Raw genomic sequence first — 56,856 nt, 5'->3', positions numbered from 1 at the left:
GCCGCCGAGGCCTCGGCCGAGGCGCAGACCCTGGCCGCCGTGGCGGGCGGCGTGCTGCGCGGTGAACGGCCGCTGATCGCCCTGCTCGACCGGCTCCGCGAGACGTTCGCGCTGGAGTCGGTGGCGCTGCTGGAGGAGGGCGAGACCGTCGCCGAGGTGGGCCGGCCCGGTCTGGCGCCGGACACCGCCGACGTCACCGTGCAGGCCGGCGACCGGCTGCGGATGCTCCTGCGCGGCCGCACCCTGGAGGCGTCCGGCCGGCGGGTGGTGGAGGCGTTCGCGGCGCAGGCGGCGGTCGCGCTGCGCCAGGAACGGCTCGCCGCCGAGGCCGCCACCGCCCGGCCGCTGGCCGAGGCGAACAGGCTGCGGACCGCGCTGCTGGCGGCGGTCAGCCACGACCTGCGTACGCCGCTCGCCTCCGCCAAGGCCGCGGTCGCCGGGCTGCGCAGCACCGAGGTGAGCTTCGACGACCAGGATCGTGAGGAGCTGCTCGCCACCGCGGACGAGTCGCTCGACCGGCTGGACCGGCTGGTGGCGAACCTGCTGGACATGAGCCGGCTGCAGTCCGGTGCGCTCGGCGTCACCTCGATCGACGTGGGCGCGGAGGACGTCGTACCGATGGCTCTGGAAGATCTCGGCCCGCCGGGCCGGCGGGTCGTGCTGCGCGTGCCGGACGACCTGCCGATGCTGCGTGCCGACCCGGGCCTGCTGGAACGGGTGCTGGTCAACCTGATCGCGAACGCGCTGCGCTACAGCCCGCCGGACCGGCCGCCGCTGGTCACCGGCAGCAGTCACGGCGACACCGTCGAGCTGCGGGTCATCGACCACGGTCCGGGCATCCCGGCCGAGAAGTGGGACGATGTGTTCCTGCCGTTCCAGCGGCTCGGGGACCGCGACAACCACACCGGGGTGGGGCTGGGCCTGGCGCTGTCGCGCGGCCTGACCGAGGCGATGGGTGGCACGCTCACCCCCGACGAGACCCCCGGAGGCGGCCTCACCATGATCCTCGCGCTGCCCACGGCGGGCCCGGCATGACCCGCGTCCTGGTCGTGGACGACGACTCGCAGATCGTCCGGGCGTTGCGGATCAACCTGAAGGCCCACGGGTACGAGGTGGACACCGCCCGCGACGGCGCCTCCGCGCTGCACCTCGCCGCCCACCACCACCCCGACCTGGTGGTGCTCGACCTCGGCCTGCCCGACATGGAGGGCGCCGAGGTGATCGGCGGGCTGCGCGGCTGGACCGACGTGCCGGTCATCGTGCTCTCCGGGCGGGCCGGCAGCGCCGACAAGGTGGCCGCCCTGGACGCCGGCGCGGACGACTACGTCACCAAGCCGTTCGGCGTCGACGAACTGCTCGCCCGGATCCGGGCGGTCACCCGCCGCGGCCGGCAGCCCGGCGACCCGATGCCGGTGGCCCGGATCGGCGCGCACACCGTCGACCTGGCGGAACGCTCGATCTCCGGCGACGTCCGCCTCACCCCGACCGAGTGGCAGCTGCTGGAGCATCTGCTGCGCCACCCCGGCAAGCTGATCACCCAGCGGGAGCTGCTGCACGACGTGTGGGGCCCGCAGTACCGGACCGAGACCAACTATCTGCGGCAGTACATGGCCCGGCTGCGGCGCAAGCTGGAGGACGACCCGGCCCGCCCGCGTCACCTGCTCACCGAACCGGGCATGGGGTACCGCTTCCGCCCTTAGTTCTCGCGCTCCCGGACCGATATGTCTGTTGTCCGGCGCTCGGCTGGCGTGGCGACAAGGAGATCAGCGTGCGGTTGTTCGGTTCCCGGCCGGCGAGCCCGGAGGTCACCCGCCCCACGCCCCGCGACGTGGAGGCGCTGGAACAGCTGGTGCTCGCCCTGGAATCGGCGATCGACGAGAGCACGGCATGGCGGATCACGGTCGCCAGCACGGTCGAGTCGTACGGCTTCGGCTACGGCGCGGTCTGGCTGCCGCAGCCGGACGGCAGGCTGCACCTGATGCACGAGACCGGCCGGATCACCGCACAGCTGAAGGCGGTGACACCCGGCGCCGGCCCGGTGGGCGACGGCGGGCTGGTCGGCAGGGCGTACCGCTCGCGCGCCGCGGTCTACGTCGAGTCGCCGGCCGAGTGCGGGGACTGCCGGCGCTGCCAGGCGGCGCAGCAGGCCGGCATGGTCAGCGCGGTGGTGCTGCCGGTGACCAAGGGCGCCGAGGTGCACGCCGTCCTGGAGTACTACTCGGCGCACCCGCTGCACCTGGACGCGGCGCGGCGGGAGAAGTTCGCCTCCATCGCCCGGATCGCCGAGCGGGCCCGCGCCAGCGCGGTCGCCGCGGCCGAGCTGCGGCAGGTGGCCGACGATCGTACGGCGGTGACCACGGTCGTCACCAGGCTGGGCAGCGCACCCGACAGTCAGGCCGCGATCCGCAGCGCCCTGGACAGTGTGCGGACCGCCTTCGGCTGGGCGTACGGCTCGTACTGGGAGGTCGACCCGGACGACAGCGTGCTGAAGTTCCAGCTGGAGTCCGGCTCGGCCGGCGACGAGTTCCGCCGGGTCACGCTCGCCGCGACCTTCGCCGAGGGCGTCGGCCTGTCCGGGCGGGCGTGGCGCGCCAAGGACCTGGTCTTCGTCCGCGACCTGGCCGAGCTGACCGACTGCGTCCGGGCGCCGGCGGCACAGCGGGCCGGTGTCCGCTCCGGTGTCTGCTTCCCGATCATGAGCGGCGACCGGATCGTCGGCACCATGGACTTCTTCACCACCGAGTACATCGACCTGTCCGAGTCCCGGGCCGCCGCCCTGCGCAACGTGCAGCAGCTGGTCTCCCAGCGGCTCGACGTGATGCGCGGCGCCGAGCGGGCCACCGCCAACGCCCGGGCGCTGCTGGACACCGTCGAACGGCTGCGCAGCGCCAGCGGCGACGCGACCTCGGTCGCCGAGCAGGCGGTGGACCGGGCGTCGGCGATGACCGCCGAGGTGGCCGCGCTGGGACAGGCGTCGGCCGCGATCGGGAACGTCATCAAGATCATCGAGTCGATCGCCGAGCAGACCAACCTGCTCGCGCTCAACGCCACCATCGAGGCCGCGCGGGCCGGGGAGAGCGGCAAGGGCTTCGCGGTGGTGGCCGGTGAGGTGAAGGAACTCGCCCGGGAGACCGCCGAGGCCACCCAGAAGGTCGCCGACCAGATCGCCGGCATTCAGGCCAGCGCCGAGACGGTCGCCGCCGGCATCCACACCACCAGCGAGACGATCGGCAAGATGGACAGCGTCCAGGCCCGGATGAACGACGTGCTCGCCGAGCAGGCGGAGATGGCCCGGGCGCTGCAGGGCTGACCCGTCCGGTCGAACATTCGTCCTAGCCCCCACCCGTACGCCGAAATGGACGATGATGCGTCCATACGGCAACGGAGGGAGTGGAGATGAGCGGAGTTCGGTTGCTGGTCGGCACCCGCAAGGGCGCATTCATCCTTACCTCGGACGAACGGCGCCAGGAGTGGAAGGTCGACGGCCCGCACTTCAGCGGCTGGGAGATCTACCACATGAACGGCTCGCCGGCCGACCCGAATCGGTTGTACGCGTCGCAGTCCGGCGGCTGGTTCGGCCAGCTGATCCAGCGGTCCGACGACGGCGGCAAGACGTGGAGCCAGGTGGACCACGACTTCGTCTACGCCGGCGAGGTCGGCGATCACCTTTGGTATGACGGGACCCCGCGTCCCTGGGAGTTCAAGCGGATCTGGCACCTGGAGCCGTCCCGGACCGATCCGGACACGGTCTACGCGGGCGCGGAGGACGCGGCGCTCTACAAGTCGACCGACGGCGGCCAGAAATGGGTCGAGCTGACCGGGCTGCGCACGCACCCGTCGGCGCCCAAATGGCAGCCCGGCGCGGGCGGCATGTGCCTGCACACGATCATCCTGGACCCGGTGAACCCGGACCGGATCTTCGTGGCGATCTCGGCGGCCGGCGCGTTCCGCAGCGACGACGGCGGCGTGAGCTGGCAGCCGATCAACCGGGGCCTGGTGTCCGAGGGGATCGCCGAGCAGGGCGCCGAGGTCGGCCACTGTGTGCACCGGATCGCCATGCACCCGTCCCGGCCGGAGACGCTGTTCATGCAGAAACACTGGGACGTCATGCGCACCGACGACGCCGGCGACAACTGGCGGGAGATCAGTGGGAACCTGCCGACCGACTTCGGGTTCCCGATCGCGGTGCACGCGCACGAGCCGGAGACGCTCTACGTCGTGCCGATCACGAGCGACTCGCTGCACTACGTGATGGACGGCAAGCTGCGTGTCTACCGCAGCCGGACCGGTGGCGAGGAGTGGGAGCCGCTGACCGTGGGGCTGCCGCAGGAGAACTGCTACGTCAACGTGCTGCGTGACGCGATGGCGGTGGACACCCTCGACTCGTGCGGCATCTACTTCGGCACCAGCGGCGGCCAGGTGTACGCGTCCGCGGACAGCGGCGACACCTGGCAGGCGATCGTCCGTGACCTGCCGCCGGTCTGCTCGGTGGAAGTCCAGGTGCTGCCGTGATCCGGGTGGTGCTGCCGCCCCATCTGCGCACCCTGGCCCAGGTGAGCGGGGAGGTGCAGGTCGAGGTGGACGGTGAGGTCACCCAGCGGCAGGTGCTCGACGCGGTGGAGGAGCGGTTCCCGATGCTGCGCGGCACGATGCGGGACCGGCGTACCGGTCAGCGGCGGCCGCTGGTGCGTTTCTTCGCCTGCGAGGAGGACCTGTCCAACGAGTCGCCGGACGCCGCGCTGCCCGACCGGGTGGCGAAGGGTGAGGAGCCGTTCCTGATCGTGGGGGCGATGGCCGGCGGCTGATCCGAGGGTCGGCGGCCGGGGATCATCCCGGCCGCCGCCCGGAACGCCGGATCAGGGCGTCGGAGTTGTCGCATCGGTCGCGGCGGCGCTGGTGGCGTCGCCCGCGGCGGTGTTGCCGGTGTCGGTCGTGGCGGTGGCGGCGTCGCCCGCACCCGCGTCGGTGGCAGCGGCGTCCGCAGTGTTGGCGGCGTCCGCAGTGTTGGCGGCGTCCGCAGTGTTGGCGGCGTCCGCGGTGTTCGCAGTGGCGTCCGCTGTGTTGGTGGCGTCCGCAGTGTTGGTGGCGTCCGCGGTGTTGGTGTTGGCGTCGGCGGTGTTTGTGGTGTCCGCGGTGGCGTCGGCAGCGGAAGCGGCGTCGGCGGTGTTAGCGGCGTCCACAGTGGCGTCGGCGTCAGCAGTGTTGGTGTCGGTCGTGTTGGTGGTGGCGTCGGTGTTGTTGGCGTCGGTCACGCCGTCGGTCGCGGCAGTCGCGGCGTCAGCCGCAGCGTCCGGACCTGCGGTGCCGGGCCCAGCAGCGCCCGGCGCGGTTGCATCCGGACCAGCAGTCCCCGGTCCAGCGGTGCCCGGTCCAGCGGTGCCCGGACCAGCGGCGCCCGGCGCGGTCCCCGGTCCAGCGGTGCCCGGCGCGGCAGTGCCGGCATCCGTGTCCGTGGGCGCGGGTGCGGCCGTGTCGTCCGTTCCGGGCGTGGCGGCCGGCGGAGTGCCAGGTCCGGTGACCGGCGTATCCGGCTGATCCGGCGCCGCGGGGCCACCGGGCGTAGCCGGACCACCGGGCGCGGCCGGGCCACCGGGCGTAGCCGGCTCACCCGGCATCGCGGGCTGCACCGGCGTCTGGCTGTCGAATTCGGCGTAGAGAACGAAGACCCGGCGCACGCCCTGGAAGGCGCTCGCGCAACCGTGCCGGTCCCAGAGCCCGAGGCTGGCGCCAAGGCTGCTGATCGTCTCGCATGCCGCCTGTGTGTCGTACTGACCGACGACGGTGTCGTTCTGGGTGACGGCGGTGCCGGCGCCGTCCGGAGGCGGATTGAGCGGTGCGGCCTGGGCGGAACCCGCCCCGAATGTCGCACCGGCCAGCAGCCCGAGCCCGGCGATGGTCAGGCCTCGTGTCGCCTTGCGCATGTCATACCTTTCTCGTGCGAATGCCATGACTCCGGCTAGCTGAGCACGAGACGGACGGGCGTCTTCCTCGTTCGAGGGAATCCGGCTTCTCCGGCCCCGGGATTGGCCCCCTGGGGCTAGGAGCCGCCCCGGACCGGCGGAAACGGGTGCGCCTACGATTTGGGCGTGACCAGGCGGACCGGGGAAGCGACGCGCGAGGAGATCCGCAGCGCGGCCACCCGGCTGTTCCGGGAGCGGGGCTTCGCGCGCACCTCGGTGCGGGACATCGCCGCGCTGGCCCGCAGCAATCCGGCCCTGGTGATCCGGCATTTCGGCACCAAGGAGCTGCTGTTCCTGGAGACGATGCACCTGAGCATCGACGACGAGCCGCTGCTGGACGTGCCGCTGGAGCGGTTCGGGGAGCGGTTCGTCGAGGTGCTGCTCGCCGACGACGACATCCGCGGGGTCTATCTGGCGCTGGTGCGCGGCAGCAACGAGGCGCAGATCAAGGCCCGGCTGGTGGAGATCCACGAGCGGACGTTCGTCGGGCCGGTGCGGGCGCGGCTGACCGGGCCGGACGCCGACCTGCGGGCCCGGCTGGCAGCGGCGGTGGTGGGCGGCCTGCTGTACGCGCTCTGGGTGGTCGGCGACGAGGCGCTGCTCGCCACCGACCCCCGTGAGCTGGTGACCCGCTACGGCGCGCTGCTGCAGCAGGTGCTGACACCCTGACCGCGGAGCCACCGTGGGGATCTCGGGCGCGCAGCGCACCCGAAATCCTTACGCCGGCGTGGGTTACTGGACGGACCAGCCGCCGTCCGACGGCAGGATCACGCCGTTGAGGTTCACGCCGTCGTCGCTGAGCAGGAAGGTGATCGACGCGGCCAGGTGCTCGGGCAGGGCGACCGGCGGGATCAGGCGCATGAACGGCCCGGTGCGACCCTGGCCGAACTCGGAGGAGTTCGGCGGCTGGGCCATGCCGGTGGCCACCCCGCCGGGCGCGACGGCGTTGGTGCGGATGCCGTGCGGGCCGTACATGAATGCCGTGTTCTTGGTGATGCCGAGCACCGCGTGCTTGGACGCGGTGTAGGCGACGCCGGCGGCGTTGCCGCGCAGCGCGGCCTCGGAGGCGACGTTGACGATGGCGCCGCGGCCGACCGCGAGCATGGCCGGGACGACCGCGCGGGTGAGCCGGAAGACGCCGTCGACGTTGACCGCGAAGACCTTCTCCCAGATCGCGTCGCTGGTCTCGTGGACCGGGCTGAAGTCGTCGACGACCCCGGCGATGTTCGCCAGGCCGTCGATGCGGTCACCGGCCGCGGCGACGATCCGAGCCACGTCCTCGGGATCGGTGATGTCCGCGGCGACGGCGACCAGGTTGTCGGCGTCGAGCTCCTTGAGCCTGTCGCCGCTGATGTCGACGGCGATCACCCGGCCGCCCTCGCGCAGGATGCGCGACGCGGTGGCCCGGCCGATGCCGGAGGCGGCGCCGGTCACGATCACGGTCTGCCCGTCGAAGCGGCCCGCGACGATCCGCTCCGTCGGGTTCTCCGCCTCGGCGGCGGGCATGACGCCGCCGTTCACCCGGAGCACCAGGCCGTCGACCACGCTCTGCGGGATCCGGCCCTGGCTGAGGGCGACCATCTGCTGCAGCGGGAGCTGGCGTACCGGGGCGAGGACCGACTCGTCGAAACCGCCCTGGGCGAGCAGTTCGCGCAGGGCCGGTCCGCCCTCGGGGTGGTCCAGCCAGTCGCCGACCGTGCTGGCGGCGGTGAGCGGGTTCGCCATTTCGTGCACCTTCCATGAGCTGCGAGGACGTCGAAGTCAACTTAGTTTACTTCGGCGATTTCGGATAGCCGCCACATCCCGGCGCAGCGGCCGGGAGACTCGGATCATGGCGACCGCCACCGCACCGGCCGTGCTCGGCAAGCGTCAGACGAACGTCGTGTTCGTGGCGATCCTGCTCGGGATGCTCCTCGCCGCGCTCGACCAGACGATCGTGTCGACCGCGCTGCCGACGATCGTCGCGGACCTGGGCGGCGCCGGGCATATGTCGTGGGTGGTCACCGCCTATCTGCTGGCCGAGACGGTGGCCACGGTGCTGGCCGGCAAGTTCGGCGACCTGTTCGGCCGCAAGCTGGTCTTCCAGGTCAGCGCGGTGGTCTTCGTGGCCGGCTCGGCGCTCTGCGGTGTCGCCCAGGACATGCTGATGCTGGTCGCGGCCCGGGCGGTGCAGGGTATCGGCGGCGGCGGGCTGATGGTCACCGCGATGGCCCTGATCGCCGACGTCATCCCGCTGCGCGACCGGGGCCGCTACCAGGGGGCGCTCGGTGCGGTCTTCGGCATCACCACCGTGGTCGGCCCCACCATCGGCGGCCTGTTCACCGACCACCTGAGCTGGCGCTGGGCGTTCTACGTGAACCTGCCGGTGGCCGCCGTGGTGATCGTGATGGCGGCCCGCGCCCTGCCGTCGATCCGCTCCACCGCCCGCCCGATCATCGACTACGCCGGCATCGGACTGGTCGCCGCCGGCGCGACCAGCATGATCCTGGCCCTGGAGTGGGGCGGCAAGGAGTACGCCTGGACCTCGCCGATCATCATCGGCATGTTCGCCGCCGCGATCGCGCTCTTCACCGGCTTCGTCCTGGTCGAGGTGCGGGCCCGGGAGCCGATGCTGCCGATGCGGCTGTTCCGCAACTCGGTCTTCACGGTCTGCTCGACGCTCAGCTTCATCGTCGGGTTCGCGATGCTCGGCGCGATGACGTTCCTGCCCACCTACCTGCAGTACGTCGACGGCGTCTCGGCCACCGCCTCCGGCGTGCGCACCCTGCCCATGGTCGCCGGCCTGTTCCTCACCTCGATCCTCTCCGGCAACTTGGTCAGCCGCACCGGGCGCTACCGGATGTTCCCGATCGCCGGCGGCGCGGTGATGACCGTCGGGCTCTACCTCATGTCGACCATGGATGCCGGCACCAGCACCTGGCTGGAGTCGCTCTACATGTTCGTGCTGGGCGCCGGGATCGGCCTGTCCATGCAGGTGCTCACGATCGTCGTGCAGAACACCGTGCCCTACGCGGATCTGGGCACGGCCACGTCGGGCGTGACGTTCTTCCGTACCCTCGGCAGTTCTTTCGGCACCGCGGTCTTCGGCAGCCTGTACAGCAGCCGCCTGGAGTCGGAGATGGGCGGCGCGCTCGCCGCCACCGGCGTGCCGCCGCCGACCGCCCAGGAGCCGGCCGCGCTGAACGCGCTCGACCCGGCCCTGGCCGCGCCGATCATCGCGGCCTACGCGGACGCCATCAATCACGTCTTCCGCTGGGTGGTCCCGGTCGCCCTGCTCGGTTTCCTGGTCGCCTGGTTCCTCAAGGAGCTGCCGCTGCGCGACAGCGCCCGGGCGCACGCCGCCGACGTCGGCGAGGGCTTCTCGCCGCCCGCCTCGGACGACCGGGTGAGCCAGCTGGAGAGACAGATCAGCGACACGATCCGCCGCGGTGGGGTGGGCCTGGAGAACGTTCTGGCCGAGTCCGGCGCGACGCTGAGCCCGTCGCAGGCCTGGGCGATGGGGCAGACGCACCTGCACACCACGGCCCGGGGGCGGGCCGAGCTGCCCGAGATCGCCGGCCGGTACCGGATGCCGGCCGACGTGCTGCGCCCCGCGTTCGCCGACCTCTGCCAGGCCGGATACGCCCGCCTGGACGGCGACACGGTGCAGTTGACCGAGGCCGGCGAGGCGCAGTTCGAGCGGGTCTGGGACGCCTGGCGCGGGTGGCTCGACGCGCATCTCGACGACATCACGATGGCTGATCCGCAGGACCGGGCGCTGCTCGACGAGGCGCTCGGCAAGGTCGCCACCCGGCTGGTCGACGAGCAACGACTGCACTGAGCGTCGGCTACTGTCCACGAATGGGATTGCTGGACAAATTCCTCGGCTCACCGCAGCGCCGGTTCGCCCAGCTCGCCCTCCGGGTCGCCCGTAACACCCCGGGGGTGGAACGCGCCGTCTACCAGCCGGACGAGTTCGCGATCGCGATCCATCGGGCCGGCGGCGCCGGCCCGGCACGCCTCTACCTCTCCAACGTCTACCGCGAGACCATGGACGCCACCCCGGCGGAACGCCGGGAACGGCTGGTCAAGCTGGTCCGGCTGATGGCGGCTCCGCCGCCCGAGGACACCTGGGAGACGGTACGTCCCAAGCTGCGCCCCGTGGTCCGCCCGGTGACCTTCGGTGTCGCCGGCCCGGTGGGGTTGCGCCCGCCGCTGTCCCGTCCCGCCATGCCGTTCCTGCGGGAACTCGTGGTGATCGACACTCCGGAGGCGATGGCCTACGTCATCCCGGACCGCCTCGACGAGTGGGGCGTCACCGCCGACGAGGTCTTCGCCGCGGCCCGGGAGAACCTCGCCGAGATCGCCCGCCGCTCCCTGGAGCAGCCGTGGCCCGGCGGCCCGAGCGTGATCCGCATGATCGACGACGGCGACGGCTACTTCACCTCGCTGCTGCTCACCCCCGGCTGGCTCGCCGAGGTGGGGGATCGGATGGGCGCCCCGGTGCTGGCCTTCGCGCCGGACAACAACACGCTGCTGCTCGCCCCGCTGCCCGACGAGGCGGCCGACGAGCTGTACGCGCTGGTCGAGAAGAACTTCCAGGAGGCGGTGCGGTACCTGTCGCCGGTCGGTTACGTCGCCGGTCCCGGTGGGCCGGTGATGCCGTACGCGCCGCCGCCCGGCCACCCGCACCACACCGCCGCCCGCCGGGCCGACGCCGTGCTGGCCCTCACCGAGTACTCGAACCAGACCGACTGGCTGGCCGAGCAGTACGCGAAGGCCGGCGTCGACGTGCACGTCGGCCGGCTGATCGCGGTCGAGCCGTCCGACGGCGGCCCGGCCGAGACCATCGCGACGTGGGTGGAGGGTGCCAGCACGCTGCTGCCCCGGGCCGACTCGGTCGCCTTCGCCCGGGCCGGCACCGGCGTCGAGTTCCGGGTGCCGTGGCACGTGGTCGAGGAGCAGGCCGGCCTGCGGCCCGAGCCGATCCTGGCGCCGTCGCGCTATCGGGTGGACAACTGGCCGCCGCCCACCGTCATGGTCGAGTTGCGCAGCCACGAGATCGGCTGATCGGCAGGGTCGCGCGACGGGCTCAGCCACCTTTATGATCTTCGAACTTTTCAAGATCATGAGGTGCGCATGCGTGAGTTCTCCGTGCCCGAGCGGCTCGGCGGCTTCGGAGCGCTCGTTGCTGTCGCGGCGGTGGCCTGGCCCGCCGTCAGTGCCCGCACCGGGGCGGCTCTGCCGTGCCCGCTGCGCACGCTGACCGGTGTGCCGTGCCCCGCCTGCGGCCTGACGACCGCTGCCGTCGCGTTCGTGCGCGGCGAGTTCGGCGCGGCGTTCCACGCCAATCCTCTGATCTTCGGGCTGGCGGGTCTCACCGTCGCGTCGGGTGTGCTTGTCGCCCTGCGTGCCGGGGGAGTGCTCGGCGGCCCGCGCCCGTGGTCGCCCGAGCGGCGGCGACGGGTGGGATGGCTTGCCGCCGTGCTCGCCACCGCGAGCTGGCTCTTTCAGTTGCACCGGCTCACCGTTTAAGGAACAACGTGACATATCCCCCGAACAACCCGTACGCCCAGGTTCCCCCGCAGGCGTACCCCACCCCGCAGGGCTACGGCGCCCCCGCGGTCGCCCCCTCCTACGCCGGCTGGTGGCAGCGCGTCGGCGCCTACCTGATCGACGGGCTCTGCGTCCTGCCGTTCAGCCTCCTGGGCATCTTCCTCGGCCAGGGAACCGACGAGGTGACCGGTGCGACCACGATGAACGCGCTGTACCCGATCTTCACCCTGATCGGGGTGGCGGTCTTCGCCTACAACCGCTGGTTCGTGGCCGGCAAGACCGGTCAGAGCTGGGGCCGCAAGGCCATCGGCATCAAGCTGGTCGCCGTCAGCACCGGGATGCCGATCGGCGCCGGCAAGGCGTTCGTCCGCGACCTCGCCCACTTCTTCGACGGGATCAGCTGCTACATCGGCTACCTGTTCCCGATCTGGGACGCCAAGAAGCAGACCTTCGCCGACAAGATGCTCAGCACCGTCGTCGTCCGCTGAGGTCCCACCCGCTGACGGCGGGGTTGCGGCGTTGCCGCTGGCTGTAATAGAAATTGTTACGATGGCTTCGAACAGCAGAGTGACGATCGCGGCGCACGCGCTGGCGTGGCTGGAGCTGGCCCGCCGGCGCGGGCGTCCGTGGCTCACCTCCGACGAGGTGGCGGCCAGCGTCAACACCAACCCGGTGATCCTGCGCCGCAGCCTGGGCGACTTGCGCCGGGCCGGCCTGGTCACGGCCCGGCGTGGCACCGGCGCGGGCTTCGCCCTGGCCCGCCCGGCCGAGGAGATCTCGCTGTTCGACGTGTGGACGGCCGTCGAGGCCGAGCCGCTGCTCGCGCTGCACCACTCGGAGCCCAACCTGGAGTGCCCGGTGGGCCGCGGCATCCGCCCGGTCCTGGCCGATGTCTACGACGAGGCGACCACCGCGTTCGGGGCGGCGCTCGCCCGGCGCACGATCGCCGACATCCTGGAGAGGATCCTGACGTGATCGTGGAGCTCCGGCAGTACACGTTGCGCCCCGGCCGCCGCGACGAGCTGATCGAGTTGTTCGACCGCGAGTTCGTCGAGTCGCAGGAGGAGCTCGGCATGGCCGTGCTCGGCCAGTTCCGCGATCTCGACCGGCCGGACATGTTCGTCTGGCTGCGCGGCTTCCCCGACATGGCGGTGCGCGGCCGCGCGCTGCGCGAGTTCTACAGCGGTCCGGTGTGGAAGGAGCACGGCCCCGCGGCGAACGCGACCATGCTCGACTCCGACGACGTGCTGCTGCTGCGCGCGATCGTCGCGCCCCCGGCCTCGGCCCGCGACACCCGCCGCCCGCCGGCGGCGCTGCGGGCGACGATCTGGTACCGCGAGCGCCCGTTTGACGACGAGTTCACCCGCTGGTTCACCGGCCAGGGCACGGGGGCCGTGGCCGTCGCCGCGACGGAGTACGCGGAGAACAACTTCCCGGCCCTGCCGGTGCGCGAGGGCGAGCACGCCTTCGTCTGGCTCGGCCCGCCGGCCGGTGGCGAGGTCGACGTTCCCGAGCGGTTCGGCGTGACGCGGACCGAGCGGCTGCGCCTGGAGCCGACCACCCGCTCCGCGCTTGGCTGACCGGCCGTCAGTGCCGGAACTGCTCCGACACCAGGCGCAGCTGGTGCGAGAGCTGTGACAGCTCCGACGCCGCCGCCTCGGTCTGCGTGGCCGCCTCGTGGGTCAGCGTGGTGGTGTCCGCGACCCGCCGGATCGAGTCGGAGACGCCGGCCGCCGAGCGCACGGCGGTGGTGACGCTGGCGACGATCTGGTCGGTCGCGTTCTTCTGGTTCTCCAGGGCCGTGGAGATGGTGCGCTGCAGTTGATCGATGCGGGCGATGACCTCGCTGATGCGGGTGATCGCGTCGAACGCGCCCGCGGTGTCGCGCTGCATGGCCGTGACCTTGGCGGAGATGTCGCCGGTGGCGGAGGCGGTCTCCTGGGAGAGGTCCTTCACCTCGCCGGCGACCACCGCGAACCCCTTTCCCTGCTCACCGGCCCGCGCTGCCTCGATGGTCGCGTTCAGGGCCAGCAGGTTCGTCTGCTCGGCGATGCCGGTGATGATGCTGACCACCGCGGACACCTCCTCGCTGGAGGCGCGCAGCCGCTCGATGGTCCGGTTGGTGTTCGCGGCCAGATCGACGGCCTCCTTGGCGACCAGGTCGGCCTCGGCCACGGCCGTGGTGATGTCGCTGATCGAGGTCTCCAGCCCACGTGCCGCGGCGGTGGTCTCGTCGACGCTGCTGGTGACCTGGATGATCTCCTGGCTGGCCTGCCCGGCCTCGCTCGACGCGGTTCCCGCGCCCTCGGAGAGCTGCTTGCTGGTCGCGGTCAGCTCCTCCGAGGCGGCGGCGACCGAGTTCGCGTTGCCACCGATCTCGATCATCGCGGTGCGCAGCGACCCGACGATCGCGTTGAGGCTGGTGCCGAGTTGGGCCAGCTCGTCACCGCCGGGCAGCGAGGCGTCCACGGTCAGGTCGTAGGCGGCGATGGAGCGCGCGGCGGCGAGGCTGTGGTCCATCCGCTGGGCGATGCGGCGGGCGAGCAGCAGGGCCGCCCCACCGAGGACCAGCGCGGCGAGGATGCCGATGATCAGGGTCTGCAGTTTCGCGCGGGAGGCGGCGGAGGTGGCCTCGGCGTACGACTGCTGCACCTGCTCCGCGATGGCGGTGTCGAGCCGGGCCAGCGCCTCGCCGGCTTTCGCGTCGACCGCGTCGTAGGCGGGCCGGGCGGCGAGGGCGGCCGTGCGGTTCGGATCGGAGGCGACCCGGCTGGCGAGGGTCACCATCCGCTGGCCGGAGGCGATCAGCTCGTCGAGCACCGGCAGCACCGCGTCGGCCTGCGGGCGCAACTCGGGAACGTGGCGGATCACGTCGTCGATGCCGGCCCGGGCCTGGGCGACGTTCTCGCCGAGGCGGTCGAGGGCCTCCTGGCGCTCGGTGGCGTTGTTCGACACCAGCGTGGCCAGGACGTTGCCGCGGAACAGTGCCCGGGCGGTGTCGGCGGACTGGACGGCCTGCTGCGCCGAGGCCGCGGCACGTGCGGTGGTCTGCTGGCCGGCGATGGCCGAGATGCCCTGGTAGCCGATCGCTCCAGCCACGATGACCAGCAGAAATCCGGCAACTGCCAGGCCGGCGATCTGACGCCGGATGGTGAACGTCACGGTGACCCCCTCTCTCGCACGGTAACCGGCCCAAGGTGCACAAGTAGGGCGTCTGCCCTAAGGCGGCACCGAAACCGGCCGAAGGGAAGCCGGAGGTCGACATGCGAATCCTGGCGCTCCTGCTCGCTGCCACCGTCACCACGGCGGCGCTGAACGGCTGCACGGACACGGAGGAGACGGCCGGCACGCCCGTCGACCGTCTCGCCGAGGCCGTGGCGGCGCTGCCGGAGTCGATCAAGCAGTCCGGAACCCTGGTCGTCGGGACGGATCCGACGTTCGAACCGATGACCTTCAAGAAGGGCACGGCCTACGCCGGGCTCGACGTGGATCTGGCCGAGGCGATCGCCGGCAAGCTCGGCCTGACGACGACGTGGCGGACGGTCAGCTTCGGCGATCTTCTCGACCAGGTCGCCGGCCACGAGATCGACATGTCCATCTCGTCGATGTTCGACCGGGCCGAACGGCAGAAGAAGGCCGACTTCGTCAACTACCTCAACGCGGGGACGTCCATCGTCGTACCGAAGGGGGTCGGCGACATCGGCGGCATGCCCGGACTGTGCGGCCGCCGGGTCGCGGCGCAGCCCGACACGGTGTTTGTCGAGATGGCCACGGCGCAGAAGCGGGACTGCGGCCGCAAGAAGCTGACCGTGCTCGAGTCGGGGAGCCCGTCGGCGGACGTGCGGGACGGGAAGGCGGACGCCGCCCTCAACGACTTCCCGATCGCCGCCCTGGAGGTCGAGAAGATGAGGACCATCGAACTGTCCGGCCCGCAGATCGAGGCCATCCCGTACGGCATGGGGATCGCCAAGGACCGCCGGGAACTCACGACCGCGGTCCAGGCCGCGCTGTACGCGCTGATCAAGGACGGCACCTACGACGCCCTGCTGGCCAAGTGGAAGGTCAAGGAGGGCGCCCTGCGCACCGGAGCCATCAACGGAGGCGCCTGACGGGCAAGCATTGTTTGCGGAGGAGAGTTGCCCGGGCGGGGCGTGGTCACGAAGACTCGGGATGATCCACTCGCGCCGCCTGGAGGTCTGATGTCCGCACCCCTGCCCGACGACGATGCCGAACTGCGGGTCGGGCCGCCCGCCGACCACGCGGCGGGGCTGCAGGCGGTGCGGCTCAGCCTGACCAACGCCGTCCAGAAGATGGGTGTGCGCAAGGCCGTGCGCAACCTGCGCGACCTCAACCAGCACGACGGTCTCGACTGCATGAGCTGCGCCTGGCCGGACCCGCAGGGGCGCCGGCACGCGGCCGAGTTCTGCGAGAACGGGGCGAAGGCGGTCTCCTGGGAGGGACAGCGCGACACCGTCGGACCGGAGTTCTTCGCCCGGCACTCGATCGCCGAGCTGGCCGGGCAGAGCGACCACTGGCTGGAGAAACAGGGCCGGCTGACCCATCCGATGGTGCGCCGCGACGGCGCCGCGCACTACGAGCCGATCTCCTGGGACGACGCGTTCGCCCTGATCGGGCAGCACCTGAACGCCCTGGACAGCCCGGACCAGGCGGCCTTCTACACGTCCGGCCGGGCCAGCAACGAGGCCGCGTTCGTCTATCAGCTGTTCGCCCGCGCCTTCGGCACCAACAACCTGCCGGACTGCTCGAACATGTGCCACGAGTCGACCGGCACCGCCTTGATGCGCACCATCGGCGTGGGCAAGGGCTCGGTCACCCTGGAGGACCTGCACCGGGCCGACCTGATCGTGGTCTCCGGGCAGAACCCCGGCACCAACCACCCGCGCATGCTGACCGCGCTGGAGATCGCCAAGCGGGACGGCGCGAAGATCCTGGCGATCAACCCGCTGCCGGAGGCCGGGTTGCTGCGCTTCGACAACCCCCAGAAGGTACGCGGGATGGCCGGGCGTGGCACGGCACTGGCCGACCGGCTGCTGCGGATCCGCTCGAACGGCGACCTCGCCCTGTGGCAGGCGATCGGGCACCTGCTGCTGCGCCGGAACGTGGCCGACCGGGAGTTCATCGAGTCGTCCACGGTCGGCTTCGAGGCCTGGGCCAAGCACCTCGCCGAGGTCGACCGGCCGACGATCGAGAAGGCCACCGGGCTGACCTGGGCCGAGATCGAGGAGGCCGCGGACATGCTGGCCTCGGCGAAACGCATCGTGCACTGCTGGGCGATGGGCATCACCCAGCACCGCAACGCGGTCGCCACGATCAAGGAATTCGTCAACGTCGCCCTGCTGCAGGGCATGATCGGCAAGCCGGGTGCGGGACTCTGCCCGGTACGCGGCCACTCCAACGTGCAGGGCGACCGGAGCATGGGCATCTGGGAGAAGCCCCCGGCGATCTTCCTGGACCGGCTGCGCGACGAGTTCGGCTTCGAACCGCCCCGCGAGCACGGGTTCGACGCGGTCGACACGGTGAAGGCGTTCCGGGACGGGCGCGCCACGGTGTTCCTGGCCCTGGGCGGCAACTTCGTGGCGGCCATGTCGGACACGGCCGTCACCGCCGCCGCGATGCGGGGCGCCGCGCTGACCGTACAGATCTCGACCAAGCTCAACCGCAGCCATGTCGACGCCGGCCGCACCGCTCTGATCCTGCCCACCCTGGGACGCACCGAGCAGGACCGGACCGGCGGCCGCGACCAGCGGATCACCGTCGAGGACTCGATGTCGGCGGTGCACGCCTCCCGGGGCCGCTCGGCCCCGGCCGGGCCGCTGCTGCGCTCCGAGGTCGACATCCTTTGCGGCATCGCCCGGGCCACACTCGGTGACCGGCACGGGATCCCGTGGGCCGGGTTCGCCGAGGACTACGAGCGGATCCGGGAGCGGATCGGGCGGGTGGTGCCCGGCTGCGACGGGTACGCCGAGAAGATCAACAACGGTGGGTTCACCATGCCGCACCCGCCGCGGGACTCCCGCACCTTCCCGACGCCGGAGGGCAAGGGCGTCTTCACGGTCAGCCCGCTGCAGGTGCTGACCGTGCCGCCGGGCCGGCTCGTCCTGCAGACCCTGCGCAGCCACGACCAGTTCAACACCACCGTCTACGGGCTCGACGACCGCTACCGGGGCATCCGGTCCGGGCGCCGGGTGGTCTTCATCAGCGCGGCCGACCTGGCCGAACTGGGCTTCGCCGACGGCGACACGGTCGACCTGATCTCCGAGTGGGAGGACGGGATCAGCCGCCGCGCCGACCGGTTCCGCCTGGTCGAGTACGACACCCCGAAGGGCTGCGTCGCCGCCTACTACCCGGAGACCAACCCGCTCGTGCCGCTGGACTCGCAGGCCGAGGAGAGCGGCACCCCGACGTCGAAGTGGGTGGTGGTCCGCCTGGAACGGCGCTAGCTGTTGTCGCTCTCGAAGAGCCCGGCGAGGGTCTCCACGCCGCCGCCCCAGGCGGCGGCGAACACGGCCGCGACCACGGTCGCGGCCCGCAGCGCGTGGAACATGCCCCGGCCGCTGCCGGCCTGCACCAGGTTGCGGCCGACGGCCCGGGGCAGGGTACGGCGCAGGTAGTCCTTCTCCGCGCCGAGCTCCTGGTCCTTCGGCATGAGGCCGGCCATCTGCACCTTGCCCCGGCCCTCGGCGTAGCAGCGGCGCATCAGGAAACCGAACGTGGAACGGTCGGCGGGCACCTCGTGGTCGATCACGGCGTGCGGGACGTACATCCAGTAGCCGCCGTTGACCGAGCTCATCCGCAGGCACAACTCGGTGTCCTCGGGCCGGTTCTGGTCGCCGAGCTTGCCGAAGCCGGTGCGGAAACCACCGACGGCGAGGAACGCGTCGCGCCGCACGATCATGTTCGCCGACCAGACGTTGCGGATCGGCGAGGTGGTGGTGGGCATCCCGGTGTAGGAGACGCCGACCGCCCAGAGCAGCTCGTCCGGCAGCCACGCCGGGCGCGGCCCCGCCCAGGCCGGGACGATGCCGCCGCCGGTGCCGACCACCCGCGGATCCACGAACGGCGCCAGCTGGCCGGCGAGCCAGGTGGGGCTCGCGACGGTGTCGTCGTCGAGGAAGGCGATGAACGGGGTACGCGTGTGGAACGCCCCGGTGTTGCGGTTGCCCGAGGCGCCCCGCGCGTAGACGTTCTCCAGCACGGTGACGTCGCCGAACTCCTGCTTGACCCGCGCCGCCATCGCCGGGTTGTGGTCGACGGCCACCACGATCTCGGCGGCCGGGTGGGTCTGCGTGCGGGCGGACGCGACCGTGCGGGCGAGCGAGTCCCACCGCCGCTCGCTGTGGGTGGGGATGACGATGCTGACGGCGGTGCTGCCTGTGTGTTCCATGACCGGTGCTCCTGGCGGTTCGCGATGAGGATCAGCAGCCTCGCCGAGCTTCCTGTGCCTGAGCTGTGGTTTCCGTTACGGCAGGTGACGATGCTGATGACTGTGACGGGGATCCCTTGCGTAACCTTCCGGGCATGGGAGCGGGGGAGAGCTGGCCGTCGGCGGCGGCGCAGCCGGTGGTCGCCTGGGCACGGACCCGACCGCCCGGCACGGCCCGGCGGCGGGTGCTCGCCGTCGAGGGCCACTCCGGCTCGGGCAAGACCACCCTCGCCGCGGCCGTCGCCGGCCGGCTCGGCGCCCCACTGATCCACATGGACGACCTGTACGCGGGATGGGACGGCCTCACCGCCGGCGTGACCGCCCTGCACGACTGGATCCTGGCGCCGCTCGCCGAGGGCCGCCCGGCGTCCTGGCGACGGTGGGACTGGGACGCGGGGGAGTACGCGGAGTCGCACCAGGTCCCGGAGGCCGGCTGGCTGGTGGTGGAGGGCGTGGGCTCGGGTGGGCGGGTGCTCCGGCCGTACCTGTGCGGGTTGATCTGGCTGGAGAGCCCCACCGCGGCGCGCAAGCGGCGCGCCCTGGCCCGCGACGGCGACATGTTCGCGCCCCACTGGGACCGGTGGGCGCGGCAGGAGGCCGCCTTCTACGCGGCCGAGCGCGTCCGTGAGACCGCCGACCTGATCATCGAGAACGCCTGAACGGGCGGGCGCACAGCGCCCGCCCGTTCGGGGTGCGGATCAGCGAGCGGCGCGGCGGATCAGGTCGGCCGTGGCGCGGGCCTGGGAGATCAGGGCGACGTGCGAGGCGTTGACCTCGACGGTGCGCGAACCCGCACGCCGGGCCATGAAGCGCTGCGCGGCCGCCGGGATCAGGTTGTCGTTGCGGGCCACCAGGTAGTAGGACGGGATCGTCTTCCAGGCCGGCTCGCCGGACGCCGTCTGCAGGGTGCCGCCGTCGCCGGGGCGCTGGGTGGCCCACAGGATGTCGGCGGCCGACTGCGACAGATCACCGGCGAAGACCTCGCGGAAGACGGCCTTCTTGACGTAACCGTCGATGCTGTGGCCGCCGGGAACCGGGTAGGGGCGGAAGTCGAGCGCGTCCAGGGTCAGCTTCGTGCCGGGGAACATGTTCTGCAGGTGCTCCACCGTGTCACCGGCGGCCGGCGCGAACGCGGCCACGTAGACCAGCGCCTTGACGTTCGGGTTGCCGGTCGCGGCGTTCGTGATCACCACGCCGCCGTAGGAGTGGCCGGCCAACACGATCGGGCCGGGAATCGTGGCCAGGAAGCTCGCCAGGTAGGCGGAGTCCGAGGCGACACCGCGCAGCGGGTTCGCCGGCGCGATCACCGGGTAGCCCTCGCGGGTCAGCCGGCTGATCACCTCGGACCAGCCGGTGGCGTCGGCGAAGGCGCCGTGCACCAGCACGATGGTCGGTTTCGGGCCCTTGCCACCGGCGGCGGCGGGGCTGCCGGCCGCGGCGAGCGTGGCGCCTGCGGCGGCCACGGCCGCGGTGCCGGCCAGGACGGTCCGTCGGGATACGGGTGCAGTCATGGTTGAGGTCAGAACCTTTCATCCGTACGACGGCGCGTGGCGTCACGCCCGGCGTACGGTGAGCCAATCAGCGCGGCGCGTGCCGGACCATGCAGGACGACCGGCAGAAGTGGCGGCTCAGGCGCGCAGCGTGGCCAGCCGTGCCGTCGCCAGCCCGGCCAGGTCGGGCGCCGCGTCCTCCAGCAGCTCCACGGCGCGGGTCAGGTCGTCGCGGGCCGCGCCGGCGGCGCCCAGCCCGGCCCGGGCCAGCCCCAGAACCAGGTGCACGTGCCCGATGTTGTTGGCCTCCCCGTGTTCCAGGGCGAGCGGCAGCGCCAGTTCCGCCTCGTGCAGCGCCTCCGCCCAGCGGCCGAGGTCGGCCAGCGTGTGCGCCGCCGAGGTGCGGCTGACCGCGGTCGCGGCCAGCGCCGGGCGGGGCGCGACCGGGCGGGCCCGCACCTCATCGAGGGTCGCCCGGAACTGGGCCAGGGCCTCCTCGTGCCGCCCGAGCCGCCGCAGCACCGTGCCGATGCCGGGAAACAGCTGCAGGTAGCCGTCGTGGTCGCCGGCCGCGTCGGCCAGCCGCTGCGCCTGCTGGTACGCGTGCAGCGCCTTGGTCAGCTGCCCGTCGGCGCGCCAGGCGTCGCCCGCGTACTGCAGGGCCCACGCCTGCTGCTTGACGTCGCCGACCTCGATCGCCAGCAGGTGCGCGGCGCTGGCGGCCATCGCGCCCTCGGCGAACCGGTGCACGCAGTGGGTGGCCGCCCAGGACAGGTAGTTGAGGTGGGTGACCTCCTGCCGCCGGTCGGGAAGCCGGGCGGCCGCCTCGCGGGACAGGCGGTAGACGTCGTACCAGCCGGGCCAGGTGAGCATGGTGTCGGAGAACCAGTGCAGCGCCTCGGCCACGTCGACGACCCGCTGGTCGTCGCCGGCCTCCGCGGCGTCGTGCAGGGCGCCGAGCCAGTTCGCCGCCTCGGCCTGCAGCCAGGCGCCGGCCTCCTCCAGGGTGGCCAGCGGCACCAGGCCCTGCCAGCCGGCGGGCAGCGCGCCGTATCCGGGTTCGAACCACCGGCCGGCCACGACGGTGGTCTCCAGCAGCCACGCGGTCATCCGCCGGCGGGTGGCGGCCCGGCCCTCCGGCGGTTCCTCCACCCGCAGCCGTTCGGCGGCGAACAGGCGGATCAGGTCGTGGAAGCGGTAGCGGTCGAGGCCTTCCGGTTCCAGCAGGCCGAGTTCGACGAGTTCGTCGAGGCGGTCGGCGGTGTCGTCCGGGTCGGCGCCGGTGAGCACGGCGACGAGCGGCGCGGCGAAGTCGGCGCCCGGCACGTGCGCGAGCCGGCGGAACAGCGCCCGGCCCTCGCCGGAGAGCTGTGCGTGCGACAGCGCGAACGCGGCCGCCACCCCGGTGTCGCCGGTGCTCAGCACGGCCAGCCGCCGGTCGGCGTCGGCGAGCCGGTCCACCAGGTGCGCGACCGTCCACGCCGAGCGGGTGGCCAGCCGGGTGCCGGCGATCCGCAACGCCAGCGGCAGGTGCCCGCAGAGCTGGGACACCTCGGCCACCGCGGTGGCCGCGGCCGGGTCGGCGGCCTGCCCGGCGATCGCGCCGAGCAGTGCCGCGGACTCGTCCGGCGTCAGCGGTGTCAGCCCGATGCGCAGCACCCCTTCCAGCCCGCCGAGCAGCCGCCGGCTGGTCACCAGGACCGGTCCGGCGCCGGCGCCGGGCAGCAGCGGCCGCAGCTGTGCCTCGTCGGCGGCGTTGTCCAGGACCAGCAGGCACTGCCGGTCGCGCAGCGCGGCGCGGACCTGGCTGCACCGCTGTTCGGCCGAGTCGGCGATGCGCCGGGGATTGACGTCGAGCGCCCGCAGCAGCTGCCGGGCGACCTCGCCGGCGCTCGGCGGCGCCGGGTCGACCCCGCGCAGGTTGAGATGCAGCACCCCGCCCGGGAACCGGTCGCCGAGCAGCTCGGCGGCGCGCACGGCGAACGCGGTCTTGCCGATCCCGGCCTGCCCGTGCACCACGATCACCGGCGCGGGTCCGCCGGGCACGCTGCCGGCGGCATGCCGCCGGACAAGATCAAGTTCTTCGGTACGGCCGACGAAGTCCGTCACGGCACGAGGCGGCTCGGTACGGTGCGGCCGCGCGTCCACTGTGCGCAGTCGCAGCTCCCGGGCCGCCGCGGCCAGCCGCTGGTGCTCGTCCTCGGCGAGGCCCAGCGCGGTGGCCAGGGCGGCCAGGGTTCGCGGCTGCGGCGCCCGGCTGCGCCCGCGTTCCATGTCGCTGATCGCGCGCACGCTGACGCCGGAGGCTTCGGCGAGCTGTTCCATGGTCAGCCCGGCGTCCCGGCGCAGCGCGCGCAACCGGACCCCGAACCCCGGCTCGCCCATGATCACCCGGCGATCGTATGCGCCACCTGCCAGCCCGTGTGACCCCGCGGCGCGCAGCGCACCGCAAGTTCACACGGTGCTCGGTGGTGTGTGAAGTCGCGGTGGGATGAGGTGCCGTGAGTTCACACGGTGGTCAGGCGGACTCGGCCGGTGAGTTCGACGATCGCCTCGCGGCGGCCGGTGCCGAGGCCGTGGCGGGTGACGTTGACCGCGCCGGCCGCCGCGCCGGTGCGGACCGCCTCCTCCAGGTCGCCGCCGCGGGCCAGGACGGCGGCCACACCGGCGGTCATCGAGTCGCCGGCGCCGCGGTGGTCGACCACCTCCAGGGAGGGGAGTTCGACCAGGAACGGCTCGCCGTCCAGGAGGGCGACGCCGGGCTGGTCGGCCCGGCTGATCAGCACCGACTCGGCGCCGTCCGCGCGCAGCTTGCGGGCGGCCTCGACCAGGGCCTCGACGCTGTCGTCACGGGCCCGGCCGGCGTCCAGCAGCTCCTCGTGGCTGACCTTGAGGAAGGCGACACCACCGGCGAGGACGGCGGTCAGGTCGTCGCCGGACAGGTCGGCGACCACCGCGCTGCCGTGCGTGCTCAGGTCGGTGGCGAGCCGCCGGTACACCTCGGGGTCGACGACACCGCGGGCCTCGACTCCACTGAGGACGCTGACCCTGGAGCGCAGGCCGGCGGCGAGGGCGTTGCTGTAGAGCTCGTCGAGGTCGTGCCGGCCGAGCGGGGCGCCACCGAACTCGGCGATCTCGGTGCGCGAGCCGTCCCGGCGATCGTGCACGTACCACCCGCTGCTGGTGGAGCGGCGTACCATCCGTACCTCGATGTCCTCGTCCTCCAGCAGGCGTGCGATGACGCCGCCGATCTCGCCGCCGGCGGCGGCGCAGAGGGTGACCGAGGCGCCCAGCCCGGCGCACATCCTCGCCTGCCAGATGCCCTGCCCGCCGGGATGGACGTGCAGTTCCGCTTCGTCGGCCTGTTGTTCGATGGTCACGGTCAGCTGGGGCACCGGTGCGAAGACCATGACGGTGCCGGGGTCGTCGGCGGGCATGAGAAGGACGCTACCCGGCCGGACCCTCGTCAACCTTGGATGGCGCGGGCTGTGACACCGCTCACGAATTCCTGCTGCTCAGACAATTCGGCCGGCAGTGTGAAGGTGAAGATCGTGCCGCCGCCCGGATTGGGAGCGGCTTCGATGTGCCCGCCGTGCCGTTCCACGATCCGGCGGCAGATCGCCAGGCCGAGCCCGGTGCCCGGATGGCCGGTCCCGTTGCTGGCCCGGTGGAAGCTGTCGAAGACCGCGGCGTGCTCGCCCTCCGGGATGCCGATGCCCCGGTCGGCGATCTGGACGCACACCGCGCCGTCGGCGCCGGTCCGCGCCGTGATGTCGATCCGCGGCGCCTGCCCCGGCGGGGTGTACTTGATCGCGTTGCCCACCAGGTTGTCGACGACCTGCCGCAGCAGCACCGGGTCGGCGCACACCGTCGGCAGGCTGCCGACGAAGACGTCCGGGCGGTCCGCGGCGGCGGCCGGGGCGTCGATGCGGGTGGTGACCACGTCGTCGACGACCGTACGCAGGTTCACCTCGGCGATCCGCAGGGTGGCGTCGCGGGCCGCGGTGTAGTCGAGCAGCTCCGTGATCAGCCGCTCCATCCGGCCCGCCCCGCTGATCACCTTGCCGGCGCCGCGGCGGGCGAACTCCAGGTCGGCCGGGTCCGCGTTCAGTGCCTCGACGATCAGCTCGGCGTACCCCCGTACCGTGGTCAGCGGGGATTTGAGGTCGTGGGCGACGACGCCGGCGAAGCCGCGGAGTTCGGTCTCGACCCGCTTGCGATCGGTGATGTCGTGGAAGACGGCGACCGCGCCGCGCTCGCCGGAGGCGGTCTCCATCGGCCGGGCCGACACACTGATCACCCGCCCGTCGGGGTGCACGTCGTTGCGGACCACCATCTCGACCTGGTCGGAGTCCGCCCCGGCGAGCGCGCGCACCAGCGGCAGCTCCTCGGCCGGGAACGGGGTGACCCCGTCCAGCCGGTACAGCCCGAACTGCTCGGGCCAGGTCCGGGCGTCCGGCTCCATCTCGGAACGGCCCAGGATCCGCTGGGCGGCCGGATTGTGCAGCAGGAAACCGCCGCCCGGGGCGACCACGCCGACACCGTCGCTGATCCCGTCGAGGACCGCCCGCAGCAGGGTGGCCTGCCGGCGCGTCTCGACCTGGCCGGCCCGCAGGTCGGCGGTGGCGGCCCGGACCTGGGCCTGGGCCCGTTCCCGGCCGGTGGCCAGCACCCAGACCAGCACGGTGAGCAGCAGGGCGAGGCTCAGCCCGCCGCCGGCCACCGCGAGCGGCAGCCCGGTCCGGGCGCCCGGCAGCCGGTCACCCACGGCGGCCAGGTGCAGCGTCCAGATGCCGTCGGCAACCGGCACCGAGACCGTACGTTCCAGGTCGCGCTCACCGGCGACGGCCGAGCGCAGCTCGGCGACCGCGACCGGCCGGCGCCCGGCGTCGTCGGCCCGCAGCGAGAGATCGAGGACCCCCTGGGCGGCGTGCGCGAACGTGGCGCCCATGAAAGCCTGGCCGCGCACCGCGAGCTGCACCCAGCCGAACAGCTCTCCCTGCCGGTGGATGGGCGCGGCCAGCACGAACGAGTTCTGCCGCTGCGCCTCGGGCAGACTGCGGTCGGCGATCAGGTGATAGGTGTCCGACACGCTCACGTCGCGCCGGCGGCGAGACTCGGCCAGGGCGGCCGCCGGGGCCGGGGCCTGCAGCATGTCGATGCCGATGGGCACCGCGACACCGTCGAGCGACGTCACGAGCACCGAGAAGGCGTGATCGCCGTCGCCCCGAGGTGCCAGGGTGAGATCGGTGGCGCCCCGGTTCCGCCAGGTCTGCTGCACCCGGGCCACGTCCCGGTCGGCGGCCGGCACGATGAGCGCGACCGACGAGGCGCCGGCCAGCCGCATGTCCCGCAACGGCTGGGTGATCCGGGCGTACTCGGCGGCGGTCAGCGTCTCCTGCGCGCCGGCGGCGGCCGCGGCCATCCGCATGGTGTCGATGTAGCGCTGGGTCTCGAACCGCACCGTCTCGGCGGCCGCCGAGGTGCGGCGGTCCATCTGCACCTCGGCCGCCGCGTCCTCCCGCTCGGCGAGCAGCGCGCCGACGCCCAGCGTCGTGCCGCAGCCGAGCAGGGCCACCAGCGCGCTGAGCGCCACGGCACGGCCCGGTCCGATACGGCTCACTCCAGCCCTATCGGACGCGGGCGGCCCCTGACTGAGCGCGTTCGCCGTTACGACCGGACGGGCGTCCGTTCCGGCTCCTCGGCGACTGCCGCGGCCCGCATCGCGGCCCGGGCCAGCACCTGCTGGCTGGTGACCGCCCGCTCCGCGCGGCCCCGGCCGCCGAAGGCGACCGCCCAGCGCACCAGCGAGCTCATCCGGTTGCGGCCCTTCGGCAGGTACGCCCAGTGCACGCCGAGCCAGAGCAGCCACCCGGCGAGCCCGGACAGCCGCAGCCCGGGCAGGTCGGCGACCGCCGAGAACCGCGACACCGTGGCGATGTTGCCCTTGTCGAGGTAGCGGAACGGCTTGCCGGCCGGTTTGCCGGCGAGCCGGCGCCGGATGGTGCGGCCCGCGTAGGCGCCACCCTGGATCGAGACCTGGGCGACGCCCGGCAGGTTGTCGAGGCTCATCAGGTCGCCGACCACGAAGATCTCCGGGTGGCCGGGCACCGTCAGGTCCGGCTCGACCCGGATCCGCCCGGCCCGGTCGGTCGGCGCGCCGGTGGCTTCGGCGATCCGGCGGGCCAGCGGCGCGGCCGTGACGCCGGCGCTCCACACCTTGGTCATGGCGGCCAGCCGCTCGGTGCCGTTCGCGGTCGCCAGCTCGACGCCGGCCTCGTCGACGTCGACGACCCGGGTGCCGACCCGCACCTCGACGCCGAGCTTGCGCAGCCGCTTCTCGGCCCGCGCGGACGACTTCGGGTGGAAGGTCGGCAGGATCCGGTCGACCGCGTCGACCAGCACGATCCGGGCCTGCGCCGGATCGATCCGGCGGTATTCGCCGGGCAGCGTGCGGTGGGCGATCTCGGCGATCTGACCGGCCAGCTCCACGCCGGTGGGGCCGGCGCCGACGACCACGAAGGTCAGCCACCGCTCGGCGGCGGCCGGGTCGGTCTCCAGCTCGGCCATCTCGAAGGCGCTCAGGATCCGGGCGCGCAGCTCGACGGCGTCGTCCAGGCTCTTCAGGCCGGGCGCATGCTCGGCGAAGCGGTCGTTGCCGAAGTACGACTGCGCGGTGCCGGCCGCCACGATCAGGGTGTCGTAGGGAACCTGGTACGGCACACCGCCCGGCGCCGCCGCGGTGACCGTGCGCGCCTCGACGTCCACATCGGTCACCCAGCCGAGGAGCACCTCGGCGTTGCGCTGACGACGGAACAGCTCGCGGACCGGCGTGGCGACCTCACCGGGGGAGAGGACACCGGTGGCGACCTGATAGATGAGCGGCTCGAACACGTGGTGGTTCGTTCCGTTGAGGACGGTCACGTGGGCCGGCGCGGTGCGGAGTGCCTTGGTGGCGTACCGCCCGCCGAAGCCGGCGCCGATCACGACGACGCGGTGTTGTGCCTGCTCAGTCATGGAAATCACGCTCCTTGCTCCGTCAAGTAAAACGGATGGAGCGGGTCCGGAAGTCCCTCCGGGGCAGCGACGATGATCACGGCGCCGGGCTGTCACAAAACGAGGGGGCCCGTCGTCGCGGGCCCCCTCGGTCGGTGTCCGGCTGCGGTTACTGCACCACGAACAGCAGGCGGTTCGGCGAGCCGCTGCCCGGGCTGGTGACCACGTTGGGGGTGGCGTTGCTGGTCAGCGCCGATCCCACCTGGGCCGGGGTGTAGGACGGGTTGCGGGACAGGACCAGGGCGGCCGCGCCGGCCACGTGCGGTGACGCCATCGAGGTGCCGCTGATCGTGTTGGTGGCGGTGTTGCTGTTGTACCAGGCCGAGGTGATCGACGAGCCCGGCGCGAAGATGTCCAGGCAGCTGCCGTAGTTGGAGAAGCTGGACCGGGCGTCGGTGCTGGTGGTGGAGCCGACGGTGATGGCGCTCGCGACCCGGGCCGGCGAGGAGCTGCAGGCGTTGGCGTTGGAGTTGCCGGCCGCCAGGGCGTAGGTCACGCCGGAGGCGATCGAGTTGGCGACCGCGTTGTCCAGCGCGGTGCTCGCGCCGCCGCCCAGGCTCATGTTGGCGACCGCGGGCTTGACCGCGTTCTGGGTGACCCAGTTGACGCCGGCGATGACCCCGGCCGTGGTGCCGCTGCCGGAGCAGTTCAGCACCCGGACGCCGACCAGTTTCACGGCCTTCGCCACACCGTGGGTGGAGCCGCCGACCGTACCGGCGACGTGCGTGCCGTGGCCGTTGCAGTCGACCCCGCCGGTGCCGACCGCGTCGTAGCCGGGTGTGGCGCGGCCGCCGAACTGGCTGTGCGTGTACCGGATGCCGGTGTCGATGATGTAGGCGGTGACGTTCGAGGCGGTGACCGGATAGGTGTAGGTGGTGCTCAACGGCCGGTTCCGCTGGTCGATGCGGTCCAGGCCCCAGGTGGCGTTGGTCTGGGTGGCGCTGAGCTGGATGGTCTGGTTCTGCTCGACGTAGGCCACGTCGGAGTGTGCCGCCAGCCGCTTCGCCTGGGTCTCGGTCATGCCGGCCTCGAAGCCGTTGATCACCCGGCCGAAGCTGCGCCTGACCGTCGCCCCGTACGCCTTGCTGAGTTTCGCCTGCTGTGCGCCGGACTTGAGAACCACGATGTAGCTGCCCGGGATCGCGTCGGCGGAGCCGGCGAGCCGGATCTCGCCGGTTGCCGGGGCTGCCGCGGCCGGGGTCCCCGTCGCGACCACCGCGGTGGCCAGTGCGAACAGGCCGGCGGCCAGGATGTGGCCGTGTCGTCGAGTCGCCATCTTCTTCCTCTCTCGTTGCCTGGAGAGAGCGTATGGGCGATCACGGCGTTCATCTATATATCGAAATAGCTATATCAATGTGAACGCACTCGGCGGAGCTGGACCACCCGGTCGACTGCGAGCACCGCCGGGGCCACCAGCGAGAGGCCGATCACGCCCAGCCACTGCCCGCCGGACAGCGACATGGTGTCGAGCAGCCGCTGCAGCATCCCGAGCTCCACGGCGGCCCAGGTCAGCACCCAGCCGAGGATGATCCAGCCGAGGTAGGGGAACAGCGGCGAGGACCACGGGGCCTCGCGCTCGCGGCGCATCAGCAGGCCGATGTTCAGGGCGCTGAGCGAGACCACGGCGAAGGCCATCGTCATGGACGCCGACGGCTCGGTGGTGCTCGGCTCGTCGGGGCCCCAGGCCAGCAGGGCCAGGGCCGTCGCGGCGACGATGAACCCGGTGATCACCCAGCGCACGATCTGCGGTGTGCTGACGATCCGGGTGCCGGGCCTGCGGGGCGGCCGCTGCATGACGCCGGGGTCGGGCACGTCGACGATGAAGCCGATCACGACGGTGATGACCACGAAGAACTTCGCGAACAGCAGCTGCAGCGGGAAGAGGGCGACGCCGCCGTTGATGTTCAGGACGGTGGCGAACACCATCAGCTGCAGCACCGAGGAGAGGATGGTCAGCTGCAGCCGGACGTACGAGCTGATCCGGCGGTAGATGTCGCGGCCCAGGTCGACGGCACGGACCAGGGTGGCGAAGTTGTCGTCGGTCAGCACGATCTTCGCGGCCTGTTTGGACACCTCCGACCCGCTGCCCATGGCGACGCCGACGTCGGCCTGCTTGAGCGCCGCCGCGTCGTTCACGGCGTCGCCGGTCATCGCGACCACGTCGCCGGACTCCTGCATGAGGCGGGCGAGCCGCAGCTTGTCCTCCGGCGCCACCCGCCCGAAGACGTGCAGTTCGGGCAGCCGGGCCACGACCTCCTGGTCGGACAGCCGGCCCAGTTCGGTGCCGGTGATCACGCCGGGGCCGAGACCCAGGTCGTCGGCGATGGCGCGCGCCGTGACGGTGTGGTCGCCGGTGATCATCCGGACGTCGATGCCGGCTCCCAGGGCGACGGCCACGGCGTCCTTGGCCTCGGCGCGCAGCGGGTCCATGATGCCGACGAGCGCGACCAGGACCAGGTCGGTGACCGCGGACATCGGGTCGTCGAGCGCGGCGGCCATGGCGGCGTCGTCCAGGTCGCGGGCGGCGAAGCCGAGCACCCGCAGGCCGCGTTCGGAGAGCTTGCCGACCGCCCGCAGGATCTCGTCGCGGACCGTGCCGATCGGCACCAGCTCGCCGTTCCACAGCGCCCGGCTGCATCGCTCGAGGACGACGTCGGGCGCGCCCTTGACGCTGGCGAAGTGCGGCCTGCGCAGGATCCCGCCGGTCATCGACGCGGGCCGGTCGTGGAACGTGGCCATGAACTTGTACTCGGAGTCGAACGGCACCTCGGCGCGGCGCGGCATCGCCTCCCGGGTCTGCTCGGCGTCCACGCCCATCTTCGCGGCGAGCACCACGAAGGCCGCCTCGGTGGGATCGCCGATGACCGTACCGTCGTCGCCGACCGTGGCGTCGGTGCACAGGGTCAGGCCCAGTGCGAGGCGGTGGAAGTCGGGCAGCTCGCTGCCGGCCGTACCGAGGATCTGCCCGGTCTTGCGATAGCCGGCGCCCTCGACGCGGAACCACTGGCCGCCGGCGAGCATCGTGGTGGCCGTCATCGCGTTCATCGTCAGCGTGCCGGTCTTGTCGCTGTTGATGACTGTGGTGCCGCCCAGGGTCTCGACGTCGGTCAGCGACTTCACCACGGCCTTCAGCGCGGCCAGCCGGCGTGCGCCCGAGGAGAGCATGGCCTGCACGAAGGTGGGCAGCCCGTCCGGGATCGCGGAGATCGCGGTGGAGACGCACAGCAGCACCAGCGTGCCGAGCTCCTCGCCGCGGACCAGGCCGAAGATCGCGATGACCGCGACGGCCAGCCAGGCGACCAGGCCGAAGATCTTGGTCAGACCGTCGAGCTCGCGCTGCAGCGGCGAGCGGGTTCGCTTGGTCGCGGTGACCATGTCGGCGATCCGGCCCATCTGCGTGGCCCGGCCGGTGTCGGTCACCACCAGCGTGGCCGTGCCCCGGGTGACCTGCGTGTTCTGGAAGAGCAGGTTCGTCCGGTCACCGAGCGCCAGCTCCGCGTCGGGCAGGGTGGTGCGGTCCTTGGCGACCGGCGCGCTCTCCCCGGTGAGCGCGGCCTCCTGCACCTCCAGCGAGGCGGAGACGAGGATCCGCCCGTCGGCCGGGACGATGTCGCCCGCCTCCAGCAGCACGATGTCGCCGGGCACCAGCGTCGTCGAGTCGACCTGCTCGGTCTGCCCGGCCCGGCGGACCCGGGCCCGCGGCACCTGCAGCTGGGCCAGGGCCTCCACGCTGGCCCGGGCCTTGAGCTCCTGGTTGGTGCCCATGACCACGTTGAACAGGACCAGCGCCAGCACCACGAGGGCGGTCGCCACCTCGGCGATGGCGAGGCTGGCGCCGCCGACGATCAGCAGCATGATGTTCATCGGGTTGGCGAGCTGGCCGCGTGCGATCGCCCACCGGCTCGGCGGCGGTTCGACGGGCAGCTCGTTGCGGCCGTAGCGGTCCAGGCGGCGGGCGGCCTCGTCGCCGGCCAGCCCGCGGTCCGGGTCGACGCCGAGCTGCTCCGCGGCTTCCGGCGCCGCCACGGCGTACCACGGGCGGTGCTCGGCGGCGGGTTTGACGGCGGTCATGACAGTTCCCCGTACGGCGTCGGGATGTGCCGCAGCGGCAGAGCCGGATCCCGGTATCCGCCGGCTTCCTGCCGGCGTGGCAGTTTCACGTCCCGGGGCTTGAGCGGCTCGTACGGCACCTGGCTCAGCAGGTGGCTGATGATGTTGAGGCGGGCCCGTTTCTTGTCGTCGGTGTTCGCGACGAACCACGGCGCCCAGGTGGTGTCGGTGCGGGCGAGCATCTCGTCGCGGGCCCGGGAGTAGTCGTACCAGTGGCGGTACGACTTGAGGTCCATGTCGGACAGCTTCCACACCTTGCGCGGATCGTGGATGCGGCTCTCCAGCCGGCGGGTCTGCTCGTCCGGGCTGACCTCCAGCCAGTACTTGAGCAGCAGGATCCCGGAATCGGTCATCGCCTTCTCCCAGACCGGGACGCTCTGCAGGAACCGCTCGGTCTCGTCCGGCGTGCAGAAACCCATCACCCGTTCGACGCCGGCCCGGTTGTACCAGGACCGGTCGAAGATCACGACTTCGCCGCCGGCCGGGAAATGCGCGACGTAGCGCTGCGCGTACATCTGGGTCCGCTCGCGCTCGGTGGGGGTGGGCAGCGCGACCACCCGGAACACCCGGGGGCTCACCCGTTCGGTGATCCGCTTGATGGTGCCGCCCTTGCCGGCCGTGTCGCGGCCCTCGAAGACCACACAGATCTTGGCGCCGGAAGCCTTCACCCACTCCTGCATCGCCACGAGCTCGCCGTGCAGGTGCCGCATCTCGGCCTCGTAGGCCCCGCGCTTCATCCGCGCGTGGTCCTTCTCCTTCTTCTTGGGCATGGCGATGCCTTTCGGATCCGGGGGCTCCACGGGCGGCGCGGAGCGGCAAGGGCAGTCTGCCGCCGGGAGTGGATCCGCTGCTTCATCCCTGCCGGATGAGGGTCAGGGCACCGCGCCGAGCATCGCCAGCACGCCGCCGAACAGGGCACTGGTTGCGGACTCGTCCAGGTGCTGGGCCTGCCAGCCGCGGTCCTGCAGGCCCTGCAGCACACCGATCATGGTGGTGCGCACGGTGCGCAGCGTGGCCGGGGAGAGCAGCACCGCCGAGGTGCCGTCGTCATGCGCGGCCCGGGCCGCGGAGCCGACCGCGACCAGCGCGGCCGCGGCGCCGTTCAGGATCTGGGCGACGTGCAGGCGGTCCCGGTCCAGGTTGAAGGCGGCCACGTGCACGGCCAGGCCGAGCGCCGTGATCAGCCGGCCGGTCTCGTCACCGCTGAGCACCGCGGGCATCGTCGCCGCATCGTCCTCGGACTGGCCCACCCCGGAGCAGAAGCCGGTGATCAGCTCCTCGGCGACGTCCGCCGGCACGATCAGCGTGGCGGGCGGCAGCTCCGGGAAGCGGCGCCGCAGCGCGGCCTCGACCGCGTCGCGCACGATGTATTCCGGCACCACCCGGTGCTGCTCGGTGAGCCGGCCCAGGATCACGGCGACGACGTCGTCGAGTCGCATCGCGCCGGGCCGCTCCATCCCCTCACCGTAACGGTGCACGACGGTCCTCAGGCGGTGCCGGGCAGGCTGATCCGGGCTGTTTTCCGCCGCCGGCACTCATCGAAGCGGAGCCGGGTCGGCCACCCGCTCCGGTTCACGGGCGGACACGACGGCCGGGACGGTGAAGGTGAAGCTGGAGCCGCCACCCGGGGCGTCCTCGGCCGTGATGGTGCCGCCGTGCCGTTCCACGATCCGCTTGCAGATGCCCAGCCCGAGCCCGGTCCCGGCGTACGGCCCGGTGCGGTGCGCCCGGTGGAAGTCGCCGAAGATGGCCTCGTGCTGCCCGGCCGGGATGCCGATCCCGTTGTCGGTGATCCGGACCCGGATCATGTCCTCGTCGCGTTCCGCGGTGATGGTCAGCGCCGGGGTGACCGCGGCGTCGGTGTACTTGATCGCGTTGCCGATCAGGTTGTCCAGCAGCTGCCGCAGCAGCACCGGATCGGCCAGCACCACCGGCAGGTCCCGGACGGCGAACCGGGGCCGTGGCCGGCCCGCCGCGATCGCGTTGTCCAGCCGGGCGATGGTCACCTCGGTGACCATCTCGGCCAGGTCGACCGGGACCATCTGCATCGCGGCGTCGCGCGCCGTGGTGTAGGCGAGCAGCCCGTCGATCAGCGCCCGCATCCGGACCGCCGCCCGGTACACCCGGGCCAGCTCGTCGCGGGCGTGCCGGACCGCCTCGTGGTCGGGCGCCTCGGCGAGCGACTCGCGGGCCGCGTCGCTCCACCCCTCGACCGTGGTCACCGGGTTGAGCAGGTCGTGCGCGACCACCCCGGCGAAGTTCGCCAGCTCGTCGCGGTGCCGGCGCTCGGCGGTCACATCGTGGAACAGCACCACCGCGCTGCGTGTGCCGTCCCCGTTGTCCAGGGTCGTGGCGCGGACGTTGAGGATCCGCCCGTCCGGCACCCGGGCGTTGCGGATCAGCAGGTCCACGTCGTCGAAGTCGTGGCCGGCCAGCGCCCGGTTGTGTGCCATCTCGTCGTCGCTCATCGGGGTGCCGTCGAGATGGCAGAGCCCGAAGTGCGCGGCGCCGACCACCCGCTCGCCCGGGCTGATCTGGTCGCCGAGCAGCCGCCGGGCCGCCGGGTTGCGCAGCACCACCCGGCCGGAGTCGTCGATCACGGCCAGGCCGTCGGCGGTCGAGTCGATGATCGCGCGCAACAGCTCGGCCCGCTGCGAGGCCCGTTCCCGCTGCACGGCCAGCTCCGCCCGGTCGGCAGCCAGCTCCGCCAACAGGACGTCCCGCTCCTCGCGGCCCAGCGCCAGCGAGAGGCCGATGACGACGACCATGGCGACGAAGAGCTGCGCCACCACCGCCCGGTCGGCGTGGCCGGGGATCTCGGCGAACGGCCCGGTGCCGTGCAGGGTGAACGCCATCACGACGGTCCCGGCGAGCAGGCTGTGCAGCACCACGAAGAGGGCGGTGAACCGGGCGCCCGCCCACACCGTCACCGCGATCATCAGGAACGCCAGCGGCAGGCCCCGGTTGTACGCGAACCCGGCCAGGTAGGCCAGCGCCGAGCAGAGGAGCAGCGCGGCGTACTCGGCGGCCCGCCGGCGTGGCAGTCTCGGCGGGCCGGTCGTTCCGGCACGCCACCGCTGGTACGCGTGCCCCAGGCAGATGCCGGCCGCTCCGAGGAGCAGCACCGCCACGGCGTTGCGGGCCAGCCATGCCGCCAGGGCCGCCCAGGAGAAGCGGTCGGTGATCAGCCAGATGCTCGTGAAGCCGAGCACAGCGGCGGCCACCGTCGCCGCGGAGGTGGCCGCCACCAGCCCCCACAGGTCGCGGGGGCGGCGCAGCGGCTCGGTTCCGCCGCCGCCCCACAGGTCCGGGCGCCAGCGGCCGATCAGATGAGCGAAGACCGCGGCCTGGGTCAGGTTCGCCGCCACGAACGCCGCGGCCATCAGCGCGGAGGCCCCGGTCGCCATGTTCACCGCCATCGTGGCCAGCGACAGGGCCAGGACGTCAGCCCAGCGGGCCGGCGCCCGCCGCTGCGCGCAGAACCAGATCGCGGCGACCCCGGCGGCCGGCCACACCAGGCTCAGATGGCCCGAGTCGAGCACGGTCAGCCGCCCGGCAGCCGTCGCGATCGTGAAAGCCACGGCGAACACCGCAGTACGCGCCAGCGATCTGCGGTAGGTCATCACTCACCCTTCCGCCCGCGGAAAAGGTCTGTCGGTGACCTATCGGCGGGGGCGGGGACGATCTGAGCGTCAGCTCACCGCGGCGCGGCGGGCGGTGTACTCGGTGCTGCGGTGGCTCGGGTACGGGATCAGGTTGTCCGGCTGCTGGTCGTCGTACGACTCGGTGGCCCAGCGCCGGCCGGTGGACTCCATCGGGTCCATGTCGTAGACCGAGCGGCCGTGGAAGCGCTGCGCGTAGTCCATCATCCCGTCGACCAGCCGCTCCACGTCGCCGGTGGGCCGCACCACGAGACGCATGAACTGGCTGGTCATGCCGAGCTTGTTGCCGCACTCGCGGGTCATGATGCCGTGGTTGGCGACCAGATAGTCGCGCAGCGCCACGCCGGACCACTCGGTGGGCAGCTTCACCAGGAAGAAATTGCCCTGCGACGGGAAGACGGTCAGGCCGGGGATGCGGCTCAGCTCCCGCGCCATCGAGCGGCGGTCCCGGCTGAGCAGGCGCAGGCTCTCCTCGTACTCCATCTCGTGGTCCTGGATCATGTGGACCACCTTCTCGGCGAGGGAGTTGAGGTTCCACTTGGGCAGCATCTTGGCGATCTTGCCGGCGATCGCCGGGTTGGCCAGCAGGTAGCCGAAGCGGATCCCGTGCAGGCCGAAGTTCTTGCCCAGGCTCTTCAGGACCACCGCGTTCGGGCGGATCACCGCGTCCGGGCCGACCGACGGATAGCGTTCGGCGTCGGAGAAGTCGATGAACGACTCGTCGACGACCACCAGGTCCAGGTCGCTGAGCGCGTCCATGAACCGGATCACGTCGCGCCGAGGCAGATAGTTGCCGTCCGGGTTGTTGACGTTGCAGATCACCGCCACCCGGGACTTGCGCTCGCGGATGAACTCGACGTACTCCTCCAGGTCGAGCCGGAAGCCGTCGCGCTCCTGCAGCGGGAACATGTCGACCCGCTTGCCGGTCTCCAGCGGCTGGTCGGTCCACCGGCCGAAGGTCGGGATCGGGATCGCCAGGCTCTCCTTGACCAGCAGGTGGTCGATCCAGGTGATCAGCTCGGTGGAGCCGTTCGCCATCGCCACCGTCTGCGGGTGCAGGCCGAGGACGGCGGCCAGCTTCTTGGTGATCGTGGCCGAGTCGCTCGGGTAGTACTTCAGGATGCTCTTCAGGTCCCGGGTCAGCTCGTCGAACATCTCCGGCGTCGGGAAGTACGGGTTGCACGGGATGCAGAAATCGACGATCTCCGCGCCTTCGCCGGCGGCCCGCGCCAGGTCGAAGTAGGAGGCGCTGTGCGCACCCTTGTGCAGGATCGACGTGTCGATTCCGGTCCGTGCCACGGTGTCCTCCCGAACGTCTCGGTGACGTGTTGCCGTGGCTAGGTACGGAACCGGCCGCGAATTCGTTCAGCGCGAGGGTTCACGAAATTGTCGACAATCGTCAGGCGGCGACCAGCCGAACCTGACTCTCGGTGAGCCGGCATGTGGCCGCCGCGATCTCGGCCGCGCCGTCCACGGCGTGCGCCTCGCGCATCGCCATGGCCCACACCACCGGGTCGGCGAGCCGGTAACGCTGCTCGGCGCCCGTGACGGCCAGCAGGCACACGTCCGCCAGGGATTCCAGCGCCCGCCACGCGTCGTGCACGCCGACGTCGAGCAGCCGGGCCGCCTGCCCGGCGGAGATCTCGGACGGCACCGGGCCGGCCGCGGCGACCAGCCGCAGCAACCGGGCGGGCAGCGGGCGCAACCGGCCGTACGCCCGGACGATCGGCGCCTCGGCGAGCAGGCAGTCGTCGTGCATCACCGTCGCCGGATTGCCCAGCTCAGCCGCCAGCTCGTCGGCGATCGACGCCACACTCCACCGGGGACGGCTGTCCACCCGGTGCCCGGCGAGCCGCACCGCCAGCGCGTCACCGCCGGTCAGCTCGATCAGCCGGACCGTCGCGGCCCGTTCCGCGGCGATCCGCCCGGCGCCGGCGACCCGCTCCATCAGCAGCATCGCCTCGGCCCCGGTCAGCGCGCCGACGGTCACCCAGGTGGCGCCGGAGACGGCCATCAGCCGGCGACGCGCGGTGAACAGCACCGCGGCGCCCGGCAGCGCGCACCGGACGACGCCGATCTGCTCCGGGCTCGCCACGTTGTCGAGCACCACCAGGATCCGCCGGTCGCCCACGGTCGCGCGCAGCAGCGCCGCCCGGCCCGCCGTCCCGGCCGGCAGGTCACCCTCGACCCCGGCCAGGCGCAGCCACATCAGCAGCGCCTCGGCCGCGCCGCCGGCCTCGGAGAGGTCGGCGTAGAGCCGGCCGTGCGGGAACGCGCCGGCCAGCCGGTGTGCCGCGTGCACCACGGTGCTGGTCCGCCCGGCGCCCTCCCGGCCGGTCACCCCGACCGTCGGGGCCGGCCCGGTCAGCGTCGCCACGATCGTGCCGATCTCCGCCTCCCGGCCGACGAAGTCCGGCAGGTCGGCGGGAAGGTAGACCGGGCCCGCCACGGCCGGGGCGGGGCCGGCGCCGGCCACCAGCGTGGGATCGCCGGCCAGCACCCGCTGGTGCATGCGCTGCAGCTCCGGGCCCGGCTCCAGGGCCAGCTCGTCGCGGAGCAGCCGCCGGCCGCGCTGGTAGACCTCGAGCGCCTCGGCCTGCCGGCCCTGTTGGTAGAGCGCCAGCATCAGCAGGGCACGCAAGCCCTCGCGCAGCGGATGCTCCTCGACCAGCGCGGCCAGGCCGGCCACCTCCTCGGGGCCGGCGCCGGCCGTGCGCAGCCGGGCGGTCAGGCAGAGCTCGGTGGCGGCCAGGCGCAGCTCGGCCAGCCGGGCCCGCTGCCCCTGCGCGTACGAGCCCGGCACGCCGGCCAGCGCGGTGCCCGACCACAGGCCCTCCGCGCCGCGCAGCAGCTCCGCCGCCGCGGCCGGGTCGCCGGACCGGATCCGCTCCCGGGCCGCGCCGACCGCCGCCTCGAAGTCCCGCACGTCGATCGACGCCCGCTCGCCGGCCAGCGCGTAGCCGCCGCCGATCGTCTCGATCGACACGTCGCTGCCGGCCAGCAGGCGGCGCAGGCGGTACACGTACGTCCGGGCGGTGCTGTGCGCGGCCCGCGGCGCCTCGTCGTCCCAGATCGCGCTGATCAGCTCGTCGGCGGTGGCCGGGCGGCCGTCGCGCAGCACCAGCGCGGCGAGCAGCGACTGCTGCTGCGGTGAGCCGGCCGGGACCTCGTGGCCGTCGAGCCACAGCCGGACCGGGCCGAGCACACTGATGCGGACGGGCACCGCGGGCGCGTTCATGGTCCCCAGGATGCAGCAGGGAGGCGCCCGGCCGGGACTCGCGGGCGGCCGTTGACGCCATGCCGACAGAAGGCCGGCGGCCGTTTCATCCACGCCGGATGAGGCGCCCGGGACCCGGCCGGAAGAGGCTCGGCGCCATGACCGGAATGAATGCCCCGATGGACCCGGCACCCCGTACGGTCGTCAACGCCGGCAAGCTCTGGGCCGGCGGCGCCGCGACGGCCGCCGTCGCGGCCCTGATCGCGGTGGTCGGCATCCTGTTCGGGCGCGGGCTCTTCGACATCGACGTGCTGGCCCCGAAGGGGGAGGGCACCTGGGGTGACGCCAGCACCGGCTGGTACGCCTTCGGCGCCGGCGTCGCCGCCCTGCTCGCCACCGGGCTGGTGCACGCCCTGATCGTGACCACGCCCCGCCCGATGCGGTTCTTCGGCTGGGTGGTCGGTCTCAGCACGGTGGCGGCGATGCTGGCGCCGTTCGTCACCGACGCGAGCCTCGGCGCGCGGCTCTACACCGCCGGGCTCAACCTGGTGCTCGGCATCGCCATCGGCTCGCTGGTCGCGGGCGTCGCCCGCAGCTCGACGAGCCAGGTCGTCCCGCGCCCCGCGCCACGGCCCTACCCCCGCCCGTACGGCTGAGGGCGAACCATCCGCACGACACCCGTACCGAGGGGAGCCACCGATGAGCATGCCGGGACTGTTGGATCTGGGCGACGTGGCGATCGGCGCGGCCATCCGCGCCGGCGAGAGCACCGCCGAGGCGCTGGCCCGGGTCCGGGCCGCCGGTGAGGCGGCCGGGGAACGCGCCTCGGCCGAGACGTCCGGCCTGCGTGCCCGGTTCGCGGCGCTGGCCGAGCGTGGCGCGGCCGAGCGCGCGAAACGGCAGGCGGAGGCCCGGGCCCGGGCGGCCGGGGCGCTCGACGCGGCGATGACCGCGGTCGCCTCCTCGGCGCTGGTCAACCGGATCGTGGACGTCCAGGTCGACCGCATGCTGCGGCTCTTCGAGGACGAGCCGGAACGGATCCAGCCACTGGTGCGCGGTCAGCGCGACACCATGGTCGGCGAGGTGGTCGGGCGGGTCCGGGCCGGTGCGGCCGCCGGTGACGCGGCGGTGGACCGGCTGACCCTGCGGATGAGCCGGCGCGGCGCCGAGGCCGACCCGACGTGACCGTCTACGCCGGGCTGATCAGCCGGTCGATGGCGTACGTCCTCGACGCCCTGATCGTGGCCGTGTTCACCGGCGTCACGGCCACCGCGCTGGGCATGGTGGCGTCGGTGGTCGGCGAGCTGGCGCACCGGCTGTCCGCGCTGGTGCTCTCGTCGTACCTGGAGTTCCTGCCGTTCCTGTTCGCGTTCTACTGCACGGTGTTCTGGGCGCTCGCCGGGCGTACCCCGGGGATGGCCGTGTTCGGCCTGCGGGTGGTCCGCGCCGAGGGCGGGCCGCTCGGCTGGACGGCCTCGTTCCTCCGGGCGCTGCTGCTGGCGTTCTTCCCGATCGGGGCACTCTGGCTGCTGGTGGACCGGCGCCGTCAGGGGCTGCCGGACAAGGTCGCGCGGACCACGGTGCTGCGCCTCTCATCCCCGCGGGATGAGGTGACGGCGGCGCTGCGAACCGCACGCTGAGCCCGTGTTGACCATGGGGGTTGAAGAAGAGTTCCTGCTGCTGGAACCGGACGGCGCGGTCGCGCCGAAGGCGCCGGAGGTGGTCCGCCGGATCGGGCCGAACGACCAGATCAAGACCGAGTACATGGCCTACCAGCTGGAGACCGCCACACCGGTCTGCACCGGCCTGGACCAGCTGCGCCGGGAACTGACCCGGCTGCGCCTGGTCGCCGCGCAGGCCGCCGGCCAGTCCGGGGTGCGGCTGGTGGCCAGCGGCGCGCCGCCGTTCCCGGCCGGCCCGATGGGCGCCCTCAGCGAGGACGAGCGGTACCGCGAACTCGCCCGGCGCTTCCCGGAGGCCACCGAGGCCGGCGGCACCTGCGGCTGCCACGTCCACGTCGGCGTGCCGGACCGTGAGCTGGCCGCCGCGGTGCTCACCCGGATCCGGCCCTGGCTGCCCGGTCTGCTCGCGCTCACCGTGAACTCGCCGGTGACCGGCGCGAACGACACCGGCTGGGCCAGCCATCGCTATCGCGCCCAGCTGCGCTGGCCGACCTTCCGGCCGCCGGGCGTCTGGCCCAGCGCGGAACGGTACGACCGGGCGGTGCGCTCACACGTGACCGCGGGCCGGGCCGTCGACGAGTCCGGCATCTACTTCCTGGCCCGGCTCTCCGCCCGCTACCCGACGATCGAGGTACGGGTGGCCGACACCGGCCTGAGCGTCGCCGACACGGTGCTGCTCGCCGGCGTGGTCCGGGGTCTGGTGGCCACCCTGATCGAGGACGTCCGCCAGCGGGTCAAGGTCGTCCCGGTCCCGGCCGAGCGGGTCAGCGAGAAGCTGCTGGCGGTGGCCCGGGGCGGCGCGCGGACGGCGGACGAGGCGGCCCGCCTGCTCAGCAAGATCACTGCGCAGCTGGACGCGGCCGGTGACACCGGTGAGGTCTACGCCGGCGTCGAACGGCTGCGCCGGGAGGGCACCGGCGCCGAACGGCAGCGGCGGCTCTGGAACCGGTACGGCCCGACCGCCGCGTTCGTCGGCGCGCTGGCCGAGGCGACCGCACCACTGTCGACCGGGTGAGACGAGCCGGCGCCGGGGTCGGCGGACCCCGGCGCCGGCCATCGGGCGCTCAGCCCAGGATGCGGGCCTTCTGCTGCTCGAACTCGGCGTCCGACAGCACTCCCTGTGACTTCAGCTCACCGAGCTGCTTGAGCTGCTCCAGCTTCGCGGCCATCGGATCGGCCGCCGGTTCGGCGGGCGGCGGCGCGTACTGCGGCTGCTGCTGCTGCTCGTAGTACTGCTGGGATTCCTGCTGATCGGCCTGCCGCTGCCAGCGGCCGGCCTGCCGGCGGGAGACCCGGTTGGAGACCGCGGTCGCTGTGCCGGCGATCACCGCGGTGCGGGCCATTCCTCGAAGAAGTCCGGGCATCGGGCTCACCTTCCTCCGGTAGCGCTGGTGGGCATCGCCGAGGCCGCGTCCGGCTCGGTCTCGTCCAGGGCGGCGAGCAGCGCCTGGACCGGGATCCGGCCGCCGGCCACCACCTGCGCGCCGTTGCGCCGCAACTGCACGGCGAGCGGCGCCGCCCACAGGTTCTCGTAGACGATGACCACGGCGGCCGAGCCGGCGGTCAGCACCGAACCGGCCTCCCGCAGGTCGTCGCCGCCCAGGATGCCGGACGCCGCGCCGTGGAAGACGCCCAGCTCGGCGAGCTCCAGATCGCGGCCCTCCAGGGCGAACACGTTGCCGTCCAGGGACTTCTTGACGAACAGGATGTCGAGGATCCGGACGATCCCGCGATCCACCAGATCGACCAGCAACGGGAACGCTTTCCCGTTCAGGCTGCCGTCCGGGAACTCGACACACAGGTAGTCGATCGGGCCCATCTCTTCCAGCAGTTCCTCTGGCACGGCGTCCCCCTAACTCGCGGCCGGAACGGAACGGGCGCGCTCGCCGGTGCGGCGGCCCACAGCGGACTCCACACCCAGGCCGATCAGCGCGCCGCCGGCCGCCGCGACCAGCGGCAGCACGACCAGGACGCCGTAGTCGGGCCGGGCCGGCCGGCCACGCAGGACGCCGTACGCGGCGACCGCGCGCTGCCGGGTGTTCTGTCTCCTGCTCATCGCTCTCCTCAGCTCGTCGTGATCAGGCTGTTCTGGCCGGGTCTGCTCCGGCCGCGTCCGTGGCCGTGCATGCCATGGCCTCAGCCTGCTCGTCCGGGACGGCGGCAACTTCATCCGCCGGGGGTGAACTCGGGGTGCCCGGCGAGCGGACCCCGGGGTGTTCATCCCTGCCGGATGAGGCGGCCGCACCGGCGGTCCGGGAGCGTCGGCGGGAGCCGGTGAGCGCGCTTTCTCCCGCGCCGGCCGGCCGGCAGCGAGGAGGCAACGATGACCATCCCGGCTTCTCCGTCACCCGCGACCTCGTCCGAGGACGGGGCCACGCCCCGCCCGGTCACCGCGGGCCCGGCCGAGGGCGTACCCGATGATGTCGAGCTCGAGCGCCTCCGGGCCGAGGTGGCCACGCTGCGCGCCCAGCTGGAGCAGAAGGAGACCCGGCGCCGAAGGCAGCCGGGCGGTGGCCTGGTGCGCCGGACCCTCGCCGCGATCCTGGTCGCGCTGGCCGCGTTCGCCCTGGTGACCAGCGTCGTCGGGGTGTGGGCCGCGCGCACCACCCTGAACACCGACCGCTGGGTGGCCACCGTCGCGCCGCTGCCGCAGGATCCGAAGATCAACGCGGCCGTCGCCCAGTACGCCACCACCGAGCTGTTCCAGGTCCTCGACGTCGAGACCCGGCTGCGCGAGGTGCTGCCGCCGCAGGCCGCCTTCGTGGCCGGCCCGATCGCCGGGCAGCTGCGCGAGCAGGTGCACCGGACCGTGCAGAACGTGCTCGGCAGCGACCGCTTCCAGACCGTCTGGGTGGAGCTGAACCAGCAGCTGCACCAGCGGATCATCGCGGTCCTGGAGGGCACCAGCACGGTGATCACCACGCAGCAGGACCGGATCCAGATCGACCTGCTGCCGCTGATCAACCAGGTGCTGCGCGAATTGAGCGCCCAGCTGCCCACCCTGTTCGGCAAGACGATCACGCTGCCCGACCTGAGCAGCGGCGCGATCCCGGAGAACCTGCGGCTGCGGGTGCAGGAGCAGCTCGGCGTCACGCTGCCGGCCAACTTCGCCCAGTTCACCGTCTACGACTCCGGGCAGCTCTGGGCCGCCCAGCAGGCGGTCGCCACCGCGAAACGCGACCTGGCGCTCTTCGTCGGGGCGACGATCGTGCTGCTGATCGCCGCGTTCCTGGTGTCGCCGCGGCGCCGGCGCACCACGGTCCAGCTCGGCATCTGGCTGATCATCGCCGCGGTCACCATCACCGCGATCGTGCGCGTGGTGCGCCGCCAGGTGATCGCCCAGATCCCGGAGGGCACCTATCGCGACGGCGTCGACGCCGCGGTGACCACGGTGTTCAGCTCGCTGCGCGAGCGCGGCACCCAGATCATCTGGATCGGCGCGATCCTGGCGCTGGTCGCCTACCTGGTCGGCCCGGGCCGGTTCCCGGTCTGGCTGCGCCGGCAGATCCGCCGCGGCGCGGTCGCCGCCGGGCGCGGCATCCGCACCGGTACGAACGTCGCGGTCACCCGGGGACCCGGCTTCATCGCCACCTACCTCGACCCGCTCCGCATCGCCGGTGTCGTGGTGGCCGTCGTGCTCGCGCTGATCCTGTCGTCCTGGATCTCGCTGCTGGTGATCGTGCTGCTGCTCGCCGCCTACGAGATCGCGGTGACCCTGATCGCCCGCCGCCACACGGACTCCACCGACAGCCCGGCCACCGGTGGCACGGCAACGCCGCACCCCGCGGCCGGCTGAGGGCCACGGGGTGCGGCGACGCTGACCGTCTAGATCCCGGTCTGGGCGGTCAGCCGGCCGTCGAGGACGGCGGCGCTGAACGCGGCGTGGTCGCGCTCGGTCTGGTCGGCGTAGAGATCGGCGAAGACCGCCAGGGCCCGGTCGAAGCGGTCGCTGGAGCCGAGGTAGGCCGCGATCGCGATCCGGTCACCGCCGCGCGCGTGCGCGCGCGCCAGGGTCCAGCCGCAGAGCTCGGCGTACGCCTGCATGCCGCGCGGGTCCATCACCTCGACCACCGCGCCGCCCTTCCAGTCGCGCAGCTGGCGTACGTAGAAGTCCCGGGTACGGCCGTCGAACCCCTCGATCCGGTGCCAGCCGAGGAAGATGTCGCTGGCGGCCTGCATGATCCGCTGCCCGGCCACCACGCGCCGTCCCTCGTGGACATAGCCCGCGTCCGGGGTGTGCGCGGCCAGCACCGAGCGGCCGGCCTCCTTCACCTGCAGCAGCAGCGGATCGTCGTCGTCGCGGCCGGTCATCAGCACGATCCAGCAGCGGGTGCCGACGCTGCCGACGCCGACCACCTTGCGGGCCAGGTCGACGAACTCGAACGCGTCGAAGAGCCGCTGCCGGTCGTCCGGAAGGCTGTCCCGGAACCCGGCGAGCAGGTCGCGGATCTGGCTCTCCAGCTGTTTGCGGGCCACGTCCGGGATCAGGTCCTGGACCGGCACCAGCAGCGGCGGGTCGGCCACGATCCGCCGTTCGCCGTCGACGAGCGCGGTGAGCTTGCGGTACGCCTGCAGGCTGGTCCGGGTGCGTGCCTTCGCCCCGGCCTTCTCCAGCCGTCTGAGGCGCTGTTTGCCGATCTGGTCGCCGAGCTGTTGCTGCAGCTCGTCGACGTCGATCCGGGCGTACCAGACGTCCAGCTCGCGCATGGCGGCGAACTGGGTCATCGCCTCGCGGTAGCTGCGGGCCGCGGCCAGGACGACCGCGGCACGCTCCTTGCGCCGGAAGCCGTTCGCCCGGCCGGCCAGGGCCAGGCTGGCGACCAGGCGTTTGACGTCCCACTCGAACGGGCCCGGGTGGGTCTCGTCGAAGTCGTTCAGGTCGAAGACCAGGCGCCGCTCCGGCGAGGCGTAGACCCCGAAGTTGAACAGGTGGGCGTCGCCGCAGAGCTGACTCGCCAGCCCGGAGTTCGGGAGGGCGGCCAGGTCCGAGGCCATGACCGCGGCGGAGGCCCGCAGGAAGGCCAGCGGGGAGGCGGCCATCCGTCCGTGCCGGATCGGCAGCAGCTCGGGCAGCCGGTCGGCTTCCTGCGCGACCAGCAGGTCCACCGGGTCGGGGCGTGCCGCGGCCGGCTGGAAGTCGGCGTGGCGGTCGAGCGGGGCGCGCTTACGAGCGGCGCGCCCCGTCTTGGCGCGTGCGGCGGGGTTCATCGCGTGTGGTCCCCGAAGGTCTCGAGCAGGATGTCCCGTTCACCCTCGGTGAGGTTGGTGGCGATCAGCTGGCTGTGCAGGCCGTGGAACCGCTCGCCGAGCCGGTCCAGGTTGCCCTGCTCGGTGACGAGGAACAGGGCCGAGGTGCCCTCGGTGATCTCCAGCCGGATCTTCTCCAGCTGGTCGCGGTCGATCCCGGTGCCCTGGGTGGCTTTCGCGAGGGCGCCGATCCCGGCGCCGACCACACCGCCGACGACCGGAATGAGGAAGAGCCCGCCGATCACCACACCCCAGAAGGCGCCCCAGCCGGTGCCGCGCCAGGCGCGCTCGTGCTCGTGGTGGGTCTCCGGCTTCTCGGCGCCCTGCGGCCAGCTGACGACCGCGTGGTCGACGATGTGGACGAGCCCGTCGGCCGCCGCGTCCTTCAGGATCTTGGACATCTGCTCGGCGCGATTCGGATCGTCGAACTTCCATACGGTGAACGTGGTCATGGGTTGCTCCTCGCGGGTCGTGGACGCCGCCATCCCGCGCCGTTGCGCGACGGCGTCTCTTCATCGGGGGGTGGGGACTCGGCCGGGGCCCGTGCCGAGATCAGGCCGTCGATCCAGCGGGTGGACGGATCGATGTCGACCAGCAGGCCCTTGGTGAGCAGGGTGAGCGGGATCGCCAGCAGCGCGCCGAGCGGACCCAGCACCCAGGCCCAGAACACCAGGGACAGGAACGAGACGCTCGCCGAGACGCCCACCGCGTCACCGACGATCTTGGGCTGGATGACCGACTGGATCACGAAGTTGACCGCGCAGTAGAGCACGATGACGGTCACCATCTTCTCCGGGCCGCTGTCCAGCAGGGCGAGCAGCGCGGGTGGCACCAGGCCGACCACGAAGCCGATGTTGGGGATGTAGTTGGTGATGAACGCGAGCAGTCCCCAGAGGACCGGCAGCGGGACGTCCAGGGCCCAGAGCATGAGCGTGTCGATGACCGCCACGATCAGCCCGAAGACCGTCGAGACCCACAGGTATCGGCGGGTGCCCTGGGCGAAGGAGCGGAACGCCCCGACCACCTGCGGGCGCTCGGCCATCACCGAGTTGAGCTTGGCCGGGAACTGGATGGCGTCGACGCACATGAAGAGCACCACGGCGAGCAGGAACAGCGAGTTGGACAGCACGCCGGCCAGCCCACCGAAGATCGTCTCCGCGAGGTTGAGCACGGTGCTCGGATTGACGCCGCTGACGGCGGACCGGATCTGATCCGTGCTGACGCCGAGGCCGGCCAGCCCGTTCACCAGGTCGGTGCGCAATTCGCCGAACTGGGACTGGTACTGCGGCAGGAGTTCGATCAGCTGGGCGATCGAGACGGCGAGCGCGGCGCCGAGCGCGAGCAGGATCAGGTACGCCGTGGTGAGGGTCGCGAGCATCGCGGCCCAGGCGGGTGCGCCGTGGCGGCGCAGCCAATCGCTGACCGGGCTGACCGTGACGGTCAGCATCAACGCCAGGAAGACCGGCCCGATGAGGCTGGCCACCCCGCGCATCCCGGCGACGGTGACCACGCCGCAGGCCGTCCCGAGCAGCACCAGCACACCGCGGGGCAGCAGGGACGGTGGCGCGGAGCCCGGCCGGGACCCTTGACGGGCCGGCCGGGACACCATGCGGGTCATGAGGGGATCCCGCGCCGGCCGGGACCGCCTCCTCGAACGGTCCCGGCCGGGCGGGCGTCAGTACCGGACCTCACGGCCGTGTGCGGTGAGTGCGTAGATAACCAGGACGTCGACAGCGATCACGATGCTGGCCCAGACCGGGTACGCCGGCAGGAAGGCGAGGTTCGCCAGAGCGCTGAACACGGCGACGATGATGCCGACGATGCGGGCCCACATCTGGCCGTAGAGGATGCCGAAGCCCGCGCCTGCCGCGATCAGTCCGAGGATCAGGTGGGTCCAGCCCCAGGCGCTGTAGTCCATCGGAATCACCAGGCCACTGTTCGTGGTGATGTAGAAGTCGTCCCGGAACAGCGCGACGAGTCCTTCGATGGCTTGGAACGAGCCGAGCATCAACAGCATGACGCCGGCGAAGACGACCATGCCCACCCATCCGGTGGGTTCCCGCCGGGATGCCGCGTACGGCGGGTCGTCGTACGACCGCCGGGATTCAGTGTCGGTCATGCTCCATCTCCTAGTCTCCAGGAAGTGCGGCTGAGATCCGATCGTGTGTCCGGCCCGGTCGCCGGCACGCCATCCGTGACGGATGAACCCGCACCGACCCGGCTCAGGCAGACCACCTGCACCCCCGAGTCGTCCAGCCGGGTGAGCAACCGTTCGAGGTCGGCGTCGGAGAGCCGGCCACGGATGGTGCTCTGCGACGGCAGGGTCCGGCAGCGCAGGTCGCGCAGAGCCATCCGCAGCAGGGGGCCCAGGAAGCCACGAACCCGGATCTCGTAACGCTCGTACATGGCCTGACTCCTTCGATCGGCCGGTTCCGTCGTCCTCACCGACGGTGGCCCAGGAGTTACCCTCCGCGGCTCCCCCGTGCCGGATGAACGGGGGGCGAACTAGTCCGGAGTTCATCCGTCCGGAATGAGGAGGAGGCGGTGTCCGCCGTGGCTCACTGTTCCTCGACGCCGCCGTGCCGCGCCGCGGCGGCACGGCATCGACACGCGGCAATGGAAGGAGACAGTCATGGCAACTCTGGTCGCCATCGGCTACCCCGACGAGACCACGGCGACGGCGGCGTCGCTGGAGGCTGACAGGCTGGCGAAGGACCTCATCATCCAGCCCGACGCCATCGCGACGATCATCCGGGACCGGGAGGGCAAGTACCACGTCACCACCAACCACCACGCGGTGGCCGGCGGCACCACCTGGGGCATGTTCTGGGGCCTGCTCTTCGGGATGCTCTTCTTCATCCCGGTGCTCGGCATGGCGATCGGCGCCGGTCTCGGCGCGCTGACCGGCAAGCTGACCAAGGGCGCCATCAACAAGGAGTTCCAGGAGCGGATCCGTGACGAGCTCCAGCCCGGTACGTCGGCGCTGTTCCTGGTGGTCGAGTCGGTCACGCCGGACAAGGCCGTCGAGGCGCTGAGCAAGTTCGGCGGCACGGTTCTGAAGTCCTCGCTGCCGAAGGAGACCGAGCAGGAGCTCCAGGAGGCCCTGCACGGCGGTGGCCCCCAGTAAGGTTCGTGTCACGTCCGGACGCCGCCCGGGAAACCGGGCGGCGTCCTTCGTGGAGGGTGAGAAAGATGGCGACCACGGACTGGATACCGGGCGTACGGGCGGCCGCCACCTACAAGCCGGCCTGGCTGCCGCGCGACCTGGTCGCCGGCATCGTGCTGACCACGCTGCTGGTGCCGCAGGGCATGGCGTACGCCGAACTGGCCGGGCTGCCGGCGATCACCGGCCTCTACACCACGATCCTGTGCCTGGTGGGGTACGCGATCTTCGGCCCGTCCCGGGTGCTGGTACTCGGACCGGACTCCTCCCTCGGCCCGATGATCGCCGCGGTGATCCTGCCGATCGTCGCCGCCGACGGCGATCCGGCGAAGGCGGTCGCGCTCGCCTCGATGCTGGGCCTCATGGTCGGCGTGCTGATGACCGCGGCCGCGATCTTCAAGCTGGGTTTCGTCGCCGACCTGCTGTCGCACCCCACCCAGCTCGGCTATGTGAACGGCCTGGCCCTGACCATCCTGATCGGGCAGCTGCCGAAGCTCTTCGGGTTCTCGGTGGACGGCGAGGGACTGATCGAGGAGGCCGTCGGATTCGTGCGGGGCGTGGCGTCCGGCGAGACGGTGGCGGCGGCGTTCGCGGTCGGCGCCGGCGGGCTGCTGGTGATCCTCGTCCTGGGGCGCTGGCTGCCCAAGATCCCGGGCATCCTGATCGCGGTGCTCGGCGGGATCGCCGCGGTCACCCTGTTCAGCCTGCCGGACAAGGGCGTCGACGTGGTCGGCACACTGCCGCAGGGCTTCCCCCCGTTCACCGTCCCGACCGTGGAGTGGGCGGATCTGGGCCTGCTCGCGGCCGGTGCGCTCGGCATCACGCTGGTCTCGGTGACCGACACCATCTCGACCGCCTCGGCCTTCGCCGAACGGACGGGGCAGGAGGTGCGCGGCAACCAGGAGATGGCCGGCATCGGCGCGGCGAACATCGCCGCCGGGTTCTTCCAGGGATTCCCGGTGAGCACGAGCGCTTCGCGGACCGCGGTGGCTGTGCAGGCCGGTGCCCGCTCCCAACTGACCGGGCTGATCGGCGCGGGCGCGATCACCCTGATGCTGGTACTGGCGCCCGGGCTGCTGCGAAACCTGCCCCAGCCGATGCTCGCCGCCGTGGTCATCGCGGCCTCGGTCTCGCTGGCCGACCTGGGTGGGATGCGCCGGCTGTGGCGGCAACGGCGGGTCGAGTTCAGCCTGGCCCTCGCCGCGTTCCTCGGTGTCGCTCTGCTCGGCGTGCTGCCCGGCATCCTGGTCGCGGTCTGCCTGTCGGTGCTCAACGTGTTCCGGCGGGTGTGGTGGCCCTACCGCACGGTGCTGGGCCGGGCCGACGGCGTGGCCGGATATCACGACCTGCGCTCCTACCCGGACGCCGAGCTGATCCCCGGTCTCGTCCTGTACCGCTTCGACGCGCCGCTGATCTTCGCCAACGCCCGGACGTTCCGCGAGGAGATCCGGCACCTGTCGCACGCCGACCCGGCGCCGAAGTGGATCATCATCGCGGCGGAGCCGATCACCGACATCGACACCACCGCGGCCGACATGCTCGAGGACCTCGACGAGGAACTGAACCGCAAGGGCATCTCGCTGGTCTTCGCGGAGATGAAGGACCCGGTCCGGCGGAAGATCGACCAGTACAAGCTGACCCGGACGATCGACCCGGCGCACTTCTTCCCGACGATCGAGGACGCGGTCGCGGCGTACCGGATCGCCGCGCCCTGATTTCATCCGCGCCGGGGGAACACCACCCGTGAGCGCGAGCCGACTCTGGCGGCATGGCCATCACCGAACCCGGCGCCGAGCAACGGCGCCTGCACGACGCCGACACCGACACCGTGCCCTGGCGCCGCTGGGGACCGTACCTGAGCGAACGGCAGTGGGGCACGGTTCGCGAGGACTACAGCCAGGACGAGAACGCCTGGGGCTACTTCAGCCACGACCACGCGCGGTCCCGGGCCTATCGCTGGGGCGAGGACGGCATCGGCGGCTTCTGCGACGAGGAACAGCTGCTCTGCATGTCGGTGGCGTTGTGGAACGGCAACGACCCGATCCTCAAGGAACGGTTCTTCGGGCTGACCAACGCCGAGGGCAACCACGGTGAGGACGCCAAGGAGTACTGGTTCTACCTGGACGCCACGCCGACCCACTCGTACCAGCGGATGCTCTACAAGTACCCGCAGCGGGCGTTCCCGTACAACGACCTGGTCGCCACCAACCGCGACCGCGGGCCGCACGACTACGAGTACGAGCTGCTCGACACCGGCATCTTCGACGAGGACCGCTACTTCGACGTGGAGATCGAGTACGCGAAGGACGGCCCGGAGTCGATCCTCTGCCGGATCACCGTGCACAACCGGGGCCCGGAGGCGGCGACGCTGCGGGTGCTGCCGACCCTGTGGTTCCGCAACACCTGGTCCTGGAACGGGCCGGAGCCGCGGCCGGTGCTGCGATCGGTTCCCGGGGTGCCCGGACTGGCGGTGGCCGAGGCCGATCACCCGCGGCTGGGCACCCGGTGGCTGGCGTGCCTCGGCGACGCCCCGCTGCTGTTCACCGAGAACGAGACGAACACCGAGCGGGTCTTCGGGCGGCCGAACGCCGGCCCGTACGTCAAGGACAGCTTCGACCGGTACGTCGTGCACGGCGAGACCGGCGCGGTGAACCCCGGCGGCCTCGGCACCAAGGTGGCCGCCGACGTCACGCTGGACGTCCCGGCCGGCGGCTCCGCGGTGGTCCGGGTGCACCTCACCGACGAGCCGATCGTCGCCGGCGTGGAGGACCGCCGCGCGTCCCAGGGCGCCTTCGACGCGCTGGTGGACCGGCGCCGGGCCGAGGCCGACGAGTTCTACGGCGCCCTGCTCGACCCGGCGCTGCCCGACGCGCAACGGCAGGTGGTGCGGCAGGCGCTGGCCGGCATGCTCTGGAGCAAGCAGTACTTCGGCTACGACGTGGAGCGCTGGATCAGCGAGCACGGCCGGGACCCGCTGGCCGCCCGCGGCATGCGCAACGGCGACTGGTTCCACATGATCTGCCACGACGTGATCTCCATGCCGGACCCGTGGGAGTACCCCTGGTTCGCCGCGTGGGACCTGGCCTTCCACGCCATCGCGCTGAGCCTGGTCGACCTCGGCTTCGCCAAGTGCCAGCTCGACCTGCTGCTGAACCGCCGATACCTGCACCCCAACGGGCAGATCCCGGCCTACGAGTGGAACTTCAGCGACGTCAACCCGCCGGTGCACGCCTGGGCCACCCACCTGGTCTACGAGCTGGACAAGGCCCGGCGCGGCGGCAACGGCGACCACGCCTGGCTGGAGTCGGTCTTCCACAAGCTGTCGAAGAACTTCACCTGGTGGGTGAACCGCAAGGACCACGACGGCAACAACGTCTTCCAGGGCGGCTTCCTCGGCCTGGACAACATCGGTGTCTTCGACCGCAGCGCCCCGCTGCCCACCGGTGGCTACCTCGACCAGGCGGACGGCACCGCGTGGATGGCCCTGTACTGCCAGAGCATGCTGCAGATCGCCCTGGAGCTGGCGAACCGGGACCCGGTCTACGTCGAGCACGCGCAGGCGTACTTCGAGCACTTCGCCTGGATCACCGTGGCGGTGAACCACGCGACCGGCAGCGCCACCATGTGGGACGAGGAGGACGGCTTCTTCTACGACCTGCTGCGGCTGCCCGACGGCAGCTCCCAGCGGCTACGGGTACGGTCGCTGGTCGGCCTGCTCCCGCTCGCCGCGGCCACTGTCTACCCGCAGGACCTGACCGCCCGGCATCCGCAGCTGATCGAGGACATGCAGGATTTCGTCACCCGGCACCCGAGCGTGCGCTCGGTGCTCGCCGGGCGGGCGCAGGGGCAGGGTGGCGGGCACCTGCTGGCCCTCTTCGACGAGCACCGGCTGCGCCGGATTCTCACCACGATGCTCGACGAGGACGAGTTCCTCAGCCCGTACGGCATCCGGTCGGTCTCGAAGTATCACGGTGAACACCCGTTCGAGTTCCGGGTGGGCGACCAGACGTACTCGGTGAAGTACTCGCCGGCCGAGTCGGACACCGGGATGTTCGGCGGCAACTCCAACTGGCGCGGGCCGATCTGGTTCCCGATGAACGTCCTGCTGATCCGGGCGCTGCTCAACCTCTACGTGGCGCACGGTGACGACTTCACCGTAGAGTGCCCGACCGGCTCCGGGGTGAAGATGACACTTTTCGAGGTGGCCCGGGACCTCTCCGAGCGTCTGACCAGCATCTTCCTGCCCGATGCGGAGGGCCGCCGGCCGTGCTTCGGCGGCCAGCACATCTTCGCGACCGAGCACTGGCGTGATCTGATTACCTTCTCCGAGTACTTCCACGGCGACAACGGGGCGGGCCTCGGCGCGGCGCACCAGACCGGGTGGACCGGGCTCGTCGCGGTCTTCCCGAACGTCTTCGCCGGGTTGGCCGGGCCCGACCTGCTGGACCACGGCATGGCCGGAGTGCTGCGCAAGACGCCCGGGCTGGAGGGGGAAAGATGAGCGGATGGCCGTCGGCGCCGGCGATCTACGAGATCGACACGTGGCCGTGGCTGAGCGGGCTGGAGCGGCGGCTGGGCCGCCCGCTGACCCTGGCCGAGGTGCCCGGCGAGATCTGGGACGAGGTGGCCGCGGCCGGCCTGGACGCGGTCTGGCTGATGGGCGTCTGGGAGCGCAGCCCGGCCGGCCTGGCGGTGGCCCGGGAGAACGAGTCGCTGCAGCGGGCGTTCCGGGCGGCGCTGCCCGACCTCGCCCCGGCTGACGTGGTCGGCTCGCCGTACTGCGTCCGGCGCTACCGGGTCGACGACCGGTTCGGCGGCCCGGAGGGGCTGGCGGCGGCCCGCGCCGAGCTCAGCCGCCGTGGCCTGCGGCTGGTGCTCGACTACGTGCCGAACCACGTCGCCCCGGACCACCCGGCGACCGTCGAGCACCCGAACTGGTTCATCCGGGGCACCGCCGAGGACCAGAACGACGACCCGGCCGGCTGGTTCACCACGGCCGGGCAGGTGCTCGCCCACGGCCGGGACCCGTACTTCCCGCCGTGGCCGGACGTGGCCCAGCTGAACGCCTTCGACCCCGGGCTGCGCGAGGCGACGGTGGCCGCGCTGACCGGCATCGGCGAGCAGTGCGACGGGGTCCGCTGCGACATGGCGATGCTGGTCACCAACGAGATCTTCGCCCGCACCTGGGGACGGTGGGCCGGTCCGGCGCCGGCCGGGGAGTTCTGGCCGTACGTGTTCGAGCGGGTCCGCGCCGCCCACCCGGGTCTGGTGCTGATCGCCGAGGCGTACTGGGACATGGAGTGGACGCTGCAGCAGCAGGGCTTCGACTTCTGCTACGACAAGCGGCTCTACGACCGGCTGGCCCACGAGGGCGCCGACGCGGTCCGCAAGCACCTCAGCGCCGGCCGCGACTTCCAGGACCGGCTGTTGCGGTTCGTGGAGAACCACGACGAGCCGCGAGCGGCCGCCACCCTGCCCGGCGAGCGTGGCCGGGCCGCGGCGATCGCGATCGCCACCCTGCCCGGCGCGGCGCTCTGGCACGACGGGCAGTTCGAGGGACGGCGCACGCACCTGCCGGTCTTCCTGGCCCGCTATCCGGACGAGCACCTCGACCTCAACCTGCGCGACTTCTACCGCCGGCTGCTCGCGGCCACCGTGCCGGTGCGCCGGGGTGACTGGCGGCTGCTGGACTGCCACGGCTGGCCGGACAACCCGACCCACCACGACGTGCTGGCCTGGGCCTGGGCCGACGGCGGCACCCCGCGGCACGTGATCGCGATCAATTTCGGTGATCACGCCTCGCAGGGTCGGGTCGCGCTGCCCTGGCCGGTGCTGGCCGGTCGGGCGTGGCGGCTCACCGATCTGCTGGACGGCCGGGTCTTCGAACGCGACGGCGACGAACTGGCTGGAAGCGGCCTTTATGTCGATCTTCCGGCTTGGGGAGCACACGTACTTTCCGTGGAGTAGTGACCGTCGCACTGAGGGTCACGATTATCCGATCCGGACGATGCGCGGATGAGGCGCCGGGACGAGTCTGAACGGGAGATCGAAATGGGGTCGGCTCTCGGAGGTAGCAGACGTGTCTCTCGAACTGATCGCGGATCCGTCCGGAATGGTGAGCTACGACCCGGACAGCTCGTTGCTGGACTGCAAGTTCGCCGTGCCGGCGGCGCCGCCCTTCATGGTGGCCCGGCCCGCGCTCCTCGGCCGGGTCACCGAGGGGGTGCAGGGGCCGGTCACCCTGGTCACCGGGCTGGCCGGCAGCGGTAAGACACAGCTGCTCGCCTCCTGGGTGAACAGTCGCGCGGTGGACTGGCCGATCGCCTGGATCACTCTGGAACAGGGTGACGAGCAGGCGTCCACCTTCTGGACGTACGTGCTGGAGGGACTGCGCCGGGCCGGCGTGGACCTCCCCCCGGTGCCCGGCGGCACGGTGAGCCGGGCCGTCCTCGGTCGCTTGGCGGCCATCATCGACGAACAGCCCACCCCGGTCGTCCTGGTCCTGGACGGCGCCTCCCAGCTGCCCGGCCGGGACTGGGCGGTCGGGCTGGAATTCCTACTCAGCCACGTGCGGAGGCTGCGGGTAGTGCTCACCGGCCGGTGGGACCCGCCGCTGCCGCTGTACCGCTACCGCCTCTCCGGCCAGCTCCGCGAGCTGCGCACCGCCGACCTGGCGTTCACCGCGGCGGAGGCGGCCCGGCTGATGGAGCTGCACGGGGTGGACCTCGGCGAGCCGGAGTTGGCGACGCTGCTGGAGCACACCGAGGGCTGGGCCGCCGGGATCCGGCTCTGCGCCTGCGCGCTGCAGGGCCGGTCCGACGCGAAGCGGCTGGTCAACACGATCACCGGCGACGAGTCGACGATCGCCGAGTACTTCGTCGGTGAGGTGCTCCGGCTCCAGCCGCCGGAGATGCGCCGGTTCCTGCTGGAGACCAGCGTGCTGGACACCTTCACCCCGGAGCTGGCCGCGGTGGTCACCACCCGGCCGGACGCGTCGCGGATGCTCAACACGCTGACCCGGGAGAACGCGTTCATCCAGCCGGTCGGCGACGGCTCCGACGTCTACCGCTACCACCGGCTCTTCGCCGAGCTGCTGCGCGCCCAGCTGGCCTGGACGGAGCCGGAGGAGGTGGCGGTGCTGCACGGGCGGGCCGCTGCCTGGATGGCCGAGCAGGGCCGCCTGCTGGAGGCGGTGGATCACGCGGTGCAGGGCGGCGACTGGGGTGCCGCGGCCGCCATGGTGGTCGAGGACTACGCGATCGGCCGTCTGGTGGTCGAGGGCAGCTCCGGGCGGCTGGGCACGCTCTTCGCCCGGATCCCGGAGCACCTGGAACTGCCCGAGGCGATCATGATCCGGGCCGCGATGGCCTACGGCGACGGTCGCCCCGACGAGGCGGCGGAGCGGCTGGCGTACGCCGGCAAGCTGCTCAGCGTGCGCGGCAGTGCCTGCGGTGACGGACTGACCCTGACCGGCTTCCTGATCCAGATCCTGCTCGCCGCCGACGGGCCCGAGCCGGAGCGGGTGCGCGAGCTGGTCGCGGTCGCTGAGGCCTTCCTCGCCGTCGCGCCGACCGATCGCCTGGCCCGGCATCCGGAGCTGCGGATGCTGCTGCGCGCCGCCGAGGGCATGGCGCTGAGCAACGCCGGGGCCGTGGACGCGGCCGCCGAGGTGCTCACCGACGCCGCCGCCGGGGTGCTGCCGGGCTGCGAGGCGCTGCGGGTCGACTGCCTGAGCCGGCTGGCCCTGCTGGAGGCGTACCGGGGCCGGCTCGGGCGGGCCGAGACGGTGGCCCGGCAGGCACTCGAGCTGGCCGGCGAGTACGGCTTCGAGAAGCGCCGCCGTCCGGGTGCGGCCGAGGTGGCCCTGGCCTGGGTGGCGCTGGAGCGCTACGACATCGAGGCCGCCGACCGGCACATCCGGGCCGCGCAACCACTGTGCGGTGACGGGACGGGCGGACTGGCCGTGCTGTCGCTCGCGGTCGTCCGGTCGCGCCGCCTGCAGACCCGCGGGGAGTTGCGTGGTGCGATCAACGCCCTGCGCGCGGCCGACGAGTCGGGGGTGGCGCAGTCGGCGCCGCTGTGGCTGGCCCGGGAGGTCGTGCTGGGCCAGGCCCGGATGCAGATCACCGGCGGGCACCTGGACGAGGCCGCCGAGCTGCTGGACCGCTATCCCGAGCCGTGCTCACCGGACGTCGCGGTGGTGCGGGCCGCTCTGGCGATGGCCCGCGGCGAGGGCCGGCAGGCGCACGACGTCGCCCGGACCGTCGCGGACGCGGCCGGCGTGCCGGCC

At 72.3% G+C, this 56,856-nt stretch carries 50 protein-coding genes (1 of these 50 only partly in view); 25 read left to right on the top strand and 25 right to left on the bottom strand.

The genetic code is table 11. The features are described from left to right. From AB0F81_RS12715 to AB0F81_RS12695, 5 genes are all read left to right on the top strand, one after another. Positions 1-1,035, top strand: the end of a protein-coding gene (locus tag AB0F81_RS12715; RefSeq protein WP_360195406.1) for a DUF4118 domain-containing protein. Its footprint begins 1,446 nt before the window's first position; only the last 1,035 of its 2,481 coding nucleotides appear in the window; its start codon lies beyond the left edge, outside the window; the stop codon is at positions 1,033-1,035. Continuing rightward, entirely contained in the window at positions 1,032-1,700 is a 669-nt protein-coding gene (locus tag AB0F81_RS12710; RefSeq protein ID WP_360195403.1) for a response regulator, read from the top strand. Before AB0F81_RS12715 ends, AB0F81_RS12710 begins: the two co-directional genes overlap by 4 nt. Before the next feature lie 68 nt (positions 1,701-1,768). Further along, entirely contained in the window at positions 1,769-3,310 is a 1,542-nt protein-coding gene (locus AB0F81_RS12705) for a GAF domain-containing protein (RefSeq protein ID WP_360195400.1), read from the top strand. A gap of 86 nt (positions 3,311-3,396) precedes the next feature. After that, positions 3,397-4,512: an exo-alpha-sialidase gene (locus AB0F81_RS12700; protein ID WP_360195397.1), complete on the top strand. Its 1,116-nt coding sequence runs from the start codon at positions 3,397-3,399 to the stop codon at positions 4,510-4,512. Then, positions 4,509-4,805 (top strand): MoaD/ThiS family protein, encoded by a 297-nt coding sequence (locus tag AB0F81_RS12695; protein ID WP_360195394.1) that lies wholly within the window; start codon positions 4,509-4,511, stop codon positions 4,803-4,805. Before AB0F81_RS12700 ends, AB0F81_RS12695 begins: the two co-directional genes overlap by 4 nt. Before the next feature lie 51 nt (positions 4,806-4,856). Here the strand turns inward: AB0F81_RS12695 and AB0F81_RS12690 are convergent, their stop codons facing one another. Further along, positions 4,857-5,252: a hypothetical protein gene (locus tag AB0F81_RS12690; protein WP_360195391.1), complete on the bottom strand. Its 396-nt coding sequence runs from the start codon at positions 5,250-5,252 to the stop codon at positions 4,857-4,859. After that, positions 5,249-5,443, bottom strand: coding sequence for a hypothetical protein (locus AB0F81_RS12685; RefSeq protein ID WP_360195388.1), 195 nt, complete (start codon positions 5,441-5,443; stop codon positions 5,249-5,251). The genes AB0F81_RS12690 and AB0F81_RS12685 overlap by 4 nt, the downstream gene beginning before the upstream one ends. Before the next feature lie 643 nt (positions 5,444-6,086). Between AB0F81_RS12685 and AB0F81_RS12680 the strand changes: the two genes are divergently transcribed. Next, entirely contained in the window at positions 6,087-6,629 is a 543-nt protein-coding gene (locus tag AB0F81_RS12680) for a TetR family transcriptional regulator (RefSeq protein ID WP_360195385.1), read from the top strand. Between the two features lie 63 nt (positions 6,630-6,692). On the opposite strand, the gene AB0F81_RS12675 is transcribed toward AB0F81_RS12680, so the two are convergent. Continuing rightward, positions 6,693-7,685, bottom strand: a complete 993-nt coding sequence (locus tag AB0F81_RS12675; RefSeq protein ID WP_360195382.1) for an SDR family NAD(P)-dependent oxidoreductase — start codon at positions 7,683-7,685, stop codon at positions 6,693-6,695. Positions 7,686-7,791: 106 nt separating this feature from the next. On the opposite strand from AB0F81_RS12675, the gene AB0F81_RS12670 reads away from it, so the two are divergent. From AB0F81_RS12670 to AB0F81_RS12645, 6 genes are all read left to right on the top strand, one after another. Then, complete coding sequence (locus tag AB0F81_RS12670; RefSeq protein ID WP_360195379.1) at positions 7,792-9,780, top strand: MDR family MFS transporter; 1,989 nt, start codon at positions 7,792-7,794, stop codon at positions 9,778-9,780. A gap of 20 nt (positions 9,781-9,800) precedes the next feature. After that, positions 9,801-11,009 (top strand): hypothetical protein, encoded by a 1,209-nt coding sequence (locus AB0F81_RS12665; protein ID WP_360195376.1) that lies wholly within the window; start codon positions 9,801-9,803, stop codon positions 11,007-11,009. A gap of 69 nt (positions 11,010-11,078) precedes the next feature. Next, on the top strand, positions 11,079-11,474 hold the full coding sequence (locus AB0F81_RS12660) for a DUF2752 domain-containing protein (protein ID WP_360195373.1): 396 nt from the start codon (positions 11,079-11,081) through the stop codon (positions 11,472-11,474). A gap of 8 nt (positions 11,475-11,482) precedes the next feature. Continuing rightward, a complete protein-coding gene (locus AB0F81_RS12655; protein ID WP_360195370.1) occupies positions 11,483-11,983 on the top strand; it encodes an RDD family protein in 501 nt (166 codons plus the stop codon). Positions 11,984-12,044: 61 nt separating this feature from the next. Continuing rightward, the gene (locus AB0F81_RS12650; RefSeq protein WP_360195367.1) at positions 12,045-12,470 is read left to right on the top strand and encodes an Rrf2 family transcriptional regulator; all 426 of its coding nucleotides are present in this window, start codon (positions 12,045-12,047) and stop codon (positions 12,468-12,470) included. Continuing rightward, a complete protein-coding gene (locus AB0F81_RS12645; RefSeq protein ID WP_360195364.1) occupies positions 12,467-13,075 on the top strand; it encodes an NIPSNAP family protein in 609 nt (202 codons plus the stop codon). The genes AB0F81_RS12650 and AB0F81_RS12645 overlap by 4 nt, the downstream gene beginning before the upstream one ends. A 7-nt stretch (positions 13,076-13,082) precedes the next feature. Here the strand turns inward: AB0F81_RS12645 and AB0F81_RS12640 are convergent, their stop codons facing one another. Next, entirely contained in the window at positions 13,083-14,657 is a 1,575-nt protein-coding gene (locus AB0F81_RS12640) for a methyl-accepting chemotaxis protein (protein ID WP_360195361.1), read from the bottom strand. A 101-nt stretch (positions 14,658-14,758) separates the two neighbouring features. On the opposite strand from AB0F81_RS12640, the gene AB0F81_RS12635 reads away from it, so the two are divergent. Together AB0F81_RS12635 and AB0F81_RS12630 are read left to right on the top strand one after the other, a co-directional pair. Continuing rightward, positions 14,759-15,604 carry a transporter substrate-binding domain-containing protein gene (locus AB0F81_RS12635; protein ID WP_360195358.1) on the top strand — a complete coding sequence of 282 codons (846 nt, stop codon included), beginning with the start codon at positions 14,759-14,761 and terminating at the stop codon, positions 15,602-15,604. Positions 15,605-15,694: 90 nt separating this feature from the next. Beyond that, complete coding sequence (locus AB0F81_RS12630) at positions 15,695-17,956, top strand: FdhF/YdeP family oxidoreductase (protein ID WP_360195355.1); 2,262 nt, start codon at positions 15,695-15,697, stop codon at positions 17,954-17,956. Here AB0F81_RS12630 and AB0F81_RS12625 read toward each other — a convergent pair. Continuing rightward, positions 17,953-18,900, bottom strand: coding sequence for a glycosyltransferase family 2 protein (locus AB0F81_RS12625; RefSeq protein ID WP_360195352.1), 948 nt, complete (start codon positions 18,898-18,900; stop codon positions 17,953-17,955). The genes AB0F81_RS12630 and AB0F81_RS12625 overlap by 4 nt on opposite strands. A 134-nt stretch (positions 18,901-19,034) precedes the next feature. Here AB0F81_RS12625 and AB0F81_RS12620 point away from each other — a divergent pair, with 134 nt between their 5' ends. Continuing rightward, positions 19,035-19,598 carry a dephospho-CoA kinase gene (locus AB0F81_RS12620; protein WP_360195349.1) on the top strand — a complete coding sequence of 188 codons (564 nt, stop codon included), beginning with the start codon at positions 19,035-19,037 and terminating at the stop codon, positions 19,596-19,598. Positions 19,599-19,637: 39 nt separating this feature from the next. Here AB0F81_RS12620 and AB0F81_RS12615 read toward each other — a convergent pair whose 3' ends face one another. From AB0F81_RS12615 to AB0F81_RS12560, 12 genes are all read right to left on the bottom strand, one after another. Next, entirely contained in the window at positions 19,638-20,450 is an 813-nt protein-coding gene (locus AB0F81_RS12615; RefSeq protein WP_360195346.1) for an alpha/beta hydrolase, read from the bottom strand. Between the two features lie 117 nt (positions 20,451-20,567). Next, positions 20,568-22,814: a helix-turn-helix domain-containing protein gene (locus AB0F81_RS12610; protein ID WP_360195463.1), complete on the bottom strand. Its 2,247-nt coding sequence runs from the start codon at positions 22,812-22,814 to the stop codon at positions 20,568-20,570. A 122-nt stretch (positions 22,815-22,936) separates the two neighbouring features. Beyond that, positions 22,937-23,866: a PfkB family carbohydrate kinase gene (locus AB0F81_RS12605; RefSeq protein ID WP_360195343.1), complete on the bottom strand. Its 930-nt coding sequence runs from the start codon at positions 23,864-23,866 to the stop codon at positions 22,937-22,939. A 29-nt stretch (positions 23,867-23,895) separates the two neighbouring features. After that, positions 23,896-26,052: an ATP-binding protein gene (locus tag AB0F81_RS12600; protein WP_360195340.1), complete on the bottom strand. Its 2,157-nt coding sequence runs from the start codon at positions 26,050-26,052 to the stop codon at positions 23,896-23,898. Positions 26,053-26,099: 47 nt separating this feature from the next. Next, positions 26,100-27,446, bottom strand: coding sequence for an NAD(P)/FAD-dependent oxidoreductase (locus AB0F81_RS12595; RefSeq protein ID WP_360195337.1), 1,347 nt, complete (start codon positions 27,444-27,446; stop codon positions 26,100-26,102). 148 nt (positions 27,447-27,594) lie between these two features. Next, positions 27,595-28,761 carry a S8 family peptidase gene (locus AB0F81_RS12590; protein ID WP_360195334.1) on the bottom strand — a complete coding sequence of 389 codons (1,167 nt, stop codon included), beginning with the start codon at positions 28,759-28,761 and terminating at the stop codon, positions 27,595-27,597. A gap of 74 nt (positions 28,762-28,835) precedes the next feature. Further along, on the bottom strand, positions 28,836-31,556 hold the full coding sequence (locus tag AB0F81_RS12585) for a cation-transporting P-type ATPase (protein WP_360195331.1): 2,721 nt from the start codon (positions 31,554-31,556) through the stop codon (positions 28,836-28,838). After that, positions 31,553-32,365: a polyphosphate kinase 2 gene (gene ppk2, locus AB0F81_RS12580; protein ID WP_360195328.1), complete on the bottom strand. Its 813-nt coding sequence runs from the start codon at positions 32,363-32,365 to the stop codon at positions 31,553-31,555. The genes AB0F81_RS12585 and ppk2 overlap by 4 nt, the downstream gene beginning before the upstream one ends. A 102-nt stretch (positions 32,366-32,467) precedes the next feature. Beyond that, positions 32,468-33,052 carry a hypothetical protein gene (locus tag AB0F81_RS12575; protein WP_360195325.1) on the bottom strand — a complete coding sequence of 195 codons (585 nt, stop codon included), beginning with the start codon at positions 33,050-33,052 and terminating at the stop codon, positions 32,468-32,470. 78 nt (positions 33,053-33,130) lie between these two features. Further along, on the bottom strand, positions 33,131-35,218 hold the full coding sequence (locus AB0F81_RS12570) for an ATP-binding protein (RefSeq protein ID WP_360195322.1): 2,088 nt from the start codon (positions 35,216-35,218) through the stop codon (positions 33,131-33,133). A 69-nt stretch (positions 35,219-35,287) separates the two neighbouring features. Further along, a complete protein-coding gene (locus AB0F81_RS12565; protein WP_360195319.1) occupies positions 35,288-36,556 on the bottom strand; it encodes a histidinol-phosphate transaminase in 1,269 nt (422 codons plus the stop codon). 100 nt (positions 36,557-36,656) lie between these two features. Continuing rightward, positions 36,657-38,495, bottom strand: coding sequence for an AfsR/SARP family transcriptional regulator (locus AB0F81_RS12560; RefSeq protein WP_360195316.1), 1,839 nt, complete (start codon positions 38,493-38,495; stop codon positions 36,657-36,659). A 137-nt stretch (positions 38,496-38,632) separates the two neighbouring features. Between AB0F81_RS12560 and AB0F81_RS12555 the strand changes: the two genes are divergently transcribed. The 4 genes from AB0F81_RS12555 to AB0F81_RS12540 are packed head-to-tail and all read left to right on the top strand — an operon-like array spanning position 38,633 to position 41,171. After that, the gene (locus tag AB0F81_RS12555) at positions 38,633-39,130 is read left to right on the top strand and encodes a DUF6069 family protein (RefSeq protein ID WP_360195313.1); all 498 of its coding nucleotides are present in this window, start codon (positions 38,633-38,635) and stop codon (positions 39,128-39,130) included. 43 nt (positions 39,131-39,173) lie between these two features. Further along, positions 39,174-39,659 (top strand): hypothetical protein, encoded by a 486-nt coding sequence (locus AB0F81_RS12550; RefSeq protein WP_360195310.1) that lies wholly within the window; start codon positions 39,174-39,176, stop codon positions 39,657-39,659. Further along, positions 39,656-40,114 carry an RDD family protein gene (locus tag AB0F81_RS12545; RefSeq protein ID WP_360195307.1) on the top strand — a complete coding sequence of 153 codons (459 nt, stop codon included), beginning with the start codon at positions 39,656-39,658 and terminating at the stop codon, positions 40,112-40,114. The genes AB0F81_RS12550 and AB0F81_RS12545 overlap by 4 nt, the downstream gene beginning before the upstream one ends. 13 nt (positions 40,115-40,127) lie before the next feature. After that, positions 40,128-41,171, top strand: a complete 1,044-nt coding sequence (locus tag AB0F81_RS12540) for a YbdK family carboxylate-amine ligase (RefSeq protein ID WP_360195305.1) — start codon at positions 40,128-40,130, stop codon at positions 41,169-41,171. Between the two features lie 49 nt (positions 41,172-41,220). On the opposite strand, the gene AB0F81_RS12535 is transcribed toward AB0F81_RS12540, so the two are convergent. From AB0F81_RS12535 to AB0F81_RS12525, 3 genes are read right to left on the bottom strand one after another with little or no spacing between them, the layout of a single operon-like run. After that, the gene (locus AB0F81_RS12535) at positions 41,221-41,520 is read right to left on the bottom strand and encodes an SHOCT domain-containing protein (RefSeq protein ID WP_360195302.1); all 300 of its coding nucleotides are present in this window, start codon (positions 41,518-41,520) and stop codon (positions 41,221-41,223) included. 5 nt (positions 41,521-41,525) lie between these two features. Next, positions 41,526-41,999: a DUF6325 family protein gene (locus AB0F81_RS12530; protein WP_360195300.1), complete on the bottom strand. Its 474-nt coding sequence runs from the start codon at positions 41,997-41,999 to the stop codon at positions 41,526-41,528. Positions 42,000-42,008: 9 nt separating this feature from the next. After that, on the bottom strand, positions 42,009-42,212 hold the full coding sequence (locus tag AB0F81_RS12525) for a hypothetical protein (protein ID WP_360195297.1): 204 nt from the start codon (positions 42,210-42,212) through the stop codon (positions 42,009-42,011). Positions 42,213-42,479: 267 nt separating this feature from the next. Between AB0F81_RS12525 and AB0F81_RS12520 the strand changes: the two genes are divergently transcribed. Then, complete coding sequence (locus tag AB0F81_RS12520) at positions 42,480-43,952, top strand: hypothetical protein (RefSeq protein ID WP_360195294.1); 1,473 nt, start codon at positions 42,480-42,482, stop codon at positions 43,950-43,952. Between the two features lie 29 nt (positions 43,953-43,981). Here the strand turns inward: AB0F81_RS12520 and AB0F81_RS12515 are convergent, their stop codons facing one another. The 5 genes from AB0F81_RS12515 to AB0F81_RS12495 are packed head-to-tail and all read right to left on the bottom strand — an operon-like array spanning position 43,982 to position 47,809. Further along, positions 43,982-45,364, bottom strand: coding sequence for a DUF2252 domain-containing protein (locus tag AB0F81_RS12515; RefSeq protein WP_360195291.1), 1,383 nt, complete (start codon positions 45,362-45,364; stop codon positions 43,982-43,984). Next, a complete protein-coding gene (locus AB0F81_RS12510; protein ID WP_360195289.1) occupies positions 45,361-45,855 on the bottom strand; it encodes a DUF1269 domain-containing protein in 495 nt (164 codons plus the stop codon). The genes AB0F81_RS12515 and AB0F81_RS12510 overlap by 4 nt, the downstream gene beginning before the upstream one ends. Next, positions 45,852-47,021: an AI-2E family transporter gene (locus AB0F81_RS12505; protein ID WP_360195286.1), complete on the bottom strand. Its 1,170-nt coding sequence runs from the start codon at positions 47,019-47,021 to the stop codon at positions 45,852-45,854. Before AB0F81_RS12505 ends, AB0F81_RS12510 begins: the two co-directional genes overlap by 4 nt. A 57-nt stretch (positions 47,022-47,078) precedes the next feature. Then, the gene (locus tag AB0F81_RS12500) at positions 47,079-47,522 is read right to left on the bottom strand and encodes a hypothetical protein (protein ID WP_360195284.1); all 444 of its coding nucleotides are present in this window, start codon (positions 47,520-47,522) and stop codon (positions 47,079-47,081) included. After that, the gene (locus AB0F81_RS12495) at positions 47,519-47,809 is read right to left on the bottom strand and encodes a hypothetical protein (protein WP_360195281.1); all 291 of its coding nucleotides are present in this window, start codon (positions 47,807-47,809) and stop codon (positions 47,519-47,521) included. The genes AB0F81_RS12500 and AB0F81_RS12495 overlap by 4 nt, the downstream gene beginning before the upstream one ends. Before the next feature lie 226 nt (positions 47,810-48,035). Here AB0F81_RS12495 and AB0F81_RS12490 point away from each other — a divergent pair, with 226 nt between their 5' ends. The 5 genes from AB0F81_RS12490 to AB0F81_RS12470 form a co-directional block, all read left to right on the top strand. After that, the gene (locus tag AB0F81_RS12490) at positions 48,036-48,530 is read left to right on the top strand and encodes a DUF1269 domain-containing protein (protein ID WP_360195278.1); all 495 of its coding nucleotides are present in this window, start codon (positions 48,036-48,038) and stop codon (positions 48,528-48,530) included. A gap of 65 nt (positions 48,531-48,595) precedes the next feature. Then, a complete protein-coding gene (sulP, locus tag AB0F81_RS12485) occupies positions 48,596-50,281 on the top strand; it encodes a sulfate permease (RefSeq protein WP_360195275.1) in 1,686 nt (561 codons plus the stop codon). Between the two features lie 53 nt (positions 50,282-50,334). Beyond that, positions 50,335-53,067 carry a glucosidase gene (locus AB0F81_RS12480; RefSeq protein ID WP_360195272.1) on the top strand — a complete coding sequence of 911 codons (2,733 nt, stop codon included), beginning with the start codon at positions 50,335-50,337 and terminating at the stop codon, positions 53,065-53,067. Continuing rightward, complete coding sequence (locus AB0F81_RS12475; RefSeq protein WP_360195269.1) at positions 53,064-54,533, top strand: alpha-amylase family glycosyl hydrolase; 1,470 nt, start codon at positions 53,064-53,066, stop codon at positions 54,531-54,533. Before AB0F81_RS12480 ends, AB0F81_RS12475 begins: the two co-directional genes overlap by 4 nt. A gap of 112 nt (positions 54,534-54,645) precedes the next feature. Continuing rightward, positions 54,646-56,856, top strand: a 2,211-nt coding sequence (locus AB0F81_RS12470; protein WP_360195266.1) for a helix-turn-helix transcriptional regulator, incomplete at its 3' end; no start/stop codon positions are given.

The organism is Actinoplanes sp. NPDC024001 (genome assembly GCF_040638955.1).
In the GTDB taxonomy this organism is placed as follows: domain Bacteria; phylum Actinomycetota; class Actinomycetes; order Mycobacteriales; family Micromonosporaceae; genus Actinoplanes.
Note: the sequence above shows the minus strand (reverse complement) of the source record. Positions and strands in the feature narration are given on the sequence as shown.

What these genes read in the sequence shown, in the direction of transcription:
- AB0F81_RS12710 (WP_360195403.1), top strand. Translation starts at nt 1,032, where the DNA reads ATGACCCGCGTCCTGGTCGTGGACGACGACTCGCAGATCGTCCGGGCG.
- AB0F81_RS12700 (WP_360195397.1), top strand. Translation starts at nt 3,397, where the DNA reads ATGAGCGGAGTTCGGTTGCTGGTCGGCACCCGCAAGGGCGCATTCATC.
- AB0F81_RS12685 (WP_360195388.1), bottom strand. Translation starts at nt 5,443, where the DNA reads ATGCCGGCACTGCCGCGCCGGGCACCGCTGGACCGGGGACCGCGCCGG.
- AB0F81_RS12675 (WP_360195382.1), bottom strand. Translation starts at nt 7,685, where the DNA reads ATGGCGAACCCGCTCACCGCCGCCAGCACGGTCGGCGACTGGCTGGAC.
- AB0F81_RS12670 (WP_360195379.1), top strand. Translation starts at nt 7,792, where the DNA reads ATGGCGACCGCCACCGCACCGGCCGTGCTCGGCAAGCGTCAGACGAAC.
- AB0F81_RS12665 (WP_360195376.1), top strand. Translation starts at nt 9,801, where the DNA reads ATGGGATTGCTGGACAAATTCCTCGGCTCACCGCAGCGCCGGTTCGCC.
- AB0F81_RS12660 (WP_360195373.1), top strand. Translation starts at nt 11,079, where the DNA reads ATGCGTGAGTTCTCCGTGCCCGAGCGGCTCGGCGGCTTCGGAGCGCTC.
- AB0F81_RS12650 (WP_360195367.1), top strand. Translation starts at nt 12,045, where the DNA reads ATGGCTTCGAACAGCAGAGTGACGATCGCGGCGCACGCGCTGGCGTGG.
- AB0F81_RS12635 (WP_360195358.1), top strand. Translation starts at nt 14,759, where the DNA reads ATGCGAATCCTGGCGCTCCTGCTCGCTGCCACCGTCACCACGGCGGCG.
- AB0F81_RS12630 (WP_360195355.1), top strand. Translation starts at nt 15,695, where the DNA reads ATGTCCGCACCCCTGCCCGACGACGATGCCGAACTGCGGGTCGGGCCG.
- AB0F81_RS12625 (WP_360195352.1), bottom strand. Translation starts at nt 18,900, where the DNA reads ATGGAACACACAGGCAGCACCGCCGTCAGCATCGTCATCCCCACCCAC.
- AB0F81_RS12620 (WP_360195349.1), top strand. Translation starts at nt 19,035, where the DNA reads ATGGGAGCGGGGGAGAGCTGGCCGTCGGCGGCGGCGCAGCCGGTGGTC.
- AB0F81_RS12615 (WP_360195346.1), bottom strand. Translation starts at nt 20,450, where the DNA reads ATGACTGCACCCGTATCCCGACGGACCGTCCTGGCCGGCACCGCGGCC.
- AB0F81_RS12610 (WP_360195463.1), bottom strand. Translation starts at nt 22,814, where the DNA reads ATGGGCGAGCCGGGGTTCGGGGTCCGGTTGCGCGCGCTGCGCCGGGAC.
- AB0F81_RS12605 (WP_360195343.1), bottom strand. Translation starts at nt 23,866, where the DNA reads ATGCCCGCCGACGACCCCGGCACCGTCATGGTCTTCGCACCGGTGCCC.
- AB0F81_RS12595 (WP_360195337.1), bottom strand. Translation starts at nt 27,446, where the DNA reads ATGACTGAGCAGGCACAACACCGCGTCGTCGTGATCGGCGCCGGCTTC.
- AB0F81_RS12590 (WP_360195334.1), bottom strand. Translation starts at nt 28,761, where the DNA reads ATGGCGACTCGACGACACGGCCACATCCTGGCCGCCGGCCTGTTCGCA.
- AB0F81_RS12585 (WP_360195331.1), bottom strand. Translation starts at nt 31,556, where the DNA reads ATGACCGCCGTCAAACCCGCCGCCGAGCACCGCCCGTGGTACGCCGTG.
- ppk2 (WP_360195328.1), bottom strand. Translation starts at nt 32,365, where the DNA reads ATGCCCAAGAAGAAGGAGAAGGACCACGCGCGGATGAAGCGCGGGGCC.
- AB0F81_RS12575 (WP_360195325.1), bottom strand. Translation starts at nt 33,052, where the DNA reads ATGGAGCGGCCCGGCGCGATGCGACTCGACGACGTCGTCGCCGTGATC.
- AB0F81_RS12570 (WP_360195322.1), bottom strand. Translation starts at nt 35,218, where the DNA reads ATGACCTACCGCAGATCGCTGGCGCGTACTGCGGTGTTCGCCGTGGCT.
- AB0F81_RS12560 (WP_360195316.1), bottom strand. Translation starts at nt 38,495, where the DNA reads ATGAACGCGCCCGCGGTGCCCGTCCGCATCAGTGTGCTCGGCCCGGTC.
- AB0F81_RS12555 (WP_360195313.1), top strand. Translation starts at nt 38,633, where the DNA reads ATGACCGGAATGAATGCCCCGATGGACCCGGCACCCCGTACGGTCGTC.
- AB0F81_RS12550 (WP_360195310.1), top strand. Translation starts at nt 39,174, where the DNA reads ATGAGCATGCCGGGACTGTTGGATCTGGGCGACGTGGCGATCGGCGCG.
- AB0F81_RS12540 (WP_360195305.1), top strand. Translation starts at nt 40,128, where the DNA reads ATGGGGGTTGAAGAAGAGTTCCTGCTGCTGGAACCGGACGGCGCGGTC.
- AB0F81_RS12535 (WP_360195302.1), bottom strand. Translation starts at nt 41,520, where the DNA reads ATGCCCGGACTTCTTCGAGGAATGGCCCGCACCGCGGTGATCGCCGGC.
- AB0F81_RS12525 (WP_360195297.1), bottom strand. Translation starts at nt 42,212, where the DNA reads ATGAGCAGGAGACAGAACACCCGGCAGCGCGCGGTCGCCGCGTACGGC.
- AB0F81_RS12520 (WP_360195294.1), top strand. Translation starts at nt 42,480, where the DNA reads ATGACCATCCCGGCTTCTCCGTCACCCGCGACCTCGTCCGAGGACGGG.
- AB0F81_RS12515 (WP_360195291.1), bottom strand. Translation starts at nt 45,364, where the DNA reads ATGAACCCCGCCGCACGCGCCAAGACGGGGCGCGCCGCTCGTAAGCGC.
- AB0F81_RS12510 (WP_360195289.1), bottom strand. Translation starts at nt 45,855, where the DNA reads ATGACCACGTTCACCGTATGGAAGTTCGACGATCCGAATCGCGCCGAG.
- AB0F81_RS12505 (WP_360195286.1), bottom strand. Translation starts at nt 47,021, where the DNA reads ATGACCCGCATGGTGTCCCGGCCGGCCCGTCAAGGGTCCCGGCCGGGC.
- AB0F81_RS12500 (WP_360195284.1), bottom strand. Translation starts at nt 47,522, where the DNA reads ATGACCGACACTGAATCCCGGCGGTCGTACGACGACCCGCCGTACGCG.
- AB0F81_RS12495 (WP_360195281.1), bottom strand. Translation starts at nt 47,809, where the DNA reads ATGTACGAGCGTTACGAGATCCGGGTTCGTGGCTTCCTGGGCCCCCTG.
- AB0F81_RS12490 (WP_360195278.1), top strand. Translation starts at nt 48,036, where the DNA reads ATGGCAACTCTGGTCGCCATCGGCTACCCCGACGAGACCACGGCGACG.
- sulP (WP_360195275.1), top strand. Translation starts at nt 48,596, where the DNA reads ATGGCGACCACGGACTGGATACCGGGCGTACGGGCGGCCGCCACCTAC.
- AB0F81_RS12480 (WP_360195272.1), top strand. Translation starts at nt 50,335, where the DNA reads ATGGCCATCACCGAACCCGGCGCCGAGCAACGGCGCCTGCACGACGCC.
- AB0F81_RS12475 (WP_360195269.1), top strand. Translation starts at nt 53,064, where the DNA reads ATGAGCGGATGGCCGTCGGCGCCGGCGATCTACGAGATCGACACGTGG.